This is a genomic window from Arthrobacter sp. B0316-1-20 (assembly GCF_059091865.1).
This window is the reverse complement of sequence record NZ_JBNHHC010000022.1, coordinates 1-57,182: the sequence shown is the minus strand read 5'-3', so window position 1 is coordinate 57,182 and position 57,182 is coordinate 1. Positions and strand designations below refer to the sequence as shown.

52 protein-coding genes and 2 pseudogenes (1 of these 54 running past the window's edge) are annotated in these 57,182 nt (G+C 66.4%); 30 read left to right on the top strand and 24 right to left on the bottom strand.

Features of this window, described 5'->3' with window-relative positions:
* The 9 genes from AC5RW2_RS27825 to AC5RW2_RS27785 form a co-directional block, all read right to left on the bottom strand.
* Positions 1-525, bottom strand: the 5' portion of a protein-coding gene (locus tag AC5RW2_RS27825) for a DedA family protein (protein ID WP_493963382.1). Its footprint begins 315 nt before the window's first position; 525 of the gene's 840 nt are visible here — the first part of the coding sequence; it begins with the start codon at positions 523-525; its stop codon lies beyond the left edge, outside the window.
* A gap of 289 nt (positions 526-814) precedes the next feature.
* Entirely contained in the window at positions 815-2,101 is a 1,287-nt protein-coding gene (locus AC5RW2_RS27820) for a thymidine phosphorylase (RefSeq protein WP_493963381.1), read from the bottom strand.
* 34 nt (positions 2,102-2,135) lie between these two features.
* A complete protein-coding gene (locus tag AC5RW2_RS27815; RefSeq protein ID WP_493963380.1) occupies positions 2,136-2,540 on the bottom strand; it encodes a cytidine deaminase in 405 nt (134 codons plus the stop codon).
* A gap of 3 nt (positions 2,541-2,543) precedes the next feature.
* On the bottom strand, positions 2,544-3,833 hold the full coding sequence (locus AC5RW2_RS27810) for an ABC transporter permease (protein ID WP_493963379.1): 1,290 nt from the start codon (positions 3,831-3,833) through the stop codon (positions 2,544-2,546).
* Positions 3,830-5,194, bottom strand: coding sequence for an ABC transporter permease (locus AC5RW2_RS27805; RefSeq protein ID WP_493963378.1), 1,365 nt, complete (start codon positions 5,192-5,194; stop codon positions 3,830-3,832). The genes AC5RW2_RS27810 and AC5RW2_RS27805 overlap by 4 nt, the downstream gene beginning before the upstream one ends.
* On the bottom strand, positions 5,191-6,756 hold the full coding sequence (locus AC5RW2_RS27800) for an ABC transporter ATP-binding protein (RefSeq protein WP_493963496.1): 1,566 nt from the start codon (positions 6,754-6,756) through the stop codon (positions 5,191-5,193). Before AC5RW2_RS27800 ends, AC5RW2_RS27805 begins: the two co-directional genes overlap by 4 nt.
* Before the next feature lie 167 nt (positions 6,757-6,923).
* A complete protein-coding gene (locus AC5RW2_RS27795) occupies positions 6,924-8,039 on the bottom strand; it encodes a BMP family lipoprotein (protein WP_493950838.1) in 1,116 nt (371 codons plus the stop codon).
* 194 nt (positions 8,040-8,233) lie between these two features.
* Positions 8,234-9,463, bottom strand: a complete 1,230-nt coding sequence (locus AC5RW2_RS27790) for an amidohydrolase (RefSeq protein ID WP_493950839.1) — start codon at positions 9,461-9,463, stop codon at positions 8,234-8,236.
* A gap of 99 nt (positions 9,464-9,562) precedes the next feature.
* On the bottom strand, positions 9,563-10,705 hold the full coding sequence (locus AC5RW2_RS27785; RefSeq protein ID WP_493950840.1) for a mannose-1-phosphate guanylyltransferase: 1,143 nt from the start codon (positions 10,703-10,705) through the stop codon (positions 9,563-9,565).
* Positions 10,706-11,032: 327 nt separating this feature from the next.
* Between AC5RW2_RS27785 and sdhC the strand changes: the two genes are divergently transcribed.
* The 4 genes from sdhC (at position 11,033) to AC5RW2_RS27765 (ending at position 14,546) form a co-directional block, all read left to right on the top strand.
* A complete protein-coding gene (gene sdhC / locus AC5RW2_RS27780; RefSeq protein WP_493950841.1) occupies positions 11,033-11,416 on the top strand; it encodes a succinate dehydrogenase, cytochrome b556 subunit in 384 nt (127 codons plus the stop codon).
* Positions 11,417-11,419: 3 nt separating this feature from the next.
* Positions 11,420-11,890, top strand: coding sequence for a succinate dehydrogenase hydrophobic membrane anchor subunit (locus AC5RW2_RS27775; protein ID WP_493940216.1), 471 nt, complete (start codon positions 11,420-11,422; stop codon positions 11,888-11,890).
* An 86-nt stretch (positions 11,891-11,976) separates the two neighbouring features.
* Complete coding sequence (gene sdhA, locus AC5RW2_RS27770; RefSeq protein ID WP_493940215.1) at positions 11,977-13,764, top strand: succinate dehydrogenase flavoprotein subunit; 1,788 nt, start codon at positions 11,977-11,979, stop codon at positions 13,762-13,764.
* Positions 13,764-14,546, top strand: coding sequence for a succinate dehydrogenase iron-sulfur subunit (locus AC5RW2_RS27765; protein WP_493963377.1), 783 nt, complete (start codon positions 13,764-13,766; stop codon positions 14,544-14,546). The genes sdhA and AC5RW2_RS27765 overlap by 1 nt, the downstream gene beginning before the upstream one ends.
* 183 nt (positions 14,547-14,729) lie before the next feature.
* Here the strand turns inward: AC5RW2_RS27765 and AC5RW2_RS27760 are convergent, their stop codons facing one another.
* The 8 genes and pseudogenes from AC5RW2_RS27760 to AC5RW2_RS27725 form a co-directional block, all read right to left on the bottom strand.
* Positions 14,730-15,857: a YihY/virulence factor BrkB family protein gene (locus AC5RW2_RS27760; protein ID WP_493963376.1), complete on the bottom strand. Its 1,128-nt coding sequence runs from the start codon at positions 15,855-15,857 to the stop codon at positions 14,730-14,732.
* On the bottom strand, positions 15,829-16,428 hold the full coding sequence (locus tag AC5RW2_RS27755; protein WP_493950843.1) for a 2'-5' RNA ligase family protein: 600 nt from the start codon (positions 16,426-16,428) through the stop codon (positions 15,829-15,831). Before AC5RW2_RS27755 ends, AC5RW2_RS27760 begins: the two co-directional genes overlap by 29 nt.
* Positions 16,429-16,430: 2 nt before the next feature.
* Positions 16,431-17,477 (bottom strand): tryptophan--tRNA ligase, encoded by a 1,047-nt coding sequence (gene trpS / locus AC5RW2_RS27750; RefSeq protein ID WP_493963495.1) that lies wholly within the window; start codon positions 17,475-17,477, stop codon positions 16,431-16,433.
* A 47-nt stretch (positions 17,478-17,524) separates the two neighbouring features.
* Positions 17,525-18,349, bottom strand: coding sequence for an exodeoxyribonuclease III (locus tag AC5RW2_RS27745; protein ID WP_493963494.1), 825 nt, complete (start codon positions 18,347-18,349; stop codon positions 17,525-17,527).
* Positions 18,350-18,432: 83 nt separating this feature from the next.
* Positions 18,433-18,963 (bottom strand): hypothetical protein, encoded by a 531-nt coding sequence (locus AC5RW2_RS27740; protein WP_493963375.1) that lies wholly within the window; start codon positions 18,961-18,963, stop codon positions 18,433-18,435.
* 103 nt (positions 18,964-19,066) lie between these two features.
* Entirely contained in the window at positions 19,067-19,900 is an 834-nt protein-coding gene (locus AC5RW2_RS27735; protein WP_493963374.1) for an ABC transporter permease, read from the bottom strand.
* Positions 19,897-20,571 (bottom strand): annotated as a pseudogene (locus tag AC5RW2_RS27730) (ABC transporter permease); the annotation flags it as partial. The gene AC5RW2_RS27735 and the pseudogene AC5RW2_RS27730, both read right to left, overlap by 4 nt.
* 355 nt (positions 20,572-20,926) lie before the next feature.
* Positions 20,927-21,864 (bottom strand): annotated as a pseudogene (locus tag AC5RW2_RS27725) (ABC transporter ATP-binding protein).
* 247 nt (positions 21,865-22,111) lie between these two features.
* On the opposite strand from AC5RW2_RS27725, the gene AC5RW2_RS27720 reads away from it, so the two are divergent.
* The 9 genes from AC5RW2_RS27720 to AC5RW2_RS27680 are packed head-to-tail and all read left to right on the top strand — an operon-like array spanning position 22,112 to position 31,770.
* The gene (locus AC5RW2_RS27720; RefSeq protein ID WP_493963373.1) at positions 22,112-22,990 is read left to right on the top strand and encodes an FAD binding domain-containing protein; all 879 of its coding nucleotides are present in this window, start codon (positions 22,112-22,114) and stop codon (positions 22,988-22,990) included.
* 3 nt (positions 22,991-22,993) lie between these two features.
* On the top strand, positions 22,994-23,509 hold the full coding sequence (locus AC5RW2_RS27715) for a (2Fe-2S)-binding protein (protein ID WP_493963372.1): 516 nt from the start codon (positions 22,994-22,996) through the stop codon (positions 23,507-23,509).
* Positions 23,506-25,932, top strand: coding sequence for an aerobic carbon-monoxide dehydrogenase large subunit (locus AC5RW2_RS27710; protein ID WP_493963371.1), 2,427 nt, complete (start codon positions 23,506-23,508; stop codon positions 25,930-25,932). The genes AC5RW2_RS27715 and AC5RW2_RS27710 overlap by 4 nt, the downstream gene beginning before the upstream one ends.
* Before the next feature lies 1 nt (position 25,933).
* Complete coding sequence (locus AC5RW2_RS27705) at positions 25,934-26,956, top strand: XdhC family protein (RefSeq protein ID WP_493963370.1); 1,023 nt, start codon at positions 25,934-25,936, stop codon at positions 26,954-26,956.
* The gene (locus AC5RW2_RS27700) at positions 26,940-27,542 is read left to right on the top strand and encodes a nucleotidyltransferase family protein (RefSeq protein WP_493963369.1); all 603 of its coding nucleotides are present in this window, start codon (positions 26,940-26,942) and stop codon (positions 27,540-27,542) included. The genes AC5RW2_RS27705 and AC5RW2_RS27700 overlap by 17 nt, the downstream gene beginning before the upstream one ends.
* Complete coding sequence (locus AC5RW2_RS27695; RefSeq protein WP_493950852.1) at positions 27,539-28,471, top strand: AAA family ATPase; 933 nt, start codon at positions 27,539-27,541, stop codon at positions 28,469-28,471. The genes AC5RW2_RS27700 and AC5RW2_RS27695 overlap by 4 nt, the downstream gene beginning before the upstream one ends.
* The gene (locus tag AC5RW2_RS27690) at positions 28,464-29,747 is read left to right on the top strand and encodes a vWA domain-containing protein (RefSeq protein WP_493963368.1); all 1,284 of its coding nucleotides are present in this window, start codon (positions 28,464-28,466) and stop codon (positions 29,745-29,747) included. Before AC5RW2_RS27695 ends, AC5RW2_RS27690 begins: the two co-directional genes overlap by 8 nt.
* Complete coding sequence (locus AC5RW2_RS27685) at positions 29,747-30,622, top strand: SRPBCC family protein (RefSeq protein WP_493963367.1); 876 nt, start codon at positions 29,747-29,749, stop codon at positions 30,620-30,622. Before AC5RW2_RS27690 ends, AC5RW2_RS27685 begins: the two co-directional genes overlap by 1 nt.
* 2 nt (positions 30,623-30,624) lie before the next feature.
* Complete coding sequence (locus AC5RW2_RS27680; RefSeq protein ID WP_493950855.1) at positions 30,625-31,770, top strand: XdhC family protein; 1,146 nt, start codon at positions 30,625-30,627, stop codon at positions 31,768-31,770.
* On the opposite strand, the gene AC5RW2_RS27675 is transcribed toward AC5RW2_RS27680, so the two are convergent.
* Positions 31,718-32,638, bottom strand: a complete 921-nt coding sequence (locus AC5RW2_RS27675) for a LysR substrate-binding domain-containing protein (protein ID WP_493950856.1) — start codon at positions 32,636-32,638, stop codon at positions 31,718-31,720. The genes AC5RW2_RS27680 and AC5RW2_RS27675 overlap by 53 nt on opposite strands.
* Positions 32,639-32,824: 186 nt before the next feature.
* Between AC5RW2_RS27675 and AC5RW2_RS27670 the strand changes: the two genes are divergently transcribed.
* From AC5RW2_RS27670 to AC5RW2_RS27655, 4 genes are all read left to right on the top strand, one after another.
* Entirely contained in the window at positions 32,825-34,018 is a 1,194-nt protein-coding gene (locus AC5RW2_RS27670) for a cytochrome P450 (RefSeq protein WP_493963366.1), read from the top strand.
* A gap of 73 nt (positions 34,019-34,091) precedes the next feature.
* Positions 34,092-34,418, top strand: coding sequence for a 2Fe-2S iron-sulfur cluster-binding protein (locus AC5RW2_RS27665; RefSeq protein ID WP_493950858.1), 327 nt, complete (start codon positions 34,092-34,094; stop codon positions 34,416-34,418).
* 165 nt (positions 34,419-34,583) lie between these two features.
* A complete protein-coding gene (locus AC5RW2_RS27660; RefSeq protein WP_493950859.1) occupies positions 34,584-34,910 on the top strand; it encodes a 2Fe-2S iron-sulfur cluster-binding protein in 327 nt (108 codons plus the stop codon).
* Between the two features lie 47 nt (positions 34,911-34,957).
* Positions 34,958-36,220 (top strand): NAD(P)/FAD-dependent oxidoreductase, encoded by a 1,263-nt coding sequence (locus tag AC5RW2_RS27655; RefSeq protein ID WP_493963365.1) that lies wholly within the window; start codon positions 34,958-34,960, stop codon positions 36,218-36,220.
* 60 nt (positions 36,221-36,280) lie between these two features.
* Here the strand turns inward: AC5RW2_RS27655 and AC5RW2_RS27650 are convergent, their stop codons facing one another.
* Positions 36,281-37,195 (bottom strand): LysR family transcriptional regulator, encoded by a 915-nt coding sequence (locus AC5RW2_RS27650; RefSeq protein WP_493950861.1) that lies wholly within the window; start codon positions 37,193-37,195, stop codon positions 36,281-36,283.
* 263 nt (positions 37,196-37,458) lie between these two features.
* On the opposite strand from AC5RW2_RS27650, the gene AC5RW2_RS27645 reads away from it, so the two are divergent.
* Positions 37,459-38,853 carry an MFS transporter gene (locus tag AC5RW2_RS27645; RefSeq protein ID WP_493963364.1) on the top strand — a complete coding sequence of 465 codons (1,395 nt, stop codon included), beginning with the start codon at positions 37,459-37,461 and terminating at the stop codon, positions 38,851-38,853.
* 223 nt (positions 38,854-39,076) lie between these two features.
* On the opposite strand, the gene AC5RW2_RS27640 is transcribed toward AC5RW2_RS27645, so the two are convergent.
* The 4 genes from AC5RW2_RS27640 to AC5RW2_RS27625 form a co-directional block, all read right to left on the bottom strand.
* Positions 39,077-39,352 carry a putative endonuclease domain-containing protein gene (locus tag AC5RW2_RS27640; RefSeq protein WP_493963363.1) on the bottom strand — a complete coding sequence of 92 codons (276 nt, stop codon included), beginning with the start codon at positions 39,350-39,352 and terminating at the stop codon, positions 39,077-39,079.
* A gap of 1,003 nt (positions 39,353-40,355) precedes the next feature.
* Positions 40,356-41,255 carry a bifunctional methylenetetrahydrofolate dehydrogenase/methenyltetrahydrofolate cyclohydrolase gene (locus AC5RW2_RS27635; protein WP_493963362.1) on the bottom strand — a complete coding sequence of 300 codons (900 nt, stop codon included), beginning with the start codon at positions 41,253-41,255 and terminating at the stop codon, positions 40,356-40,358.
* A 1-nt stretch (position 41,256) separates the two neighbouring features.
* On the bottom strand, positions 41,257-42,537 hold the full coding sequence (gene glyA / locus AC5RW2_RS27630) for a serine hydroxymethyltransferase (protein WP_493950865.1): 1,281 nt from the start codon (positions 42,535-42,537) through the stop codon (positions 41,257-41,259).
* Between the two features lie 246 nt (positions 42,538-42,783).
* Positions 42,784-43,860: a S1C family serine protease gene (locus AC5RW2_RS27625; RefSeq protein ID WP_493963361.1), complete on the bottom strand. Its 1,077-nt coding sequence runs from the start codon at positions 43,858-43,860 to the stop codon at positions 42,784-42,786.
* Positions 43,861-44,044: 184 nt separating this feature from the next.
* Between AC5RW2_RS27625 and AC5RW2_RS27620 the strand changes: the two genes are divergently transcribed.
* The 11 genes from AC5RW2_RS27620 (at position 44,045) to AC5RW2_RS27570 (ending at position 55,189) form a co-directional block, all read left to right on the top strand.
* Positions 44,045-45,151, top strand: coding sequence for an FAD-dependent oxidoreductase (locus tag AC5RW2_RS27620; RefSeq protein ID WP_493950867.1), 1,107 nt, complete (start codon positions 44,045-44,047; stop codon positions 45,149-45,151).
* Positions 45,152-45,156: 5 nt separating this feature from the next.
* Positions 45,157-46,017, top strand: a complete 861-nt coding sequence (gene purU / locus AC5RW2_RS27615; RefSeq protein WP_493941832.1) for a formyltetrahydrofolate deformylase — start codon at positions 45,157-45,159, stop codon at positions 46,015-46,017.
* A 99-nt stretch (positions 46,018-46,116) separates the two neighbouring features.
* Positions 46,117-46,728, top strand: coding sequence for a class I SAM-dependent methyltransferase (locus AC5RW2_RS27610; protein ID WP_493950868.1), 612 nt, complete (start codon positions 46,117-46,119; stop codon positions 46,726-46,728).
* Positions 46,729-46,799: 71 nt separating this feature from the next.
* Positions 46,800-47,333 (top strand): gamma carbonic anhydrase family protein, encoded by a 534-nt coding sequence (locus AC5RW2_RS27605; RefSeq protein ID WP_493950869.1) that lies wholly within the window; start codon positions 46,800-46,802, stop codon positions 47,331-47,333.
* Between the two features lie 113 nt (positions 47,334-47,446).
* Positions 47,447-48,667, top strand: a complete 1,221-nt coding sequence (locus AC5RW2_RS27600) for an ROK family transcriptional regulator (RefSeq protein WP_493950870.1) — start codon at positions 47,447-47,449, stop codon at positions 48,665-48,667.
* A 148-nt stretch (positions 48,668-48,815) separates the two neighbouring features.
* The gene (locus AC5RW2_RS27595; RefSeq protein WP_493950871.1) at positions 48,816-50,096 is read left to right on the top strand and encodes an ABC transporter substrate-binding protein; all 1,281 of its coding nucleotides are present in this window, start codon (positions 48,816-48,818) and stop codon (positions 50,094-50,096) included.
* Between the two features lie 92 nt (positions 50,097-50,188).
* Positions 50,189-51,094 (top strand): carbohydrate ABC transporter permease, encoded by a 906-nt coding sequence (locus AC5RW2_RS27590; RefSeq protein ID WP_493963360.1) that lies wholly within the window; start codon positions 50,189-50,191, stop codon positions 51,092-51,094.
* Positions 51,094-51,978: a carbohydrate ABC transporter permease gene (locus AC5RW2_RS27585; protein ID WP_493950873.1), complete on the top strand. Its 885-nt coding sequence runs from the start codon at positions 51,094-51,096 to the stop codon at positions 51,976-51,978. Before AC5RW2_RS27590 ends, AC5RW2_RS27585 begins: the two co-directional genes overlap by 1 nt.
* 74 nt (positions 51,979-52,052) lie before the next feature.
* Positions 52,053-53,243: a glycoside hydrolase family 26 protein gene (locus tag AC5RW2_RS27580; RefSeq protein WP_493963359.1), complete on the top strand. Its 1,191-nt coding sequence runs from the start codon at positions 52,053-52,055 to the stop codon at positions 53,241-53,243.
* 69 nt (positions 53,244-53,312) lie between these two features.
* Positions 53,313-53,945, top strand: coding sequence for a winged helix-turn-helix domain-containing protein (locus AC5RW2_RS27575; RefSeq protein WP_493963358.1), 633 nt, complete (start codon positions 53,313-53,315; stop codon positions 53,943-53,945).
* Positions 53,942-55,189 carry an MFS transporter gene (locus tag AC5RW2_RS27570; RefSeq protein ID WP_493963357.1) on the top strand — a complete coding sequence of 416 codons (1,248 nt, stop codon included), beginning with the start codon at positions 53,942-53,944 and terminating at the stop codon, positions 55,187-55,189. Before AC5RW2_RS27575 ends, AC5RW2_RS27570 begins: the two co-directional genes overlap by 4 nt.
* On the opposite strand, the gene AC5RW2_RS27565 is transcribed toward AC5RW2_RS27570, so the two are convergent.
* A complete protein-coding gene (locus AC5RW2_RS27565; protein WP_493963356.1) occupies positions 55,186-55,794 on the bottom strand; it encodes a hypothetical protein in 609 nt (202 codons plus the stop codon). The two genes, AC5RW2_RS27570 and AC5RW2_RS27565, sit on opposite strands and share 4 nt — an antisense overlap.
* Positions 55,795-55,950: 156 nt before the next feature.
* On the opposite strand from AC5RW2_RS27565, the gene AC5RW2_RS27560 reads away from it, so the two are divergent.
* Positions 55,951-57,042 (top strand): Gfo/Idh/MocA family protein, encoded by a 1,092-nt coding sequence (locus tag AC5RW2_RS27560; RefSeq protein ID WP_493950877.1) that lies wholly within the window; start codon positions 55,951-55,953, stop codon positions 57,040-57,042.
* The last annotated feature ends 140 nt before the right edge of the window (positions 57,043-57,182 follow it).

Sequence of the window (57,182 nt, the reverse complement as noted above, 5' to 3'; positions counted from 1 at the left end):
CAGCAGGGTGTGGTCATGGAACCATTGGCCGGCCAACGCCCCGATGCCCACCGAGTACAAAGCCCACGAGAAGCCGGCCACCACGGAGAACAGGACGAATTTGCGGTGGTTGTAGCCGGTGGCGCCAGCGGTCATATTGACCGCGACGCGGCCCACCGGAATGTAGCGGGCCCCAAGGATCAGCAGGGCGCCGCGCCGGTCCAGTTCCCGGCGTGCCCAGGCGAAGGCCGCGGCAACGCGTGGGCGCTGCATCCAGCGGAAACGGTCCGCGCCGATGCTGCGGCCGATCAAATATGCGATGTTGTCGCCGGCGATGGCGCCCACCGCGGCTACCGCAACCACCAGCCAGATGTTGGGCGCTCCGGCCGACACGGCGATGGCGGCCAGCGCGACGACGACCGATTCACTGGGGACCGGCGGAAAGATGCCGTCGATCAGGCAGAGCGCCAGGAGCAGTGGGTAGATCCACCATTGTGCTGCTGCGTCGATGATGAAGACGCTGAGCGCGTCCATAAAAGTCTGCACGAGGTGTTCCTGTCCGCTGGATGTCTAAGTCCAACGATGCCATGCCGCATTTGGTGCCGCTATCGGGTAGATCCCTGACCGGGCCCCAACGGTCATGCCGCAGACCCTGCAGTGCGCCGGAGCCCTCCCCCTGGCTCCGGCCGCAGACATCATCGTAGCCGGAGGCGGTAGGGCCGGGAAGAGGTTTATCCAGCGAATCTATAAAAGGCTGTCCCCAGTTGTTTGCAGCTAGGGCTTCGGCCCAGTCCTGGTCACTCAGGGTTTCAGGGGTTTGTCATGGTGCCGCGGATTAAGCGATCCGGTCAATGATCAGCCGGCGGTCCGGCCGGCTGCCTTCGGGAGCAATAACGACGGCGTCGCGCAGCGCGTCCTTGGCCCGGTCGAATCTATCGGGGGTGTCCGTGAGCAGCGTCATGAGCGGTTCGCCGGCGCGGACGGTGGCACCGGGCTTGGCGTGCAGCCGCACGCCGGCACCGGCCTGGACTGCGTCCTCCTTGCGGGCACGTCCAGCCCCCAGCCGCCAGGCCGCCACTCCCACCGACAGGGCGTCCAGCTGGACCAGCACGCCGTCTGCCGGCGCGTAGACAACCTCGGATTCCCGGGCCACCGGCAATCCGGCGTCGGGGTCTCCGCCCTGCGCGCGGATCATGGACTTCCAGACATCCATGGCCCGGCCGTCCTTCAGCGCTGCCGCCGGGTCGGCGTCGGCAACGCCGGCCGCCTGCAGCATCTCTTCGGCCAGCTTCACCGTCAGTTCCACCACGTCCTCCGGGCCGCCACCGGCTAGCACTTCCATCGATTCTTCGACCTCAATGGCGTTGCCTGCGGTAAGTCCCAGCGGGGTGCTCATGTCCGTGAGCAGGGCCACGGTATTCACGCCGGCGTCCTTGCCCAGGGTGACCATGGTTTCGGCCAGTTCGCGGGCGTTGCGCTCATCCTTCATGAAGGCCCCGCTGCCGACCTTCACATCCAGCACCAGCGAGCCGGTGCCTTCGGCGATCTTCTTGCTCATGATCGAGGAGGCAATCAGCGGGATCGCCTCGACCGTGCCGGTCACATCCCGCAGCGCGTAGAGCTTCTTGTCCGCGGGGGCCAGGCCGGAGCCGGCCGCGCAGATTACCGCGCCGACGTCGGCCAACTGGCTCATCATCTCGTCATTGGTGAGCAGGGCCCGCCAGCCCGGGATCGATTCGAGCTTGTCCAAGGTGCCGCCGGTGTGGCCCAGCCCGCGTCCGGACAGCTGCGGCACGGCGACGCCGAAGACCGCCACCAACGGGGCCAGCGGAAGGGTGATCTTGTCCCCCACGCCACCGGTGGAGTGCTTATCCGCGGTCGGCTTGCCGAGTGAGGCGAAGTCCATCCGCTCGCCGGAGGCGATCATCGCCGTCGTCCAGTGCGAGATTTCCTCCCGGTCCATGCCATTGAGCAGGATGGCCATGTTCAGGGCGGACATTTGCTCGTCGGCGATGGCCCCGCGGGTGTAGGCATCGATGGTCCAGGCGATCTGCTCGGGACTCAGTCTTCCCTTGTCCCGCTTAATCCGGATGATGTCCACGGCGTCGAATGTTTCGGTCATGTCCTGATCCTCACTTTGGTCCGTTCCCGGCTTATCAGGCCAGGTGCTGCGGGCCGAAGGCGTCCGGCAGCACCTCGTCCATCGTCTTGACGCCGACCGGCGTCATCAGCAGCATGCCCGGCGCCCGAAACTCGTACAGCAGCTGCCGGCACCGGCCGCACGGCATCAACGGATTGCCGTCCCGGTCCACGCAGCTGAAGGCAGCCAGTTTCCCGCCGCCGGTCATGTTCAGCTGGCTGACCAGCGAACATTCGGCGCACAAGGTCAGCCCATAGGAAGCGTTTTCCACGTTGCAGCCGGAGACCATTCGCCCGTCGTCGGTCAGCGCCGCCGCGCCGACCGGGAACCCCGAATACGGCACGTAGGCTTTCTGCATGGCATCCGCTGCCGTCCGCCGGAGCGCCTCCCAGTCAACGGGTTGAGTCGTCGTCGGTTCCATCGATTAACCCTTGATGTACGGCACACCGCTGGCGGCCGGCGGTCGGGCACGGCCCACCAAGCCGGCGACCGCGAAGATAGTCACCACGTAGGGCAGCATGGCCAGGAACTGGTTCGGCACCGTGGAGCCGAGGGCGCTGAGCACGTACTGCAGGTTGGTGGCAAACCCGAACAACAGGGCGGCGAAGAACGCATAGAGCGGGTTCCAGCGGCCGAAGATCAGCGCCGCCAGCGCAATGTAGCCCTGCCCGGCGGTCATGTCCCGGCCGAAGCTGGAAACCAAAACCAGGGTAAAGAAAGCACCGCCGAAACCGGCAACGACGCCGGCCAGCAAAACGTTCATGAACCGCATCCGGTTGACCTTCACGCCCAGCGTGTCCGCGGCCTTCGGATGCTCACCGACGGCACGGGTGCGCAGGCCCCACTTGGTGTGGAACAGGCCCACGTAGATGACGGCCAACGCGATGTACATCAAGTAGCCGACCACTGACTGCTCAAACAGGATGGGGCCGATGACCGGAATCTCGGACAGCACCGGGATGCTGATGATGGGCAGGCGCGGCGGCGAGTTCCACCTGGCCGGATCGGCGGCAAGTACGGTGGAAAACAGGAATCCGGTCAGGCCGGAGACCAGCACGTTGAGCACCACGCCGACAATCACCTGGTTGACGATGTACTTGATGCTGAACACGGCCAGTACCGCCGAGACCAAGACACCGCCGATAGCCGCTGCAGCCAGTCCAACGAAGGCGTTGCCGGAGAGCGATCCGGCAACCGCCGCGGAGAACGCACCGAAGAGCAACTGCCCTTCGATGGCGATGTTGACCACCCCGGATCGTTCGCAGAGCACGCCGGAGAGGGACCCGAAGATCAGCGGCACGGCCAAGGTGAAGGATCCGGCCAGCAGCCCGTAAAGGGCCACGCTGGGTGTGCGGGCGCTGCCCACCACCCAGGTCAGGAAACCGATAATGAAGAGGACGGCAAACACGGCCACCAGCCAGCCGGGGACCTTGCGCCCTGACCGGACCAGTCGGAACGACCAGATGGCGGCGGCAAGCATCAGGATGGCGGTGACCCAACCGGTAACAACCGCCGACAGCACGATGTCGGGCAACACCACTGCATCATTGGAAGCCGACAGCCGGAAGGTGACGGAGTTGTCCGGCGCGCCGATGGCGAAGACCAGGAGTCCCATGACGGAGAGCACGGCCAGGATGACCGGGGTCTTCCAATTCCGCACAATGTCCGTGGGCGCTGAGCCCTGGAGCGGTTCGGTGGCAGTAGCCGTGCTCATGCTGCACCTCCGGTGCTTGCGGTCTTGCGGGGTTTCGCCGTCAACTTGCCCGGCTCAGGCAGCCGGAAGATGGCCCGGACCAGCGGCGGGGCGGCGATGAACAGGACAATGAGGGACTGGACCACCAGCACAATGTCGATCGCGGTGCCGGTATTGGTCTGCATGGTAACGCCGCCGGCGCGGAAGGCACCGAACAGCACGCCGGCCGCAAACGTTCCCCACGGCGTCGAACGCCCCAGCAATGCCACCGTGATGGCATCGAAACCGAAGCTGGCCGCCACACCCGCCGTCAACACCTGTTCGGTGCCCGCCACCTGGGCGGTGCCGGCCAGTCCGGCAAGTGCACCGGCAATCACCATCACTAGGACGTAGCCCTTGGTCACGCTGATGCCGGCGGTGCGGGCGGCGTGTGGATTGGAACCCACGGCCCGCAACTCGAAGCCGATGGTCGAGCGGTAGAGCAGCCACCAGGCAAAGGCAGTGGCGAGGACGGCGACAATGAAGCCCCAGTGCAGCCGGAAGGCGTCGCCGAAGAGCGGCGGGTACATGGCCGTCTCGTCCAGCTTGGGGCTGATCGGATTGGTGGAGCCCGGCCGCTGGAATGCCGGAACGGTCAACAGATACAGCACCAAGTTGATGGCCACATAATTGAGCATGATCGACACGATCACCTCATGGGCGCCGGTCTTGGCTTTCAACAATCCAACCAGGCCGCCCCAGAGTGCGCCGCCCACGATGCCGGCCAGGATGACCAGCAGCAGATGCAGACCCACGGGCAGGTGCCAGCTGAAGCCGACCCAGGCGGCCAGGGTGGCGCCGATGATGATCTGGCCCTGGGCGCCGATGTTAAACAGCCCGGCGCGGAAGGCCAACGCCACGCCCAAGCCGGCGCAGATCAGTGGGGCTGCCACGGTCAGCGTCTGGGTCAGCGGGTAGATCATCCGGGTAAACGTGGAGCCCTCAGCATTGAAGACCGCCCCTTGGAAGAGGGCAATGTAGGCCTCGGATGAAGCTGTCCAGGCCGCGACCAGCATGTCCTGCGGCCTGGAAAAGAAGTAGCTGGACGTCCGGGCCACTTCTTCGTTGGTGAAGGCGATCAGGACACCGCCGACGATCAGCGCCAGCACGACGGCGAGGACCGATACCAGAGCATTGCCCGTCACGATCCGCTGGATCACCGTCTGCTGGTCGTGCAGCCCCGGGTGCAGGCTCTCCTCCGAGGCCGGGACCGCCGGCGGCGGCTGAGTGCCATCGCCGAGTTCAGCGGCAGCCAAGAGCCGCTGCTCGTCGCCGTCGACTGCGGACTTGCCGCCGCGTCCCGACCGCTTCCTGGCCTGCTCGCCGGACTCGTCCATGCTCATGCCTCGCCTCCTTCGACGTCTGTCTGTTCTGCTTCGGCCTGCGCCTGCTGCGCCTGGGCTTCTTCAGCGTTCATCCCGGCCATCATCAGGCCCAGCTCGCCGCGCGAGGTGCCGGCCGGAACGATGCCCATCAGCCGGCCCTGGTAGAGCACCGCGATCCGGTCGGCCAGCTCCAGCACTTCGTCCAGTTCGGTGGACACGATCAGCACCGGCGTGCCGACGTCGCGCTCTGCCACGATCCGCTTGTGCAGGAACTCGATCGAGCCGACGTCGACGCCTCGGGTCGGCTGCGAGGCGATGAAGAGCTTCAGGGGCCTGGACAGCTCCCGGGCCATCACCACCTTTTGCTGGTTTCCGCCGGAAAGCGTGCCCGCTGCGGTTTCCGCCGACTGCGTCCGCACGTCGAACTCCGTGATGTATTGTTCGGCGTTCTGGGCAATCAGGGCCGGCTTCATGGCCAGACCGCGGGCAAAGGGCGGCTGGTCATAACGGTTGAGAATGAGGTTCTCCGCCACGGAGAAGGTACCGACCAGGCCTTCGACGCTGCGGTCCTCCGGCACGAAGCCGACCCCGGCCTCAATGATGTCCTTGACGCTCCTGCCGACGAGTTCGCGGCCCTCCAGCCGGATGGAGCCGGATACATGGTCCTGTAAGCCAAGGATGGCCTCGGTCAACTCGGTCTGTCCGTTGCCCTGCACGCCGGCCACCGCCATGATCTCGCCACGGGCAATCCCGAAGCTGATGCCGTCCACCACGCGCTGGCCGGTGGCCGAACGCACCGTGAGGTCGGAGATGGTGAACGTTTCTTCACCAGGCAGCGCCGGTTCCTTGTTCAGCGTCAGGCTGACCGCCCGGCCCACCATCATCTCCGCCAATTCCGTGGTGGAGGCCGACGGCGGGGCATCGCCTACCACCTTGCCGCGGCGGATCACCGTGATGATGTCGGAAACGGCCTTGACCTCGCGCAGCTTGTGCGAAATGAAGACGATTGCCTTGCCGTCGGCTTTGAGCTGGCCCATGATGCCCAGCAGTTCGTCGGTTTCCTTGGGCGTGAGCACGGCCGTGGGCTCATCCAGGATCAGCACTTCCGCTTCGCGGACCAAGGCCTTGATGATCTCCACGCGCTGCTGCACGCCGACCGGCAGGTCCTCGATCACGGCATCCGGGTCCACTTGGAAGCCGTACTGGTCCGAAATTTCCCTGATCCGGGCCCGCGTGTCATCGAGGTTCAGCATGCCGCCGGCCTTCGTGGCTTCGTTGCCCAGCGCCACGTTTTCCGCGACGGTGAAGACCGGGACGAGCATGAAGTGCTGGTGCACCATGCCGATGCCGGCCGCCATGGCGTCGCCGGGGCCGTCGAAGGTCACCGGCTTGTCGTCCACCAGGATCTGCCCTTCGGTCGGCTCGTAGAGCCCATAAAGGACGTTCATCAGTGTCGACTTCCCGGCCCCGTTTTCGCCGAGCAGGCTGTGCACCTGTCCCGGCTGGACCACAAGGTCAATGTGGTCGTTGGCGACCAGGGAACCGAATCGTTTGGTGATTCCTTTGAGCTCGAGCTTCAAACCCCAACCCACCTGTTCTTTGTCCGTAGGTACGACGGTCCTCATCCGGCATGGTTTCGGGCGGCGCCTTTAACTGTGCCTAGCCTAAACCGATTCGGCCGCTGACAGCACGGACCGCCGCCCTCGGCACCGATGACCGGTGCGGAGAACGGCGGTCCGCTTCATGCTTACTGCTGCGGGCTGGCCTTCGATTCGACCTTGATGTCGCCGGAGATGATCGACTTCTTGATGGTCTCCAGTTCCGACTTGGTGTCGTTGGAAACGGCAGCGTCAAGGTCGTGGAACGGGGCCAGGGCCACGCCTCCGTTCTCCAAGGTGCCGATGTACGGGGTGCTGTCGAACTTGCCCTCGGTATCGGTCTTGATGACGTCCTCGACGGCGTTGCCCATCAGCTTCATCACGGAGGTGAGGATGAATTCCTCTGCCTTGCCGGCGGTCTCGTAGCCGTCCGAGTCGACCCAGACGACCTTGGCGTCCTTGCCATCCGCGTTGGCCTCGATCACAGCGTCCAAGGTGCCGAGGCCAACCGGCCCGGCCACCGGCATGATGATGTCGGCGCCTTCGTTGATGAAGTTCAGGGTATTGGTCTTGCCCTTGCCCTGATCCTCGAAGTTGCCCACGAACGTCCCGTTCTGGGACTTCTTGTCCCAGCCCAGCAGTTCTACGTTGGCGTCCTTCTGCTTGTTGTAGTAGTCCACGCCGTCGGCGAAGCCGTCCATGAAGATGGTGACGGTGGGGATGTTCATACCGCCGTAGGTGGCTACCTTGCCGGTTTCGCTGGTTGCTGCTGCCGTGTAGCCGGCCAGGAAGGCTGCCTGCGCGGTGTCGTAGACGATCGGCTTGACGTTGTCACTGAACTCCGGGTCGTTATAGTCGACGATCGCGAAATGGGTGTCGGGATTGTCTGCCGCTGCTTCCTTGGTGACGTCGCCCAGCAAAAAGCCGACCGTCAGGATCATCTTGCAGTCAGCCTGGACCATGGCGTCCACGTTCGGGCCAAAGTCGGTTTCGGCCTGGGATTCGGCTTCCTTGATCTTGATGCCCAGATCCTTTTCGGCCATCTTCAGGCCTTCGTAGCTGGACTGGTTGAACGAGCGGTCGTCGAACCCGCCGGAGTCGGAGACGATGCAGCCCAGGTAGTCAGTGGCTTCCGCCGCCGGACTGCCGCTGCCGCCCTGCTCGGCCGGCGGAGCGCCGCAGCCGGTCAAGACCAGGGCGGATGCGCCTAGCACTGCGGCGGAGAGGCCGGTGCCGCGCTTAATCTTGCGCAGTGAAGTCTTCAATTATCCTCCATGTAAGAACGTCTGCCCACGCCAACAGTTCAATGGTCGCTCCACAAGATGTGCGGCGCCTGCCTTGTACTCCGCGTGACACAGCACCTGGCCTGCAGGTGCACAGTTGATGAGCTTACAGTAGTGGGCCCACGGGCCTCAGGCGATGGAATCAGGACGGGCACGCCGCGATTGTTGAAAAGTTGTTACTTTTGGGTAGCTCCCGCGGCGACGTCCCGGTGGCGGCGTGCAGCCAAGGTCGCCGCCTTGGCCATGACCCGGACGCCGACGCCGATCGCGTGCTCGTCCGGAATGTAGTCGCCGCGATGCAGATCAAAGGTTTCGCCACCCGGTGTCCGGGTCCCGAGCCGCATCATGGCCCCGGGCACTTCCTGGGTCATCCAGGCAAAGTCCTCTCCGCCCATCGACTGCGGCGTCAAGGTCACGGCGTCCTCGCCAAGCTCGCTCCGGGCCGCAGCTTCGATCAGCGTGGTCTCCCGCTCGGTGTTGATGACCGGAGGCACGCCGCGGGTGTGCTCCAGCTTCACGTCCACGCCGAAGGGGGCCGCCACCTGATTCACCACTTCGTCCACCAGTTCCCCGGCGGCGTGCCATGCTTCGCCGTCGAGACAGCGCATGGTGCCGGCCATGTAGCCAACTGCCGGAATGGCGTTCGGGGCTGCTCCGGCCTGGATCTGCCCCCAGACCAAGGAGACCGCGCTGCGGACGTCGATCCGCCGGTTGATGACCGCCGGAACGCTGACGGCAATCTCGGCCAGCGCGAACACCAGATCCTCGGTCAAGTGGGGGCGCGAGGTATGCCCGCCGCGTCCGTTGAGCTGGATTCGGATGGTGTCGGAGGCGGAGGTGATGGCGCCGATCCGGGTGCCGACCAATCCGACGTCGATCCGCGGGTCGCAGTGCAGGGCCAAGATGCGTGGCAGGCCATTCAAAACGCCCTGCTCAATGACAGCCAGCGCCCCGCCTGGCATGGTCTCCTCGGCCGGCTGGAAGATGACCCGGACGCGGGCCGGCAGCTCGCCTTCCAGGTCGAGTTTGCGCAGGACCAGCGCTACCCCGAGCATCACCGTGGTGTGGATGTCGTGTCCGCAGGCATGGCTAATGCCGGTGTTGACCGAGGCGTACTCCAGGCCGGTTTCTTCCAGGACCGGCAGCGCGTCGATGTCCGCGCGCAGGCCGATGGCGAGCGGACCTTCGCCAACATCCACGAAGAGCCCGGTGCCGTCCAGCAGTTGCGGTTCCAGCCCTGCGGCCGTCAATCGCGCCGCGAGCTTCTTCGTGGTGAGGAATTCCTTGTGCGACAGCTCAGGATGCTGGTGCAGGTCCCGTCGGAAGTGCCTCAGTTCATCGAGCAGTGGCGATGCCCAGACGCCGATATTGAGATTGGCGGTCGGAGTTTCTGAAATCTTCTGCACACATGCACTCTAGCGACTTGCGCGCCTGCCCACTGAGGACCTGCGCCGGACACTGGCGTTTCCGCGTCACTCTTGCCGGCTGCCCCGGTTCCGGTTCCCCTAGAGGACGTCGGTGTCGCCGCTGGCCCTGAGGTGTTCCACGGCTGACTTCACCTTCTGCGCGTGTTCCTTGGTGGTGACCAGCAGTGCGTCGGGGGTATCGACCACGACGACGTCCTCAATGCCGATCAGCGCAATGACCCGCTTGGTATCGGAAACCACGACGCCGGTGGCGGACTCCGCGAAGACCCTCGCCCCGTCGCCGAGCACCGTCAGCCCGGATGTTTCGCTGGCGGTGTTCAGCCGGCCGATGGCGGCGAAGTCGCCCACGTCGTCCCACGAGAAGGATCCCGGGATCATCGCCACGTCGCCGGCGGCCGCCGCGGGTTCGGCCACCGCGTAGTCGATGGCTGTCTTGGGCAGGCCGGGCCAGACCCGGCGCATCACCGCGCCGCGTTGCGGCGTGTCCCAGGCCTCGGCGATATCGGTCAGCCCGGCAAAGAGTTCAGGTTCGTTGGTCTCCAGGTGCTTGAGCAGCACGTCGACGGGGGCCACGAACATGCCCGCGTTCCACGAGTACTCGCCGGTGGCCAGGTAACCGCGCGCGACCTGTTCGTCGGGCTTCTCCACGAACTCGGCCACCGCATGCGCGTTCGGGGCCCCGGGCACCTGCAACGCCCCGGCGGAGCGGATGTAGCCGAAGCCGGTGGCCGGGTGGGTCGGGGTGATCCCGATCGTGACGATGTAGCCTTCGGCGGCGGTATGCACCGCCTCGCGCACCGCCTGCTGGAATTCTTCCACCGGGGCGATCACTTGGTCGGCGGCGAACGAACCCATAATGATCCCCGGGTCGCGGCGGTGCAGGATCGCCGCGGCCAGGCCGATCGCGGCTGCCGAGTCCTTCGGTTCCGGTTCCAGCACCAGGTTGGCGTCCTCCAGTTCCGGCAGCTGGTCGCAGACCGCCTGGCGGTGCACCTTGCCGGTGACCACCAGTGTCCGCCCGTGGCACAACGGCTCCAAGCGTGCGTAGGTCGCGCGGATCAGTGTGGACCCGGAACCGGTCAGATCATGCAGGAACTTCGGCGCAGCCGCCCGCGACAGCGGCCACAACCGCGTCCCGGTACCGCCGGCGGGGATCACCGCATAGAAACGATCCAGCACGGCTTCCTCGGCCGCGCCGCGGCCTGCTAATTGAATGTTCACCTCTCCACGGTAATCCCCCGGAAAGCTGGACGCCTCCATCCCGGGGCTGATTTCGGGCGCCGCGGGCGGTCGATCCGCAGCAGCAAGATCAGAAAAACGTAATTAGGGCATGGTTAAGTTGCGTAACTGCCCGGAATTCCGGGGGATCCGGCCAAAGAGCCCCTATTTTCCCGATCGCTGTTAAAAAGGTCACACCGGCCGGTTCCTAAATTGAATAAGCCCTCAGCGAAGCCTAGATTAGTGTTGAGCTACAGAGTGCTCTCGCACCGGCGTCAACTCTTGCGTGGAAGCCACGCTGCGCCTCTGCGACGCAGGGAGGGTAATTCAGTGTCGAAGACACCAGCAGGGACCTTATACCGCGGCCGTGAAGGCATGTGGTCTTGGGTAGGACACCGCATCACGGGCGTCTCCATCTTTTTCTTTCTCTTGGTACACGTGCTCGACACCGCGTTGGTCCGGGTGTCGCCCGGCGCCTATGACGCTGTCATGGCCACGTACAAGAACCCCATCATGGCCGTCTTGGAAGCTGGTCTCGTAGCAGCCATCGTCTTCCACGCCTTCAACGGGCTGCGGGTCATCCTGATCGACTTCTGGAAGAAGGGCCCGAAGAACCAGGCCAAGCTTCTGTGGGGCGTCGTCGGCCTCTGGGTCGTCGTCATGATTCCGTTCCTCATCCGCCACCTCACGCTCGCTTTCACCGGGGGTCACTAAGTCATGTCGGTCAACACTGAAATCCAGGCCCCCCGCAGCGCCCGCATTGCCCCCGAGTACATGCGCAACAAGGGGCGCAAGGGCAACTTCGAGATGTACGCCTGGCTGTTTATGCGGCTCTCCGGCCTCATCCTGGTGGTCCTTGTTTTCGGCCACTTGTTCGTCAACCTGATGTTGGGCGAAGGCGTCCACGCCATCAACTTCGGCTTTGTGGCCGGCAAGTGGGCCGATCCGTTCTGGCAGGTCTGGGACCTGGCCATGCTGTGGCTGGCCATGCTGCACGGCACCAACGGCGTCCGCACCATTATTGAGGACTACGCGGAAAAGGACAGCACCCGCTTCTGGTTCAAGATGGTCCTGTACGTGGCCTCCGCCGTCATCATCGTGCTCGGCACCCTGGTGATTTTTACCTTTGATCCGTGCCCTGCCAACGCCAGCGCCGAGCTGCTGCCGTCGTTCTGCCCGGCACCGTAACCGGGGCCGCGTAGAACGCGGTCCCGCTGCCTCGCCGCGGGCATGAAGCGGCGAAATACTTCAGTTCAACAGAAAGAGCATCCAGTATGCAGGTCCATAAGTACGATGTCGTCATTGTCGGTGCAGGTGGCGCCGGTATGCGCGCGGCCATCGAATCCGGCCAGCGCGCCCATACGGCAGTACTGACCAAGCTGTACCCCACGCGCTCCCACACCGGCGCTGCCCAGGGCGGCATGTGCGCCGCACTGGCCAACGTCGAAGAGGACAACTGGGAGTGGCACACCTTTGACACCATCAAGGGCGGCGACTACCTGGTGGACCAGGACGCAGCCGAGGTCATGGCCAAGGAAGCCATCGACGCCGTGCTGGACCTGGAAAAAATGGGCCTGCCGTTCAACCGCACCCCGGAAGGCAAGATCGACCAGCGCCGCTTCGGCGGGCACACCCGCGACCACGGCAAGGCTCCTGTTCGCCGCGCCTGCTACGCCGCGGACCGCACCGGCCACATGATCCTGCAGACCCTGTACCAAAACTGCGTCAAGCACAACGTGGAGTTCTACAACGAGTACTACGTGCTGGACCTGCTGCTGGTGGAGGAAGAGGCCCTCCGCGAAGACGGCACTCCGTACATGCAGAAGCGTGTCGCCGGCGTCGTCAGCTACGACCTGGCCTCCGGCGAACTCCACGTCTTCCAGGCCAAGTCCGTCATCTTCGCCTCGGGCGGCGTGGGCAAGGTCTTCAAGACCACCTCCAACGCGCACACCCTGACCGGCGACGGCATGGGCATCGCGTTCCGCCGCGGCCTGCCGCTGGAGGACATGGAGTTCGTCCAGTTCCACCCGACCGGCCTGGCCGGCTTGGGCATCCTGCTCTCCGAGGCCGCCCGCGGCGAAGGTGGAATCCTCCGCAACGCCGACGGTGAACGCTTCATGGAGCGCTACGCCCCCACCATCAAGGACCTGGCGCCGCGCGACATTGTGGCCCGCTCCATGGCCCTTGAGGTTCGCGAAGGGCGCGGCTGCGGTCCGAACAAGGACTATGTGCTGCTGGACCTGACCCACTTGGAGCCGGCACACATCGACGCCAAGCTGCCGGACATCACCGAGTTCGCCCGCACCTACCTCGGCGTCGAGCCCTACACCGAGCCGGTGCCGGTATTCCCCACCGCGCACTATGCGATGGGCGGCATCCCCACCAACATCAAGGGTGAGGTCCTGCAGGACAACGACACCGTCGTACCGGGCCTGTACGCCGCCGGCGAGGTAGCGTGTGTCTCCGTGCACGGCTCCAACCGCCTGGGCACCAACTCGCTGCTGGACATCAACGTCTTTGGCAAGCGTTCCGGCATCAATGCCGCCGAGTACGCCAAGACCGCGGACTTCGTCGAGCTTCCGGAAAACCCGGAGGCGTACACCATGGAACTGCTCGAGACGGTACGCGGCGGCACCGGTACCGAACGCGTCGCCCAGCTCCGCAAGGAACTGCAGGACATCATGGACGCCAACGTGCAGGTGTTCCGCGACGAGCAGTCCCTGACCGAGGCGCTGAATGTGATCGCATCGCTGCGCGAGCGGTACAAGAACATCAGCGTCCAGGACAAGGGCAAGCGCTTCAACCTGGACCTGCTCGAGGCCGTGGAACTCGGCTTCTTGCTCGATATGGCCCAGGTGATGACCGTGGCGGCGCTGCACCGCACAGAGTCCCGCGGCGGACACTTCCGCGAGGACTACCCGGAGCGCGACGACGAGAACTTCATGAAGCACTCGATGTGCTACCTGGATGTTAATGCTGTGACTGATGTGACGGCTGGCATCCGCATGGATACCAAACCCGTGGTATTCACGCGCTACGAACCGATGGTGAGGAAGTACTAATGACCGCTGAGACTGTGGAACCTGCATCCAAGGTTGAACTCGCTCCGGGTGTCGGCGGCGGCGGCGAAATCCCCAGCTTCGACATCACGCTGAAGGTTCGCCGCTACGATCCCGAGATTTCCGAGGACGCCCGGTGGGACGAATTCAAGCTCACCATGTACGGCACGGACCGTGTGCTGGATGCCCTGCATACGGTCAAGTGGGAGCATGACGGCTCGGTTTCCTTCCGCCGGTCCTGCGCCCACGGCGTCTGCGGTTCCGATGCGATGCGCATCAACGGCCGCAACCGCCTGGCCTGCAAGACCCTGCTGAAGGACCTTGACACCTCCAAGCCGATCACGGTGGAGCCGATCAAGGGCCTGCCGGTGGAGAAGGACCTGATCGTGGACATGGAGCCGTTCTTCCAGTCCTACCGCGAGATCATGCCCTTCCTGATCAACAACGGCCACGAGCCCACCCGCGAGCGGCTGCAGTCCGCGGAGGACCGCGAGCGGTTCGACGACACCACCAAGTGCATTCTCTGCGCCGCCTGCACCTCCTCGTGCCCGGTTTTCTGGACCGACGGCCAGTACTTCGGTCCGGCCGCGATCGTCAACGCACACCGTTTCATCTTCGACTCGCGAGATGATGCCGGTGACATGCGCCTGGAGATCCTCAACGACAAGGAAGGCGTGTGGCGCTGCCGCACCACCTTCAACTGCACCGAGGCATGCCCCCGCGGCATCCAGGTGACCAAGGCCATCGCCGAGGTCAAGCAGGCAGTTCTGAGCCGCTCCGTCTAGCGTCGTACAGCAGTCCGCCCGGGATTTCCCCCAGGACTGCCGCCCGGTGGCGCCGATTCCGTCAAGGAGTCGGCGCCACCGTCGTTTAAGGCTCCAGCCAAGTTGGCTGCGCTACCGAGAGCCTCCCCTCCGCTGCGGCCGTGCGCGTCCGGTGCCAGCGGGCCGCCGTACCTGGCGTTGCAGTCAGACGGCTGCGGCGCCGTCGTTCCGCCGGGCCCCTCTCTGAGGCTTCCGCCGGCGAAGGCCCCACGCCCGCCGCCGCAACGAGCGGCTGCCCCGGCCGCCGGAGAGAGCGTGCCTGGCCACCGCGTCCGCTTTACCGATGGCTCCCCAGGCCGTGGCGATCATGTAGAGCTGGCTGAGCAGGTAGAACCACACGAACAAACCAAGGACGACGGCGAAGGGCGCCAGCAGCCGGTTGTTGCCGACATGGCCCAAGAGGACCGAGGAGAAGTACCTGAGCACGGTACTGCCGGCGCCGGCAATCAGGGCGCACTGAAACATGACCGGGCGCGGCATCCGGATGCCTGACGCGACGCGGAACAGGACCACTGCCACCGCCATGTCCAGCAGCAGCATGATCACGTTGCCGCCGATGCGTGTCAGCGGCACTGCCGCGCCGCCGTCGAATTGAAGCCAATTAACGATCAAGTCCAGGGCGGTATTGGCAACGACGGCGAGGGCAGACGTCACGACCAAGGCCACGGCCAGGATCAGCAGCGTTCCCAAGTCCTTGAGCTTGACCAGGACGATGTTGGTCTTCAGCGGCGGCAGGTCGAAGATGCCGCGCATTCCAGTGCGCAGGCCGGCGATCCAGCCCAGCGAGGTCCAGATCATCACCGCCGTGGAAATGATCAAGCTCAGGCTGAATGCCCTGCCCTGCGAGAACAGCTGCGCGGGTGTAACCAGGCCTCCACCTTGCTCACCGGTGGTATTGATCAATCCCGGCGTGGTCTGGTCCAGCACCCGAATGATGGCCAGTTGCAGTTCACGATTGCCGGAGACCACTAGGCCGAGGATGGAAAACCCGGCAACCAGCATCGCCGCCACGGAAAAGAACAAGTTGTAGGCGCAGCCGGCGGCCATCAAGGGCCCATGCCGCAGTCCGTAGAGATTGAAGACGCGCATCAGGCGCCAGCAGTTGAGCTGCGCCAGCCTGTACTGGGAGCTCGCCAGCAGGCCCTTCCATCGGCCGTCTTCGCGCTTGGCCCGGCCCGCGTCCCGCCGCAGCCTTAGCGCAGCGAGGACCATTTGCTGCCGTTGCAGCGGATCCGGCCTTTCCTCAGCCTTCTCCTGCGGATTCGGCGCCAAAGGTCAACTCTTCCCGTAGATTCCACACACCCGTCGCATCGTGCTCGTAGAGGCCCATGCTACTAACGCGGAAGGAGGCGTCATAGTCGGCGAGCTTGCACTCGGCCGAATCCATACTGGCTTCGCTGACATCGTGGGCCACGGTCACATGCGGGTGGAAGTCGAACTCGAGGTCGTGTTCCAGCGGCCCAGACTGCAGCTTCCGGTGCAGCTCAACGCAGTCGTCGAAACCGTCCCGGATGCCCAGATAGACCACGGGCGAGACCGGGCGGAAGCTGCCTGTTCCACACATGCCCAAGGTGAAGGGAGCCTGCCTGCGGGCAACCGAGCGGACGTGCTCGGTCGCCTCGTCCCAATCGTGCACCGGGGTGGTGGTAATCAACGTGATGTGCGGCGGTATGACCGCGGCCATGGGGTCGCCGAAGGACGCGCGCCAGCCGCGCAGCTCGCTGGCCATGGGCTCGGGGATCCCGATCACCACTCCGACGCTCCCGACCGCAGGCCGGGCACCCGGGTCAGTACCGCCGTCGTGCTCCACACGGGCAATGCTGTCCTGGTCCTGCTGGCTCATGGCTAGCGCGCGCCTCCGGCGGGAAGAAAACCTACCTTGCTGTACACATCAGCGAGTGTAGCCGACGCAATTGAACGGGCTTTCTGGGCCCCGCGGGCCAACAGCCGGTCAAGTTCGGCCGGGTCGTCCAACAGTTCCTGGGCCCGGGCCTGCACCGGAGCAAGCGTCTCGACGACAACATCGGCCAGATCCACCTTCAGGTGCCCGTACATCTTGCCCTGGTACTCCTGCTCCAGCTGGGCGATGCTTTTGCCGGTGAGCGTGGAGTAGATGGTGAGCAGGTTGGAGATGCCCGGCTTGGCCTCGCGGTCGAAGCGGATCTCGGTGCCGTCGTCGGTGACCGCCGACTTGATCTTCTTGGCCGCCTGCTTAGGGTTGTCCAAAATGTTGATCAAACCGGCAGGTGATTCCGCGGACTTGGACATCTTCGCGGTGGGGTGCTGCAGATCGTAGATCTTCGCCCCCTCCTTGGGGATGACCGCTTCCGGCACCACGAAAGTCTCGCCGAATCGGTGATTGAACCGCTGAGCCAGGTTCCGCGCCAGTTCCAGGTGCTGGCGCTGGTCCTCCCCCACCGGCACGCCGTAGGGGCGGTAGAGCAGGATGTCCGCCGCCATCAGCACCGGGTAGGCGAACAGGCCCACGGTGGCGGCGTCGGTTCCGTTTTTCTGGGTTTTGTCCTTGAACTGCGTCATCCGCGACGCCTCGCCGAACCCGGTCACACAGTTGAGCACCCAGGCCAGCTCGGCGTGCTCGGGAACATGCGACTGGACGAACAGCGCCGTGCGCTCAATGTCGATGCCGCCGGCAATGTACTGCGCGCAGGTGACCCGGGTGCGCTGGGCCAGATCCTTGGGATCGTAGTCCACGGTGATGGCGTGCAGGTCCGGGATGAAGAAGAAGGTTTCGTACTCGTCCTGCAGCCTCACCCAGTTGACCAGGGCGCCCAGGTAGTTGCCCAGGTGCAGCGAGTCGGCCGACGGCTGCATGCCGGAGAGCAGCCTGGGGCGCGAGGCCTGCGGCGGCACCGCCTGCCCGTTGTCCGCCATGGCGGTGTGGGTCGGTTCTGTGGTTCCTGTGCTCATCTGGATGCTTTCTAGAACTGGTAGTCAACGACCAGCGGTGCATGGTCGGAGAAGCGGGCGTCGTAGGTAGCGGCACGGTCAACCACGGCCGCGGTTGCCAGGTCGGCCAGCGAAGGGGTGGCTACCTGGTAGTCGATCCGCCAGCCGGAGTCGTTGTCGAAGGCCTGGCCGCGCCAGGACCACCAGGTATAGGGACCGCTGACCGGGCCGGCCAGCGAGCGGTGCACGTCGCGCCAGCCGATCTCCTCACCGAAGAACCGGTCGAAGTAGGCCCGTTCCTGGGGCAGGAATCCGGCCCGCTTGACGTTGCCCTTCCAGTTCTTGATGTCCAGCTCGGTGTGTCCCACGTTCAGGTCACCGACCACCAGGGCGTAATCCCGCTCGGCTTTCAGCTGCGGGAGCCGATGGCACATGGTGTCCAGGAAGCGGTACTTGTCCACCTGCTTGGGCGTGTCCACCTCGCCGGAATGGACGTAGGCGCTGACCACGGTCAGGGTCTTTTCGCCGTCGATGCCCTCGACGGCGAAGTCGGCCTCCACCCAGCGGCCGGAGGACAGGAAGTATTCGTCGCCAATGTGGCTCCGGGTGGCCGTCGGCGCAACACGGGAGGCAATGGCGACGCCCGCGCGGCCCTTGGCCTCCGCTTCGGCATGCAGGATGTGCCAGTCGCTGCCCAGCAACTCATGCACGACGGCGTCGGGCGCCCGCACTTCCTGCAGGCACAGAATGTCCACGTCCCGGGCGGCCAGCCAGTCGGCCATGCCGCGCTTGTAGGCAGCGCGGATGCCGTTGACGTTGACGCTGGCGATCCGCAGCGTCTTGCCCGCCGGAATCAGTCCGGCCGCTGCGTCGCGGGAGATGGTCGGTGCGGTGAAAACGGTTGCCAAAGTCACCCGACTACCTTACCCAACCCTTCAGTTCAGCTGACAACCGTGCCGGTGACGGTGCCGCCGTCCTCTTCCTTGTGGATCATGCCGCGGCCGTTGTGGGCGGTGATCTCCACCGTTTCCAGGGCGCGGTCCACCATGCCTTCATCTTTGCCGCGGTAGTCGCGGATCACCTTGGCCTGGACCTGGATGATCTTGAAGCTATGGTCCAGTTTTTCGTCCCGCACAGCGTTGGCCCGCGAGATCTGTTCATCAATGACCGCGGTTCCGCCACCGGGAGCAGGGTTCACTCGCCCGGCGTAGTCGGCCTGCACGTTGGCCAGCTTCTCCTTGGCCTTGCGCGTGGCGCCCCGGACGCTGAAGACCACGAACGCGGCCAGGACCAGCCAGGCCAGCGAGACCGCGACCACGATCCAGCCGATGACGTCGTTTTCGTTGGCGGCGAAGATGACTGCCACCAGGAAGACCAGCACCAGCACGGCCAGGCTGATGTTGCCGGCTTTGAGCGGCATCTGCCGGGCGGCGGACGAAACAGAGGAAGAGTCGGGGCCAAGAGATCGCATGGGCCTATTCTCTCAAATCCACGGGCCTGCGTGCGCCGACTCCGCCCACAGCTTGACGCGCCGCCTTCCCTGTGCGGATGGGGCACCCGCTGTGGCGTCCGGCTCAGTTCAGGAAGAGCTTGCGCAGCCGGCCAGTGCTCAGGATCAGCCCCAGCACGATCATGACCAGGAAGTACAGCAGATGGACCAGAATGGCGCCGGTGAAGACGCCGGCGCTGAGCTGGCGCAGCATTTCCACTCCGTGCCAGAGCGGCAGGGCCTGGATCAGCCACTGGATCGGCTCGGGGTAAACGCTGAGCGGATAGAACGTCGCGGAGAACAGGAACATCGGCAGCATGATGAAGTTAATCCAGTCCATTTGCTGGAACGTCTTCATATAGCTGGTGATCGCCATGCCGAAGGACGCGAAGCCGAAAGCCACCACCACGGCGGCCGGAATCATCAACAGCGCCCAGGGGGACGTGATCAAGCCCATGGCGCCCATCACCGCGGTGAATCCTGTGGCGTAAAGCGCACCGCGCAACAGCGCCAGCAGGATCTCGCCCAGCGCCACGTCCAGCGGACCCAGGGAGGTGTACAGCATCCCTTGATAGAGCTTGGCGAAATGCAGCTTGAAGAAGACGTTCCAGGTGGAGTCGTACACCGCACCGTTCATGGCAGAGACAGCCAGCAGCGCCGGGGCGATGTAGTTCGCGTAGCCGATTTCCGTCCCGCCGGGGCCGGTGACGGTGCCGATCAGCGAGCCCAGGCCGATGCCCATGGCCACCAGATACAGGACCGGCTCGACAAAACCGCTGACCATGATCGCCCAGTTGGTGCCCCAGGTGGCCTTCACCCCGCGGGAGAAGACCGCGCGAACGTTGCCGGCATAGAGCGAGCCGAGCGGACGGCGGGACGGTTCCAGCCGCAGCTGCTGCGACGCGATGTGCTGGCTCATTTGCCCAGCCTCCTGATGTAGACGCGGCGCGCGAAAATCCAGCCCACCACGCAGAGGACGGCCAGGTAGGCCACGTGCAGCACGGTCAGCCAGACGGGCTCCACATAGCCGTAGCTGAGCACCCGGCCGAGTTCGGTGGAGTGCCACAGCGGGGAAATCCAGCCGATCCAGCGGACCAGCAGCGGCATGGCTTCCAGCGGGAAGAAAGTGCCGGAGAACAGGAACAGCGGCATCACGATGAACCGCTGCACCAGGGCGAACTGGCCGCGGTCCTCTTCAATGCTGCCCGAGTACGCCATCAGCGGCAGTCCGAAGGACATCCCGGCCAGCGCCGCGGTAAAGATCATCACCCAGCCGGTCGGTTCAACCACCGCGCCGAACAGGACCAGGCATAGAAAGTAGAGCCCGGTGGTCAGCAGCAGACGGGCCAGCACTCCCATGGAGTGCCCGTTGACCAACTGCTGGCTCTGCAGCGGGGAGGCGTTCGGGCCATAGTAGGTCTTGCGCCATTTGAAGCCGGACATGACCGAGTAGGTGTTCTCTTCGCTGGCCACCATGATCGCCGCGGTGGCCAGCAGCGCCGGAGCCACGAACACCAGGTACGGCACTGTCTGGCCGTTGCCGGCGTCCAGCGACACGCTGGTATTGGCGTCCACGAGCGTGGCCAGCCCCACACCCATCGCGAAGAGGTAGACCAGCGGCGTGCCGACGGCCGTCATCAGCACCGTCCAGCCGTAGCCGCGCAGCTGCCGCAGCCAGTGCTCCATGTAGTAGAACGATCCAAAGTTGCGGGCCCGTTCGGCCGACTGCAGCGGTGAAAGCGGCGAGCGCAGACCGGTCACCGACCGGGTGAGCGCGTCGACCTCGCGCAGCGTCAGCTGGGCCGGGACACGGGCTTCCACCGAACCTGCCGCCGCGGCGGCATCCGGTTCCGGCGCCTGCGTCCCGCGGGCGGCAGCGGGCTCGGCCGAGTCCCGTGAGGCGGCTTCCGCCTCGTGCCCGCCGGGTACCTGCGAAGGCTGTTGCTCAGTCAATGAGGCTCCTGCCGGTGAGCCGGAGGAAAACATCCTCCAGACTGGAGCGCCGCACCAGCGACGTGATCGGGCGAAGCCCGCGGTTCGACACCTGCTCGAGCGCCGCCTCGCCGTCGTCGGCATAAATGAGGACGCGGTCGGGGAGCGTTTCAAGCCGCTCACCGATGCCTCCCAGTTCCGGCGCCACGGTGGTTTCCGCTCGGAACCGAACCGAAGCTCAAGGACCTCGCGGGTGGAATGCTCGCGGATCAGGGCAGCCGGCGAACCTTCCGCCATGATTTTGCCCTTGTCGACCACGATCAGGCGGTCACAGAGCTGCTCCGCCTCATCCATGTAGTGGGTGGTCAGGATCAGCGTGACCCCCGCTTCCTTGAGCCGGAAGAGTCGATCCCAGAGGATGTGGCGGGCCTGCGGATCGAGGCCGGTGGTGGGCTCGTCCAGCAGCAGCACCTTCGGATCGTTCATCAGCGAACGGGCAATGGTCAGGCGCCGCTTCATGCCGCCGGAGAGGGCATCGACCTTCGCCTTGGCCTTATCCGTCAGCTGCGCGAATTCCAGCAGCTCGTCGGCCTTGGGCCGCAGGTAGGAATACGGCAGCCCGAAGTAGCGGCCGTAGACAATCAGGTTGTCGCGGACCTTCAGTTCCTCATCCAGGTTGTCCTGCTGCGGGACCACGCCCAGATGCGCCCGCACTTCCGGTCCGTGCTGGTCCGGATCGAGGCCCATGATGCTCAGCTCGCCGGAGGTGCGCTGCGAGACGCCGCCGATCATCCGCATAGTGGTGGACTTGCCCGCACCGTTCGGGCCGAGCAGCCCGAAGGACTCCCCCGGCTGGACGTCGAATGAAATGCCGTCGACGGCGTTGAAATCGCCGTAGGTCTTCACCACATTCCGGGCGGTAATGACGGCGGCGGGCGCCTGCTGCGGCAGCCGGTGTGAAAGAGATGTTTGAGGCACTGCTATAGCCTAGATCACATCACTGATTGAGGAAAGCCAATCAGGGTCATTCTGCCCAACTCCACCAAGGCAACGGCCTTGAGCTGGTTGAAAGTCATGGACATCGCGGATCATAACCTTTCGCTTATGAGGATCTTGACACCCCTCGGAGCAAGGAGCAACATGTGCCTCATGGGGGGCCCCTCAACGGTGAGGGTGACGTGTCTTTGAGGGGTAGACCATGCAGATTCCTGCTCCGTTTGACTATGTCCGGGCCAGCGACGTGGACGACGCGCTTGCCCTGCTGGAACGCCATGGGCCGGAGTCCCGGCTGGTGGCCGGCGGGCACAGCCTGCTGCCGATGATGAAGCTCCGGCTGGCGCGGCCGGAGCGGTTGATCGACATCAACGGCCTGGCCGAGATCGACTTGATGGTGCGCGACGGGGACGTGTTCAGGGTCGGCGCCCTGACCCGCCACACCACGCTGTTCGAGTCGGCGGAGATCGCGCAACTGTTCCCGATGGTCACCGACGCCGAGCGGTTCATCGCCGATCCAGTGGTGCGCAACCGCGGCACGATCGGCGGTTCGCTCTGCCAGGCTGATCCGGCCGAGGACCTCTCCACGGTATGCGACGTGCTCGGGGCGGAGGCAGTGATCCGCGGCTCCTCCGGCGAGCGCACCGTTTCCATGGATGAGTTCCACCACGGCCCATATGAGACCGCCGTCGGCCAAAACGAACTTCTGGCGGAGGTCCGGATCCCGATCCGCGAGCGGGCCAGCAGCGCCTACGAAAAGGTGGAACGCCGGGTGGGCGACTGGGCGACGGCAGCCGCTGGAGCGGCGGTGGCGCTGGCGGCGGACGGCAGCATCGCGGAGGCATCGGTCGGGCTCACCGCGGTGGGACTGAACGGAACGGTCCCCGGCGTCGACGCGGCGTTGAACGGCCGCCGACCGAGCGAAGACCTGTTCACGGAAGCCGGGCGGCTGGCCGCCGAAGCGTGCGATCCGGTGGCTGACCAGCGCGGCGGCATCGACTACAAGCGGCATCTTGCCGAGGAACTGACCCGGCGGGTGCTGCGCCGCGCCTGCGCCCGGGCATCCGAGCTACAGGAAGGCTGAACCATGCAGATCAGCATGCTTGTCAATGGCACTGAGGTAACCCGCGACGTCGAACCCCGGGTGCTCCTGGTCCATTTCATTCGGGAAGACCTCGGCCTAACCGGAACCCACTGGGGCTGTGACACCAGCAACTGCGGCACCTGCGTGGTGTTGATGGACGGGCAGCCGGTGAAATCCTGCACCGTGCTGGCTGCGATGGCGGACGGACACGAGATCCAGACGGTGGAGGGGCTGGGCCGCAATGGCGAACTGGACCCGGTCCAGCAGGGATTTATGGAGGAGCACGGGCTGCAGTGCGGCTTCTGCACCCCCGGCATGATGCTCACCGCCCGCGCCCTGCTGGATAAGAACCCGCATCCCGGCGACGGCGAAATCCGCCAGGCGATCTCCGGCCAAATATGCCGCTGCACCGGCTACGCCACCATCGTCCGCTCAATCCAATGGGCAGCGAACCACCCCGGCGGCAAAACCACTCCGGTGGACGCTGCCGCAAGTGAAGCTGAAGAGGTGACGGCATGACCACCATCGAGGAGCGGCTGGAGTCGCAGGGCCCGGGCCACGGCGCCCGCCCGGGAAATCCGGCCGCGGGAGACACGGACCGGCCGATCGGATTCGGCCGGATCCAGCGGAAGGAAGACCCGCGGTTCATCCGCGGCAAGGGCCGCTACGTTGACGACATTGTGCTGCCGGGCATGCTGCACGGCGCGATCCTGCGCGCCCCCGTGGCGCACGCCAGGCTGGTCTCGATGGACACGTCCGAGGCGCTGGCCCATCCGAAGGTCAAGGCAGTCATCACCGGCAAGGACTTGGAAGCCTTGAACCTTGCCTGGGCACCGACACTATCCGCGGACGTGCAGGCCGTGCTGGTGACGGACAAGGTTCGGTTCCAGGGCCAGGAGGTCGCGTTCGTCGTCGCCGAGGACCGCTACGCCGCCCGTGATGCGCTGGAACTGATCGACGTCGAATATGACATCCTGCCGCCGGTCATCGACGCCCGGAAAGCGCTCGACGCAGATGCCCCCGTTATCCGCGACGATCTTGAGGGCCGCACCGACAACCACATTTTCGATTGGGAGGTCGGCGATGCGGACGAAACCGAGGCAGTGTTCGCCGCGGCCGACGTCGTCGTCGCCCAGGACATGGTCTACCCGCGGGTTCATCCTGCCCCGATGGAAACCTGCGGTGCGGTGGCGGACTACGATCCCATCGACGGCGCGCTGACCCTCTATGAGACCACCCAGGCGCCGCATGCGCACCGCACCCTGTATGCGATGGTGGCCGGCATACCCGAGCACAAAATCCGCGTGGTGTCCCCGGACATCGGCGGCGGCTTCGGCAACAAGGTGGGCATCTATCCGGGCTACGTCCTCGCCGTCGTCGGGTCCATTGTCACCGGCAAGCCGGTCAAGTGGGTGGAGGACCGCTCGGAGAACCTGATGTCCACCTCCTTCGCCCGGGATTACCTGATGCGCGGCGAAATTGCCGCCACCAAGGACGGCAAGATCCTGGCCCTGCGGACCACTGTGCTGGCCGACCACGGCGCGTTCAACGCCACCGCCCAGCCCAGCAAGACCCCGGCCGGCTTCTTCAGCATCTTCACCGGCAGCTACGACCTGCAGGCGGCGCACTGCAAGGTCACCGGCGTCTACACCAATAAGGCGCCGGGCGGCGTCGCCTATGCCTGTTCCTTCCGGGTCACCGAGGCCGCGTACCTGGTGGAACGCATGGTGGACGTGCTGGCACGCAAGCTGGAAATGGATCCGGCCGAACTGCGGCTAAAGAACTTCATCCGGCCCGAGCAGTTCCCCTACGCCAACAAGACCGGCTGGGAATACGACTCGGGAAATTACGAACCTGCCATGCGGCTGTCCATGAAAATAGCCGGCTACGAGGACCTGCGCCGCGAGCAGGCCGAGAAGCGCGAGCGCGGCGAGCTGATGGGCATCGGCGTCTCCTTTTTCACCGAGACCGTCGGCGCCGGCCCGCGCAAGCATTTCGACATCGTGGGCCTGGGCATGGCCGACGGCGCCGAACTGCGGGTCCACCCCACCGGCAAGGCCGTGGTCCGGCTGTCGGTGCAATCGCAGGGGCAGGGCCACGAGACCACCTTCGCGCAGATCGTGGCCGAGGAACTGGGCATCCCGCCGGAGGACATCGACGTGGTGCACGGCGACACCGACCAGACGCCGTTCGGCCTGGGCACCTACGGCAGCCGCTCCACGCCGGTGAGCGGCGGGGCGGTGGCGCTGGTGGCCCGCAAGGTCCGGGACAAGGCGAAGTTCATCGCGGCCGCGATGCTCGAAACCCGTCCCGAGGACCTGGAATGGGAGAAAGGCCGCTGGTTCGTCAAGGGCGACCCCACCGCCGGGAAGACGATGGCGGAAATCGCCTTGGGCGCCCACGGCACCGTCGCACTGCCCGAAGGGATCGACGGCAACCTCGACGCGGTGGTCACCTACGATCCCCCGAACCTGACCTTCCCGTTCGGCGCCTACATCTGCGTGGTCGACGTCGACCCCGGCACCGGCCGCGTGAAAGTCCGCCGGTTCGTTGCGGTGGACGACTGCGGCACCCGGATCAATCCGATGATCATTGAAGGCCAGGTCCACGGCGGCCTGACCGACGGCGTCGGGATGGCGCTGATGGAGATCATCGAATTCGACGAGGACGGCAACTGCCTGGGCGGCTCCTTCATGGACTACCTGATCCCGACGGCGATGGAGGTTCCGGATTGGGAAACCGGATTCACGGTCACGCCGTCGCCGCACCATCCCATCGGCGCGAAGGGCATCGGCGAATCCGCCACGGTGGGGTCCCCGCCGGCCATCGTCAACGCCGTTGTTGACGCACTGGCGCCGTTCGGGGTCACGCACATGGACATGCCGTGCACCCCCGCGCGTGTCTGGGAGGCCATGCAAGGCCGGCCGAGGCCACCGGTGTGATATGCCGCTACGAGAGATGGCCCTGGCCGCCAGGGCCGATGAACTGAGCAGGCGGCGGGAACCTTATGTCCGGGCCACCGTGGTCCGGGCCCAGCATCCGACCAGCGCCCGTGCCGGCGACACAGCGCTGGTTCTTGCCGGCGGTGCCATCGAAGGGTTCGTGGGCGGGAACTGCGTGGAAGCGTCGGTGCGCGACTACGGGCTGCGGACCTTGGCCTCCGGCGAGCCGCTGCTGCTGCGGGTGATGCCGGGCGAGCCGGTCCGCAACCACGAGGAGGGCGCGGTCACGGTTGCGAATCCGTGCCTCAGCGGCGGCTCGGTGGAAATCTTCCTGCAGCCGCACCTGCCGCCGCCCCGGGTCGTGGTGGTCGGCGCCGGCCCGATAGCGCAGGCGCTGGCCGCCCTGGGTTCGGTGCTGGGCTTCGAACCGGAGTTGGTGCCCGGCAGCGCGGCGGAACCCCGGCCGGACGATGCGGCGCTCATCGTCGCCTCGCACGGCCGGGAGGAGGAAGCCGCCCTCACCGCGGCGCTGCAGGCCTCGGTCCCCTACGTGGCGCTGGTGGCCAGCGAACGCCGCGGCAGCGAGGTTCTCGCCTCGCTGGACGTGGACGAGGAGCTGAGGTCCCGGGTGCACTGCCCGGCCGGATTAGCGCTCGGCGCCCGCACGCCGGAAGAAACGGCGCTGGCCATCTTGGCGGAGCTGGTCTCCGAACGCTCCGCAGCGGGCGCGGCCCGTCCAACGGCAGCAGGCGCGGGCCGTCCGGAGGCCGCAGTGGACGGCGTCCAACCAACAGCCGGAGCGTCCAACGTCGAACCGACAACCGCAGCAGACGGCGTCGAACCGGCCGCCGAGCCAGGCTCGGCTGAGCCAGCCACTGCGTTGGACCCGGTCTGCGGCATGACCGTTCCGGCCATACACGCCACCCTGCATGTGGAACACTCCGGCACAACGGTTTACTTCTGCTCCGCCGGCTGCCGGGCCGCATTCCTCAAGGATCCGGAGCACTATGCCGTCGTCTCCTGAACATCGGATCGCCGCCCTGGTGCTGGCTGCGGGAGGTTCCCGCAGGCTCGGCCGGCCCAAGCAGCTGCTGCCTTACGGTGCCGGCGTGCTGCTCGACGCCGTGCTTGGCACCGCCCGCGCGTCCGGGTTCGACCAGATCGTCCTGGCCCTGGGCGGAGCCAGTGATGCGGTGCGGCGCTCCGTGGACACCAGCGGCTGCGATGTGATGGACAACCCGGCGTACGCTGACGGCTGCTCGTCTTCGATTGCGGCGGCCATTCCCGCGCTGCACCCGCAGACCGAAGCCGTGGTGCTGTTGCTCGGCGACCAGCCCGGAGTAACGCCGGCCACGGTGCACACGCTGCTCGCCGCACGGTGCGACGCCCCGCTGGCGGTGTGCCATTACGACGACGGCGTGGGCCATCCGTTCGCGTTCCACCGCTCGCTGTTCCCGCTGCTGGCCCAGCTGCACGGCGACAAGGCGGTGTGGAAGCTGCTGGCGCAACGCGCCGTCGTCGAGGTCGCCATCCCGGGACCGATCCCGCTGGACGTGGACACCGAGGACGATTACCGGCAGGTCCTCGCCGTCCTGCGGAGCACGCGGTGACCTCGCCGGCGCGCACCGACGCGCAGGACGGCAGCCAGGCGGAGGTCCGGAACCGGATTCCGGACGTGGAATCGCTGATCGCGTCGCTGGACGCGGTGGACTACGTCGCCGACACGGGCCTGGCCACCGCGCTGTTCCTGGCCCTGCGGCTCCCGCAGCCGATCCTGCTCGAAGGCGAAGCCGGGGTGGGCAAGACCGAAGCCGCCAAGGCGCTGGCCCAGGTGCTGGACACTCCCCTGTACCGGCTGCAGTGCTACGAGGGCATCGACGCCGGCGAAGCGTTGTACGAGTGGAACCACCAGCGCCAGCTGCTGGGCATCCGGCTGGCGGAAGTGCAGCACAGCGAACTGGCCGAAACGGACCTCTTCGCCGAGAAATACCTGCTGCGCCGCCCGCTGCTGCAGGCCATCGAGCACCCGGGCCCGCGGCCGGCCGTGCTGCTGTTGGACGAGATCGACCGGGCGGACGCCGAGTTCGAAGCCTTTACCTTTGAACTGCTCGCCGAAGCTGCCGTCAGTGTCCCCGAGCTGGGAACCATCCGTGCTGTGCATCCGCCGATCATCGTCCTGACCTCCAACCGGACCCGCGACCTGCACGACGCGCTCACCCGCCGCTGCCTCTACCACTGGATCGACTATCCGGCCCCGGAGAGGATCGCCGAGATCGTGCGGCGCCGGGTGGCGTCCAGCACCGAATCCATCGCACTGCAGGCGGCGGCCGCCATCGCCCGGCTGCGCTCGTTGGACATGGTCAAGCCGCCTGGCATCGCCGAGGCCATCGACTGGGTGTCCGCGCTCAGCCTGCTGGGGGCGGACCGGCTGGACGCGGCGAGCGCTGAACGGACCTGGGGATCGGTCCTCAAGAACAGGGACGACCTTGAGCTCATCGCCGCCCGCGGCAGCGCGTGGTTGGTCGGCAGCCATGACTGAGCGCGGCATCGACGGCGTCGTGCCACCCGCGGACACGGCGGCATTTTGTGCCGGAATAACGACGGCGCTGCGGCGCGCCGGAGTGCCCACCTCGCCGGACCGCGCGGGCCGGCTGGCCGAGGCGCTGCGTCTGCTGCCGCCGGCCGACCAGACCACGCTGTATTGGGCCTGCCGCGTGGTGCTGGTCTCCGACCGCGAGCAGCTGCCGCTTTTCGACGCCGTGTTCGCGGCGGTCTTCGGCGGTTCCGCCGGCCTCATGCCGGATCCGGCTGAACACCGCGGCGATCCGAACCACCCGCCGTGGTCGGGCCAAGGCGCCACGGAACGGCCCACCGGCGCCGGCAGCCCGTCCGACCACCGCCAGGCACCGGAGGCGGCCCTGCCGCCCGGCATGTTCCCGGCCCGGGATGGATCCGGCTCCGGCGAGGGGCCGCCGCGCGAATCGGTGCTGTTGATGTCCTCGAGCCAGGAGCGGCTGCACCAAACGTCGTTTGCGGAACTGACCGAGGACGAAACCGCCATCATGCGGCATGTGGTCCGCCGGATCGTGCTCTCCACTCCGGTCCGGGACAGCCGGCGGACCCGCCGGTCGGCCCGCAGCAGCTCCCGGCTGGATATCCGCCGCACTGCCCGGACCGCCCGCCGCAACGGTCCCGATGCCACCCGTCTGGTCTTCGCGCAACGGCGGCCCAAGCCCCGTCGGCTCGTCCTGCTGTGCGATGTCTCCGGTTCCATGGAGTCCTACACGCGGATCTTCCTCGCGCTGCTGCAGGGCGCTGCGGCAGGAGCCCGGGCGGAAGCCTTCGTCTTTTCCACCCGGTTAACCCGGCTCACCCGGCAACTGGCCCTCCACGACCCGGACACCGCGCTGGCCCGTGCCGCGGCGGAGGTACGGGACTGGGCCGGCGGCACGCGTCTTGCCGAAAGCCTGCACCGGTTCACCGACGAGTACGGCCGCCAAGGCATGGCCCGCGGCGCCGTAGTGGTGGTCATTTCGGACGGCTGGGCGCAGGAGGATCCCGCCGAGGTGGCCGCGCAGATGCAGCGGCTGCGGCGGCTGGCGTATCGAATCATCTGGATCAATCCGCGTAAGGTGGCGGTAAATTACCAACCGCTGGCTGGCGGGATGGCGGCCGCCCTGCCGTACTGCGACGCGTTCGTCAGCGGCCACAACTACACCGCCTTGTCGGAAGTGGCCGCGGCCATCCGCTCCGACCGCAACCGGGGCTCCGGCCCGCGGACCACCAACCAGTTCACCAGGCAAAGGACACGGTAATGCAGCTTGAACGCACGTTCTCCGTCACCGCACCGATCGGGACGGTTTGGGAAACCCTGATGGACTTCGAACGCGTGGCAGGGTGCATTCCGGGAGCGCAGGTCCTGGAAAAAACCTCGGAGGACGAGTACCAGGTCGCCATGAAGGTGAAGCTGGGACCGGTGACCATGCAGTACAAGGGCACGTTGCATGTGGTGGAGCGCGACGCCGCCGGCCGGCGGGCAACGCTGCAGGGGAAAGCGCGCGAAACACGGGGACAGGGCGCCGCAGAGGCGACGGTGACCATGCAACTGTCCGAGTCCGGAGCCGCCACCGATGGCAGCGTCAACGCCGACCTTACCCTGTCCGGCAAGGCGGCGGCCATGGGCAAGAGCGTGATCGGCAGCGTCACCGACCAGATGCTGGCCGTGTTCACCAAGAACCTGCAGGAGATGATCTCGGCGCAGGAGGCAACGGTGGAAGGCACGGGTACCGGCGAGGCGTCCGGCACCGATGCCGGCCAAGCGGCCGCTTCAGCCGCACCTGCGTCCGTCGCACCGGCTTCCACCGTGTCCACCGTGTCTTCATCCGCCACCTCTTCGCCCTCGGCGCCGCCGTCGACCGCTGCCCAGGCAAAGCCCGAGTCAGCGGCCGAGACGAAGCCGGCCGCGCCGCCGTCGTCCTCCTCCGCCGCCCCTGCTGCCGGGCCGGCAGGACAGCAGGGCGGCAGCAGCCTGGACGGGCTCGCTGTGGCCAAGCACGTGCTCGCCGATCAGCTGCGCAGTCCGAGCAAAGTGCTGTGCCTGGTGTTCGCCGCGGCGGCGTTGGCCCACCTGGCCGGGCGCCGGTCCGGCCGCCGGCAGGCCGTGGCTTTACTGCGGGCCGGAGGCGTATAACCGTGCGGGACGTTTTGGCGGCGCTGCTGCCCGGCTGGGACGCAGGAGAAACGGCAGGTTTGGCCACGGTGGTCCGCACCTTCAAGTCCGCACCGCGTCCGCCGGGCGCGTCCATGGCGGTCACCGCCGGCGGCGAAGCCATCGGCTCGGTCTCCGGCGGCTGCGTGGAGGGTGCGGTGTACGAACTGGCCACCGAGGTGGCCGCGAGCGGCCAGCCCGCACTCGTGCGCTATGGCATCAGCGACGACGAGGCGTTCTCGGTGGGACTGACCTGCGGCGGGATCCTCGACGTCTTCGTGGAGCCGCTCTCCCGCGGGACCTTCCCCGGACTCGACGAGGTCGCCGCCGATATCGCCGCATCCCGCCCGGTGGGCATTGCCACGGTGATTGAGCACCCGGATCCGGCGTGGCTGGGACGGCATTTGGTGGTCCGCCCGGACGGCTTCGACGGCGATCTGGGAACCGATCGCGTGAACCACGCCGTTGCCGACGACACCCTGGGGCTGCTGGCTGCCGGCCGGAACTCAACACTGACCTATGGGCCCGATGGGCACCGGCGCGGCGAGGGGATGCGCATCTTTTTCGGCAGCTTCGCGCCACGGCCCCGGATGCTGGTCTTCGGCGCCATCGATTTCGCTGCAGCGCTGGCCCGGATGGGGACATTCCTGGGCTACCAGGTCACGGTCTGCGATGCCCGGCCGGTCTTCGCCACCCGCGCGCGCTTTCCGGAGGCGGACGAGGTGGTGGTGCAGTGGCCGCACCAGTACCTGACCGAGCAACTGGAGCAGGACCTGCTGGATGAGCGGACGGTCATTTGCGTGCTGACCCACGACCCAAAGTTCGACGTCCCGCTGCTCGAGGTGGCCCTGCGGGGGAGCAAGACGGCCTATGTGGGGGCGATGGGTTCACGGCGCACCCACGACGACCGGCTGCAACGGCTGCGCGAAGCAGGCCTGACCAACGAGGAACTGTCCCGCCTGCACAGCCCGGTCGGGCTGGACCTCGGGGCACGCACCCCGGAGGAAACCGCGGTGTCCATCGCGGCCGAAATCATCGCCCGGCAATGGGGCGGCAGCGGCCAACCGCTGGGCGAACTCAGCGACCGGATCCACCACGACGAGGCGCATGAGCCTCAACCGCAACCCTGACCATCTCTGCAGCCCGGTCGGTCAGCCTGATTCCTTCAGGCCAGACGATCTTCACGTTAACCGGCCGGACCGCGGGCTCGATCGGCAAGGCGGTGAAGGGTCGGCCCTCGTAGGTGGCGTCACCGGCCGGGCGCTGCACCAGCACGGAGTAGCCGATGCCGCGCCCCACCAGCGAACGGGTCAGTTCGAAGTCCGTGGTGCGGTACCGGATCTTGGGCACCACCGAAGCGTCGCGGAACACGGACATGGTGTGATGGCTGCTGGGCGGGGCATCCAGCAAGATCATCGGCTCCTCGGCCAGGTCCGCCAGCGCCACTGTTTCCCGGCTGGCCAACCGGTGGCCTGCAGGCAACAGCGCATAAGCCTGCATGGTGTCCAGCTGCACCGACTCCAGCCCGGGCCGCAGGTCCATGTCGTACACGATGGCCAGGTCCAGTTCGCCGGCGACCAATTTGTCCTGGACGGCGTCCTGGGTGCCTTCGACGACATCCAGTTGCACTTTCGGGTGCTCAGCGGCGAAGAATTCAAGCAGCCCGGGCAGCACGGTCGGCGCCAGGGTCAGGTAGCAGCCCACCACCAGCGGACCCGCCAGCTCTCCCCCGCCGCTGCTGGTGCTGAGCTCGAGTTCCTCGGCTTCGCGCAGGAACGCCGCCGCCCGCGCGTGCAACTGCCGGCCCGCCGGGGTCAGGCTGACGCCGTGCGCCTTGCGGCGGACCGTCAACTGCGTTCCGAAAATCCGCTCAAGCTCTTTCACCGCGGCAGCCACCGCGGTCTGCGAGACGTGCAGTTCGTCCGCAGCGGCGGCAATGGTGCCGGCGTCGGCCACCGCAACGAAGTACGCCAGCTGCCGCAAGGTGTACCGGACCATGCAATCCTCCTGCTGCAAACAACTACCAAACTTTTCCGGTGGATATTTCCATAAAATATGAACTTTACCGGCGGATATGTCTGCTGTCACACTCATTCGAGACACACCTCACGTCCCACGACGTGAGACCAGCCGGACAGCAACCGGGACAGCAGGTCCCGGCCGCCACACACCAGGAGACCGAGCATGACCGCCGCCGCTACCGAAGCCCACCAGGTTCCCACCGCGGAGTGGGTCACCATCCCGGATCTCTACCGGAACCCGTACCCGATCTACCAGAAGCTGCGCGCAGAGTCCCCGGTGCACTGGGTGCCCGCCGTCAACCGGTACATGGTCACCAGCTACCAGGCCTGCCATGTGATCGAACAGGATCAGGAGCGCTTTTCCGCCGACGAGACCAACTCGCTGATGAAGCGGGCCATGGGCCACTCGATGCTGCGCAAGGACGACCCGGAACATGACGTGGACCGGAAGTCCTACGGCAATGTGCTGCGGCCCAAAGCGATCAAGGAACACTGGAACGCCATTTTTCAGGCCAATAGCGACAAGTACATGGCGCAGTTGAAGGCAGCGGGACCGGGCGCCGACTTCGTCTGGGATTACGCCGCTCCCTACGCCGCGGAGAACCTGCGGCTGATCATGGGCTTTCACAACGCCACCCAGGAAGACATGCAGCGTTGGTCGCAGACCATGATCGACGGCACCGGCAACTACGCCGACGATCCCGAGGTTTGGGCCAAGTCGGAACAGTCCTACAACGAGGTCGACGATGCAATCGACGAGATCCTGCCCTACCTGCGCAAGAACCCTGATTCCAGCCTGCTCTCCGGAATGACGTCGATGCCGATCCCGCTCGAAGCCATCCGGGCAAACATGAAGATGACCATCGGCGGAGGGCTGAACGAACCGCGCGATGTCCTGGGCACCACGGTATGGGCGTTGCTGGCCAATCCGGATCAGCTGGCCCAGGTGCTGGCCGACGAGACGCTGTACGCCCGGGCCTTCGAAGAATCCGTGCGCTGGGTGGCACCCATCGGCATGTACCCGCGGGAAGTGAAACACGACACCGTGCTGGAAGGCGTCCAGTTGCCGGCCGGCTCCCGGCTAGGCATCGTCGTGGGCGCTGCCAACCGCGATCCGGCGGTCTTCGAGGATCCCGAGTCGTTCAACATCAACCGGGAGAAGAAGCCGCACCTGGCCTTCGGCGGCGGGAACCACTTCTGCGCCGGCGCCTGGGTGGCCCGGGCCTCGGTGGCACAGATCGCCATGCCGCAGGTCTTCCGCGAACTGCCGAACCTCCGTCTGGATCCGGACAACGCGCCGGTAGACGCCGGCTGGGTCTTCCGCGGCATGACCAAAATGCCGGTGCTCTGGGGTTAAGCCCTAGGCCGTTCCTCCCATTCCCACTTCCCCCTCTCCCCCACCTACACGCCGACAGCAAGGACAGCTCCCCATGGCAAAGATCAGTTTCCACCACTCCGACGGCAACGTTGACGTTCTGGACGTCGACCCCGGCACCTCGCTGATGCGGGCCGCCGTCACCAACGGCGTCGACGGGATCGTCGGCGAATGCGGCGGCCAGGCGATGTGCGCCACCTGCCACGTCTACGTCCGGCCCGAATACCTCGACGGGCTGCCGGAAATCGGCGACGACGAAGAAGAAATGCTCGAGTGCACCGCCGGACCCCGGGACGAGGCCCGCAGCCGCCTGGGCTGCCAGATTGTGGTCGGCGACGAACTGGAACAGATTGAAGTGGACGTCCCGGACGACCAGATCTAAGCCGCGCGGCCCCGGCCGTGCTGGCGCCCCCGGCTGGGCCGGCCCCGGCGCGGCCGGTGTGCGCGGCCCGCAAACTAAGCTGACCAAAGCCGCCACAGCTACCGCCAGCCGGCGCGCCATGCTGCACCTACGATCAAGGTTCGGACCCAAACAAGGAGAAGAATCTTGGCAAAAATCACCTACCACCACGCCGACGGGAACGTCGACAGCCTCGCTGCCGACTCTGGCATGACGGTCATGATGACCGCGGTGATCAACGGTGTTGACGGCATCATCGGCGAATGCGGCGGCCAAGCCATCTGCGCCACCTGCCATGTCTACGTCGGCGAAGAATACTTGGACGGCCTGCCCGCCATCAGCGCCGCCGAAGAGGAAATGCTTGAAACCACCGTGTCTCCCCGCGATCCGGCCCGCAGCCGCCTTGGCTGCCAGCTCATCGCCGGAGACCACTTCGACAACCTCGAAGTCGATATTCCCGACGAACAGGACTGACCCGGCCGCCTCGGCTGGCATGCTTGTCCCTTACTGAAAGGCCTTCCATGAACACGATGACTGATCCGGAAAACGTAGTTGTTGTTGGCAACGGCCAGGCCGGCATCCAGCTGGTGGATTCGCTGCGCAAGGAAGGCTACACCGGGGCGATCACGCTGCTCGGCGAGGAACCGCACCACCCGTACCAGCGCCCGCCGCTGTCCAAGGACTACCTCGCCGCTGGCACGGACCCGGTCCCGCTGCCCTTGCGCCCGGAAAAGTTCTTCACCACCAACGACGTCGATGCCCGCTTGGGCGTGCGTGTCACCTCCATCGACCGCGCCGCGGAGGCCGTCACCCTCGACGACGGTGCCACGCTGGCCTATTCGACCCTGGTGCTGGCCACCGGCGCCGCCAACCGCGAACTCACCGTCCCTGGCGCCGGCCTGGCCGGCATCCACGGGCTGCGCACCCTCACCGACGCCCAAGCGCTGCACGCCCGCCTCGATGCGGTGCGCTCCGTCGTCGTGATCGGTGCCGGCTTCATCGGCCTGGAGTTCGCCGCCGCCGCCCGCGCCCGCGGCCTGGACGTCACCGTGCTCGAGTACGCGGACCGGCCGATGGGACGGGCCTTGACCCCGGTGATGAGCGGCTTCTTCGCCGACGCCCACCAGCGCCTCGGCGTCACCCTGCGCCTGAGCGAAGGCATCGCCTCCTTCGACGGCAACGCCGCCGGGCACGTCACCGCCGCGGTCTCCACCACTGGGCTCCGCTACCCGGCCGACCTGGTGCTGGTCGGCGTCGGCGTCACCCCGCGCACCGAACTCGCCCAAGCCGCCGGCCTCGAGGTGGAAAACGGCATCGTGGTCGACTCCGCCATGCGCAGCTCCGACCCGGACATCTACGCCGTCGGCGACTGCGCGTCCTTCCCGAACGCCCACGCCGGGACCCGCACCCGGCTGGAATCCGTGCAGAACGCCACCGACCAGGCCCGGCACGCCGCCAAGTCAATCCTCGGCACCGAGGAACCCGGACACTACGCCGACCTGCCCTGGTTCTGGTCCAACCAGGGACCACTGCGCCTGCAGATCGCCGGCCTGGTAGCCCCCGGCGACCAGACCGTGCTCCGCGGCAACCCCGCAGACGAGAAGTTCTCCGTGTTCTGCTTCCGCAACGGCACCCTGGCCGCGGTCGAATCCGTCAACCAACCCGCCGACCACATGGCCGCCCGCCGCCTGCTCACCGCCGGCCGCACCCTCACCCCCGAACAAGCCGCCGACCCCAACTTCGACCTCAAGGGCTACTCCAAACAACAAACCGCCACGGTCTAGCGCCAAACGCGCGGGAGCGCCCCCGTCAGCGTGGCCGCGGAAGCGCCACGCACGAGTGCCTTACCCGGCGGCGCTTCCGCTGAGCGCCCGCACCGTATGGCCCAACACCGCCTCCGCCCGCGGGCTGAGGACCATGGTGTCGGGCCAAATGGCGCACATGGTGGTTTGGGATACCGGAGGGGACAGCGGGCGCACCGCCACGCTCCTTCCCTCGACGGTCACGGCCGGGGCTTCCGGCCGTGACATCAGCAGCGCGTAGCCCAGTCCGCGGCCGACTAGCGCCTGCACCAGCACCACTTGCGGCATGGACGACACGATGCGCGGACGAAGTCCCCGATCGGCAAACACCCGGTAAGTATTTGCGGTGCTGGGGCTCGATTCGTACATGATCAGCGGCTCGTCCGCCAGATCTGCCAAGTCCACCGTGGGCTGGGCGGCCAGCGGGTGTTCAGGGTGCAGCACCGCCTGCAGCTCGGTCTGGTAAATCGTGCGCTGATGATAACCGGCCGGGAGCTCCATGTCGTACACCATGGCCAGATCCAGCTGGCCGGCATCCAGCGCGGGGAGCAGCTCGTCATGGGAACCAACAGTCACGTCCACGCTGATCCCCGGGTACTGTTCCGGCAACTGGTCGAGCACCGAAGGCAGGACCGTACTGGCAAAGCTCGCAAAGCAGCCCAGCCGCACCGGCCCCTTGAGCTCCCCGGCGGCACCGGTCAGGTCGTTGATGAGCGCGTCGGCATCGCGCAGCAGTTGGCGGGCACGCTGGGCGAAGAACTGCCCGGACGGGGTCAGCTGCAAACCCAGCGCCTTGCGCCGGACGCAAAGTTGTTCACCGGCGGCCCGCTCCAGCGCCGTGATGGCCTGGGACAGCGCGGACTCTGAGATGCGCAGGCTCGCTGCCGCCGAACTAAGCGTCGGGTGATCGGGAAGGGCGGCGAAAAGCTCAAGTTGCCGCAGGGTGAAGTGCGCCACGGTTCTTCAGTCCAGTCAAAGATGTTTATCGGTTTTCTGAAGTTTACCAATAGAAGTAAGGCGTGTCACAATGAGTGATAAGTTCAATAGTTGCGCTCGTCACAGATGGAGGATCCCATCGACGACGGCGCGACGAACCGTTCACGATCGGTTCCCACCGCGGAAACGATCGGCGGCGAGCCGCCGGCGTCGTCGTTCCTGTCAGCCTTCGCACCATTATCACCACGCCGAGCTCCTCGACGTGACCGTTCTTGAAGGAAACCATGAGCAATGCAGTATCAGGGCACTCAACGGCCGCGAACCAGCGTCGCGTCGCGTTTGCCACGATCATCGGCACCACCATCGAGTGGTACGACTTCTTCATCTACGCCACCGCAGCCGGACTGGTCTTCGCGCACCTGTTCTTCGAGCCGGCCGGTGAGTCCATTGGCCTCCTGCTGGCCTTCGCGTCCGTCGGCATCAGCTTCCTGTTCAGGCCGCTGGGCGCCTTCCTCGCCGGCCACTACGGCGACAAACTCGGCCGCCGCGCCATGCTGGTGATCACCTTGATGATGATGGGCGCCGCCACCACGCTGATCGGCGTGCTGCCCACCTATGAGACCGTTGGCGTCCTGGCACCTGTGCTGCTGCTCTTGCTGCGCATCCTGCAGGGCATCTCAGCCGGCGGCGAATGGGGTGGCGCGGTCCTCATGGCCGTCGAGCATGCTCCGCGCGACCGCCGCGGCCGCGCAGGCTCCTTCCCGCAGCTGGGCGTTCCGTTGGGCATGCTGCTCGCTTCGGGCGTGATGACACTGATGACCGGCGTTATCGCTCCCGGCGACGCCTTCCTCGAATGGGGCTGGCGCATTCCGTTCCTGATCAGCATCGTGCTGATCCTGGTCGGCTACCTGGTCCGCCGCTCGGTGGACGAGTCCCCGGTGTTCAAGGAGATCGCTGAGAAGAAGCAGCAGCGCAAGGTTCCCGTCGTCGAGCTGTTCCGCAAGCACTGGCTGCTGGTCATCCTGGCCGCCCTCGTCTTCGCCGGCAACAATGCCGCCGGCTACATGGCCACCGGCGGGTTCATCCCGAGCTACGCCACGTCCGACGCGGTGGGCATGGAACGCACCGACGTGCTGCTGGCCATCACGTTCGCCTCCGCCATGTGGTTCATCTTCACCGCCATCGCCGGCATCCTCTCGGACAAGATCGGCCGCAAGCGCACCTACCTGATCGGGTTTGGCGCGCAGCTGCTGACCGTCTTCCCGCTGTTCATGCTGATCGACACCGGCTCGCTCGCGATGTTGTACCTGGCGCTGGGCATGTTCAGCGTTGGCCTCGGCCTCAGCTACGGCCCGCAGGCTGCCTGGTACAGCGAGATCTTCCCGGCCTCGGTCCGCTACTCCGGCGTTTCGATCGCCTATGCCTTGGGCGCCATTCTCGGCGGCGCGTTCGCTCCGACCATTGCCCAGGCACTGATCAACTCCACCGGCTCCAGCGCCTCGGTCTCCATGTACCTGTTCGGCATGACGATCATCTCCATCATCGCAGTGCTGATCCTGCGCGACCGCCCGGGCCTCGACCTGTCGATCAACAACCAGGCCGAGCAGGAAGTCGGCGCGACCGTCTTCGACAAGCGCCGCGGGGTCTCCACCGACGACGCCGTCAAGGTGGGAGTCTAAGCAGACACGCAGCGCTCCAGCGCTGGCCAGTCAACGAGTAAGGCGGGTGCCCTGCCGGAAGCGATTCCGGCAGGGCACCCGCTCTTTTGTCGGCTCTTGGTCCCCGTCCGCCTTGGTCCACGTCGCCGTCATCAGCGCGCCTTTTTTGGGGGCGCTGATGACGGCGGCCAAGTCAGGCGGCTTCAGAGCGCCTGCCCTGGGGCCCCTGCTATCGGCGGCCAAGTCAGGCGGCTTCGTTGTGGCTCCATCCGCGTTCACGCAGCGCCGCCGCAATTTTTTCCACCGCCCGTCTGGCACCGTTGGCCATGTGCCGCTTGGAGATCCGCACTTCGTCCCAGTTCGCTGACCGGGCACGTTCTTCCCGCTCAATGTCGCGGGCGATTTGGCCGGAGTCGCTGTGACCATCACCTTCGTACTCAATCGCGAGGCGGTACTCAGGCAGCGACAGGTCCGGCGCGTGCAGCATGTCGCCGTCGTCGTTCCAGATGGGCTTGTTCACCTCAGGTTCCGGCAAGCCGGCCCGGATCATGGCCAACCGTAGTCTGGTCTCCGGCGGGGAATCCGCCCCTATTCGAGCCAAAGCCAACGCCTCACGGGCCCTCCGTAGCCCCCGTTTCCCGGGGTGACGCCGCAGCATGGCCAGAAGCTCTTCCCGCCGAGCGTACGGTTCTGCCCGCCCTTCGAACTCCGGCCGTGGAGTCCGGAGGAGGTGGTCCGCTATCACCACCAGATCATCCATCTCCAGGTTTTCCGCCAAGTCCAGCCATGTCCGCGTCCGCGTCGTGACGCAGAGCCCGTCGACATAAGCGACTTCATCTGGCCAGAGCCCGGATCGGTGGCCCACTACCCCGGGCCGCTGCATCCGGGCGGCGCCGGCTGGACGTGAAATATGAATGCGCCGATCGAAACGATGTGCGGCCGGCTCGGGAAAATCCCACAAACGTGCCGCTGTGTCATGTGAAGCCGCGCTGGAATCGGTGACACGGGTGAAGGGCCGGACACGGCTTTCGAGATCGAGTTCGGTTGGCTGGACGGCACAGATGCCTCGGCTGATTCGGATGAGGCGCCGGTGGCTCAACTGCCCCTTGCTGAGTCCGGATGTCAGGCCGTCCTGAACCGTGAAGGCGGAGTTCTGCAGGTGTGGCGGGAGCGGCCTCGCTCGCGGAAGGCGTCCTTCGGCTCCTGATCGTCGCGCTGGGCTCATGCTGACATTATGTGCAGCAGGAGCGATTCCGCGCGGAAGTTATTCACAGGCTACGGCTGCCCGGCTGCATCGTCGAAGACGCAGCACAACTGGCGCGCTTCGAGTGGAGGATAGTTGCAGCCAGCATCGGCGTGTCGCTGCAACTATTCGCCCGTCGATTGTCACCAAGGGCGGCAGACAATCCGGTACGGTGCCCGGGATCCGGTACGGTGCCCCGGAATCCGGTACGGTGCCCGGAGTCGACAAGAAGGCGGCGTCCCGGACTGGGACGCCGCCTTCCTGGGGCCTTGCCGGCGGCCTAGCCGGCCTGGCGCTCGGCGGCTTCCACCACGTTGGCCAGCAGCATGGCGCGGGTCATCGGGCCGACACCGCCGGGGTTGGGCGAGAGCCAGCTGGTCACGTTGCGGGCCTCGGGCTCCACGTCGCCGGTCACCCGGGCCTTGCCGTCTTCGTCCTCGACCCTGCTCACTCCTACGTCCAGCACCACCGCGCCGGGCTTGAGGTCGACCGCCTTGATCATGTGCGGCATCCCTGCGGCGGCAATGACGACGTCGGCTTCCCGCAGTTCCGCGGCCAGGTCCACCGTGCCGGTGTGGGCCAGGACCACTGTGGCGTTGATTGTCTTGCGGGTCAGCAGCAGCCCCAGCGGACGGCCCACGGTGACGCCGCGGCCCACCACCAGCACGCGCTTGCCGGCCAGTTCGATGTCGTGGCGGAGCAGCAACTCCACGCAGCCGTGCGGTGTGCAAGGCAGCGGCGAGTCCAGCGGTTCGCCCACGTTGAGCACCAACCGGCCTAGGTTCATCGGGTGCAGCCCATCGGCGTCCTTGGCCGGATCGATTTTCTCCAGGATGCGGTTGGTGTCGATGTGCTTGGGCAGCGGCAGCTGCACAATGTAGCCGGTGCAGGCCGGATCCGCGTTCAGATCATCGAGGACTGCTTCCAGTTCCTCCTGCGAGACGGTCTCCGGCAGGTCGCGGCGGATGGACTCGATGCCCACCTCGGCGCAGTCCTTGTGCTTGCCGCCCACATACCATTTGCTGCCCGGGTCCTCGCCGACCAGCACGGTGCCCAGGCCGGGCACGATGCCTTTGGCCTTGAGCGCAGAGACCCGCTCGGTGAGTTCGCTTTTGATCTGTGCCGCGGTGGCCTTGCCATCCAGGACACGCGACGTCGGCGGGGTTGAGTACAGGTTCATATCACCACTCCTCGTGGCCGGGGTAAAGCGGGAAGTCGTCGGCCAGTTTCTTCACGCGGGCGCGCAGCGCGGCAACATCCGCCCCTCCCTTGAGCGCGGTGGCGATGATGTCGGCCACCTCGGTGAACTCGGTGGAGCCGAAGCCTCGGGTGGCCAGCGCCGGGGTACCGATCCGCAGGCCTGAAGTCACCATCGGCGGGCGCGGGTCGAACGGCACCGCGTTGCGGTTGACCGTGATGCCGGCCTCGTGCAGCAGGTCTTCGGCCTGCTTGCCGTCCAAGTCGGAATTGCGCAGGTCCACCAGCACCAGGTGCACGTCGGTGCCGCCGGTCAGCACCGAGACGCCGGCCTCGGCCACATCCGGCGCGGTCAGGCGCTCGGCCAGAATGCGGGCGCCTTCCAGCACGCGTTCCTGGCGCAACTTGAATTCCTCGCCGGCGGCAATCTTGAAAGCCACGGCCTTGGCCGCAATCACATGCATCAGCGGACCGCCCTGCTGGCCCGGGAACACCGCGGAGTTGACCTTCTTGGCAAAGGCTTCCTTGCCCAGGATCACGCCGGAGCGCGGACCGGCCAGGGTCTTGTGGACGGTGGAGGTGACGAGGTCCGAATGCGGCACCGGGTTCGGATGCAGCCCGGCCGCGACCAGCCCGGCGAAGTGCGCCATGTCGGTCCAGAAGTAGGCTCCGACCTCGTCGGCGATGGAGCGGAAGGCTTCGAAGTCCAGCTGCCGCGGGTAGGCGGACCAGCCGGCCACGATCACGTTCGGGCGCTCGGCCAGGGCCTGCTCGCGGACCTTATCCATGTCCACCCGGAAGGTCTGCGGGTCCACCTCGTAGGCGGCCACCTGGTAGAGCTTGCCGGAGAAGTTCAGCTTCATGCCGTGGGTCAGGTGTCCGCCGTGCGCCAGCGACAGACCCATCATCTTGTCTCCCGGCTGGATCAGGGCGGAGAGGGCGGCGGCGTTGGCCTGGGCGCCGGCGTGCGGCTGGACGTTGGCGAACTCCGCGCCGAAGAGCGACTTGGCCCGCTCGATCGCCAGGTTCTCCGCGACGTCCACGTGCTCACAACCGCCGTAATAACGGCGTCCCGGGTAACCCTCGGCGTACTTGTTGGTCAGGACCGATCCCTGGACTTCGAGCACCGAACGCGGCGCGAAGTTCTCGGAGGCGATCATTTCAAGGGTGTCGCGCTGGCGGCTGAGTTCGGCGTCGATCACAGCGGCAATTTCAGGATCAATCTGGGACAACGGCAGATCGGTCACAGAGGGCGTGGAAGTCACGGGGAGAATCTCCTGGGTGGTGGGCTTATCTCACTGCTACAGGCCAGATTACCGGGTGCAGGTACCGCACGCATGACGCGTTACCGGCCCCGGACACAGTCAGGCCCCAAGGCGACCTTACGTCCCAGGCGTGCGATCCGAGGTCTACATCTACAGGAGCGGCGATCGAGGATCCCTGCCCCTGCTGCCGCTTCCTGGTGGTGTCCCACCTAACGCCAGTCGCGGCGAGCCAATCCTAACAGCCGGTCACCCCGCTGGCCGGTCCGAAAGCGTGACCTTCACCTGGCTGGTGTCGCTGCCGCGGCGCACTTCCACCGTGACCACATCGCCCGGATCGTGCTTCCGAAGGACAGCCAGCAGGTCCTCCGCCGTAGCCAGTTCCTCCCCGTCCACGCTTACCAGCACATCTCCGGGCTGGATCCCCGCCTTGTCGGCCGGGCCGCCGTTGGTCACGTTCAGGGCCACGACGCCGCCGGCCTGCCGCATCCCCAGCTGCTGCGCGATCTGGGGCGTGATGGTGGCCGGGGCCAGCCCCATGAACGCGTGCTTGGCGACGCCGTTTTTGAGCAGTTCCCCGGCAACCTCCTGGGCGGTTGCGGCGGGAATGGCGAAGCCCAGCGACACCGCGCCCGCTTCCGGCGGAATATACGCCTCGCTGATGCCCACCACTTGGCCACGACCATTGACGACGGCGCCGCCCGAGTTGCCGGGGCTGATCGCGGCGTCGGTCTGGATCAAGTCCACCAGCGCCAGGCTGGACGAGGAGGAGCCGGGAATGGAACGGTGCAGGCCGGAGATGATGCCCGCCGTCGCCGTGTTCTCGAAGCCCAGCGGCGAACCGATCACCACAGCCAGTTCGCCGATCCTCGGCAGTGCCGGTGCAAACGCGACGGCGGGGAGCCCGTCGCGGGTGGTCCGCACCAGGGCCAGATCGGACACCGCGTCCGTCGCCAGCACGTTCCCGGTAGTGCGCTGTCCGTCGGCGAAAGCCACTTCCACCTTGGTGCTGGCGCCGACCACATGCTCGTTGGTCAGGATCAACCCGTCTTTGGAATAGACCACGCCGCTGCCCAAGCCGCGCTTGGTGAAAATCGTGACCACGGACGGCTGCACGCTCTCCACGATGTCCGGAATACCACCGGCAGGCTGTGCTCCCCCGGTTTGCCCGCCCGCGCCGCCCTGCGTTTGGGTGGTCCCGCCGGTCGCGGTGGGGCTGGAACCGGCGCTGCCGGTGCAGCCGGCCAAGCCAATGATTAGTGCGGCTGCCAGCACGACCCGGCCGGGTCTGTTGCGCAGCGGGTTGTGACGTTCCAGATGCGTCATGGCACGGCCTTCCGTCATCGCTGCTGCCACCCTAGCGCCATCGAGGCCGGCAGGAAACGAGTCAGCGGTATCAGGCCTGCGCCGGAGACATCCCGCTGCCGCCTCAGCCACGGCCCGGAATACCCCGGCACCGGCCGCCGTTACAGCCCATAGAAGTTGAAGCGTCAACAATCAAAGGGGCATCGTGGCGAATCAGGCAGCAGGCAGCGGTCATCAGCTGCAGACCGTGGTGATCGGCGCGGGCCAGGCCGGACTAAGCGCGGCCTACCAGCTGGCCCGACGCGGGCTGGTTCCCGAACGCGACTTTGTGGTGCTCGATGCCAATGACGGCCCGGGCGGCGCCTGGCGCCACCGGTGGCCCTCACTGACCTTCGACGCCGCGCACGGACTGCACGACCTCCCCGGCCTGCCGCTGGGGGTTCCTGACCCGCATGAGCCGTCCTCCGCCGTCGTCCGCCGTTACTACGGTGCCTATGAGCAGCAATTCAAGCTGCCCGTGCACCGCCCGGTCCGCGTCGCCTCAATCGACGACGACGGTGCCCTCCTGCGGGTGCGCAGCGACACCGGCGGCGAGTGGCTGGCACGGACGGTGATCAGCGGCACCGGAACCTGGGACAAGCCGTACTGGCCGCACTACCCCGGGCAGGAAACCTTCCGTGGCCGCCAGTTGCACACCCGGGATTTCTGGTCGGCCGACGAGTTCCGGGGGCAGCGGGTGCTGGTGGTGGGCGGCGGCACCTCCGCGCTGCAGTTCCTGCTGCAACTGGACGCCGCCGGGGCCGACACCCTTTGGTCCACCCGCCGCGCACCGGACTTCACCGCCACCCCGTTCGACAAAGAGTGGGGCGTTGACGTGGAACGCCGGGTCAGCGAGCGCACGCGCGCCGGACTGCCCACCCTCAGCGTGGTTGCCGCCACCGGCCTGCCACTGACCGAGACGTACCAACGGGGCATTGACGCCGGCGTCCTCGTCTCGCGGGGCAAGCTGGCCCGCATCAGCGAACACGGCATCGAGTTCGCCGACGGCTCCACCGAAGACGCCGATGTGATCCTCTGGGCCACCGGTTTCCGGCCGTCGCTGGACCATCTGGTGCCGCTGCGGCTGCGCGAACCCGGCGGCGGGATCATCATGGCCGAGGACGGCGTTTCGGTGGTGAAGGAGCCGCGTCTTTTCCTGGTCGGATACGGAGCGTCTGCGTCCACGGTCGGTGCCACCCGGGCGGGCCGCGCCGCCGCTATCGCCGCCACCAAGCACCTTGCCGCGGAAGCCGAACGCCAGCCGGTACCCTAGGACTCGTGACTGACGCCGCCGCTCCCACCGCTTACACCCTCACGCTTTCCTGCCCGGACCGCCCCGGCATAGTGCATGCCGTTGCCGGCGCCCTGGTGCAGGCCGGAGGGAACATCACCGAGTCACAGCAGTATGAGAGCCCGCAGTCCGGACGCTTCTTCATGCGGGTGGCGGTGGCCACCGACCAGTCCTACACAGAGCTGCACGACCAGTTGCAGCCGGTGGCGCAGGAGTTCGGCATGACCTGGAAGCTGCGCCGCGAGGGCGTCAAGATGCGCACGCTGCTGATGGCGTCGAAGTCAGGGCACTGCCTGAACCACCTGCTCTTCCTGCAGCGCTCCGGCACCCTGCCGATCGAGATCCCCGCCATCGTCTCCAACCACACGGATCTGGCCGACCTCGCCGCGTTCTACGGCATCCCTTTCCACCACATCCCGGTCACCCCGGACACCAAGCCGCAGGCCGAGCAGGCGCTAATGGATCTGGCCGCCGAGCACGATGTGGAACTGGTGGTCCTGGCCCGCTATATGCAGGTGCTCAGCAACGAACTTTGCACCGAGCTGGCCGGCAAGGCGATCAACATCCACCACTCCTTCCTGCCCAGTTTCAAGGGCGCCAGGCCGTACCACCAGGCCCATGCCCGCGGCGTGAAGCTCATCGGTGCCACCGCGCACTATGTCACCGCGGACCTGGACGAGGGGCCGATCATCGACCAGGAAGTCATCCCGGTCCGCCACTCCCATACCGCCGAGCAGTTCGTGGCGCTGGGCCGCGACGTCGAAGCCCGTGCGCTGGCCCGCGCAGTGCAGTGGCATGCCGAACACCGCGTACTGCTGGACGGAAACCGCACCGTCATCTTCAACTAGCCGGTCCCCGGAGCCGCCGGTCGCTGTGGCGACAACCGTTGATAACGACGGCGGTGCCTGGCTCTGTGCCGCAGCTCACCTGAGGCGTACTCTCGACGGATGGGCAACCATGAGCCGGAGCTGAAGGCGTTCTATGACCGTCAAGCCCCCGCCCGCGACCGGCGCCCCCGGGATCCGAAGAGGGACGAGGCCAGACAGTCATTCATCGGGTCGCTGGTCGCGGCGCACCGACACAGCGTGCTGGAGATCGGCTGCGGCACGGGCGCGGACGGGCTGGCGTTCAAGGCCGCGGGCATTCACTACACCGGCATCGACCTGTCCGAGGAAAACGTCCGGATCGCCCGGGCCAAGAGTTTGGAGGCGGTGGTCTGCTCGGTGCGCGAGTTGCCGTTTGCCAGCGGCACGTTTTCGGCCGGCTGGACCATGAGCACGCTGCTGCATATTCCCGATCGGGACCTCCCCGATGTCTTGGCCGAGACGATGCGCGTCCTGGCCGAGGGCGCCCCGCTGGCGGTCGGGCTTTGGTCGGGCGACGACGAGGAGATCATCGTTGCCAACGAGGACTTCGAGCCGAACCGCTTCTACAGCCGCCGCCGCGACGACACCGTGCGCCGGCTCTTCGGTGAGCACGGACTGGTCTCCGGCTTCACCACCTGGGACCGGCCCGGGACCGGCAGGCACTACCAGTTCTTCATCGTGACCAAGCCCTGACCGGACAGATGCCGGGACGGCACCTCTGTCACGAACCCGCTGAAGCGCCGCCGACTGGCTAGGCTGGTGCAATGGCCCACATCATCACCATCGCCGGCATGCTGCCGGCCGTCGACCTGTCCGCCTTTGTTGCCCCCACGGCCACGCTCAGCGGGGACGTGGCCCTGGCCGCCGACTCCAGCGCGTTCTACGGCGTGAGCGTCCGTGGCGACACGGCACCGATCCGGGTCGGCGAACGCAGCAACCTGCAGGACAACGTGGTCCTGCACGCCGACCCAGGCTTCCCCTGCACGGTCGGCGCCGGCGTCAGCGTCGGCCATGCCGCGGTGGTCCACGGCTGCACCGTCGAGGACAACTGCCTGATCGGCATGAGCGCCACCATCATGAACGGTGCTGTGGTGGGCGAAGGATCGCTGGTGGCAGCCGGCGCCGTCGTGCTGGAAGGTACGCAGATTCCGCCGCGCTCCCTTGTCGCCGGCGTCCCTGCCAAGGTCCGCCGCGAGCTCACCGAGGAAGAGTACCAATCCGTCCTCGACAACGCCGCCCGCTATGTGGAGCTCGCTGCCCTGCACCGCGACGCGATCGACGACGCCACCGACCAGTAGCCGCTTCATCCGGGAACGCTGCTGCTAAAGCTGCTGCCCGCCCCGCGTCGCATTCCGGACGGTATTGCGTTAACTTCTTGACTACAAGCCGCCACTGGCGCACGCTTTTGTCTATGTCAGCCAATCCGCCGTCCGCTCTCGAGGCCTCGTCGCGCCCCGTTCCACCCGGAGCTCAGCACCGACCCGGCTCCCAGGGTGCCTTGCGCCGGCGGAACAGCCAACGGATCCTGCAGGCGCTGATGGCCCGCGGTCCGTTGACGCAGGCCGAACTGTCCCGGCAGACCGGGCTATCCACTGCCACCGTGTCCAACATCGTCAAGGCGATGGCCGAAGACGGACTGGTCAGTACCGCACCCACCACCAGTTCAGGCCGCCGCGCGCTCTCGGTCCGGATTGACGGCCGCGGCGCCGTCGCCGTCGGAGTGGATTTTGGCCGGCGGCACGTGCAGGTGGTGCTGGTGAGCCTGGACCACCGGGTGCTCGCCGCCGACGCCGTCGAACTGCCCCTCGGGCACGACGCCGAGCAAGGCATCAACGCCGCCGCCCGGCTGGTACAGCGACTCTTGGATGACCAATCGGTATCCTCTGGGGCGGTGCTCGGCGTCGGCGCCGGAATCCCCGGGCCGATCGACCGCCGGACCGGCACCGTGATCCACGGTGCCATCCTGCCCGAATGGGTGGGCATCAACCTGCTGGCCCGGCTGCAGGAACGGTTCGGCACCGATGTCTTCGTGGACAACGACGCGAATCTCGGCGCACTCGCCCAAGTCAGCTGGGGCCCGTACCAGCACGCCCAGAACCTGGTGTTCCTGAAGATTGGATCGGGTATCGGCGCAGGCCTGGTGCTCAACGGCGACCTGTATTACGGCCACATCGGAGTCACCGGCGAAATCGGCCACGCCACCGTCGCCGAGCACGGAGTCATCTGCCGCTGCGGCAACCGCGGCTGCCTGGAGACCGTCGCATCCACGTCCACCATGATCGATTTGCTCAGCCACGGCCGCGGGGCCCCGATCGGCACGGAAGACGTCGTCCGGATCGCCCTGGACGGAGACCCGGCCGCGCTCCGGGTCATCGATGATGCAGGACTGGCAGTGGGGCGCGCACTGGCCAACGTCTGCAACCTGCTCAACCCCGAATTTATCGTGGTCGGCGGGCCACTCACGGGTCTCGGCAGCATCCTGTTGGACCCGGTGCGACGCGGGCTGCTGCGCCATGTAGTACCGGTCGTAGGCGAATCAACGGATCTGGCGATGTCCACTCTGGGCAGCCGCGCAGAGGCCTTGGGAGCCGCCACGCTGGTGCTCCAACAGGCCGAACTGCCCTTCGTCTAGAGCGCGCCGGCACCTGACGGTTAGGTAACGCTTTGCGTTCAACTCTTGACGACAAGCCGTGTGACCGAGTTAACTTCCTTCAAGCCACACATCCGTGTGCGGGTCGTGCAGACCCCGTGGCCACAGACTGTTGATTGATGGAGGCGTTATGCGACGCATGTCTATGCTCGCCAGCGTTGCGGCTGCAGGTTTGCTCCTGTCGGCTTGCGGCGGTGGAAGCGCGGTTGAGGATGCCAACCCCTCAGAAGCGTCGGGTTCGGTGGGAGTTTTCACCTGGTGGGCGGACGGTTCCGAGAAGGTCGGACTGGATGCGCTGGTGGACATCTTCTCCGAGCAGTACCCGAACTTGAAGTTCGACAACCTTGCCGTCGCCGGCGGCGCCGGCAGCCAGGCCAAGAGCGTCCTGGCCGCCAACCTGAAGTCGGGCAATCCGCCGGACTCGTTCCAGGCCCATGCAGGCGCCGAACTGCAGGACTACATCGCCGCCGACCAGCTCGAAGACCTGAGTTCTTTCTATGAGGAAGCAAAGCTGAACGAGGCCTTCCCGAAGGACTTGTTGGACCGCCTCACCGTTGACGGCAAGATCTACTCCGTTCCGTCGAACATCCACCGCGCCAACGTGGTGTGGGCCAACGTCGACGTGCTGAAGAAGGCCGGACTGGATCCGGACAAGCCGGCGGCCGACCTGGACGCCTGGTTCAAGGACATGGACAAAATCAAGGAATCCGGGACCACTCCGCTGGCCGTGGCCGGGACCTGGACCCAGGTACAGCTGTTCGAGAACATCCTGCTGGCCACCCTCGGCGCCGAAGGCTACAACGGACTCTGGGACGGCACCACCGATTGGGCCGGCGCAGACGTCACCAAAGCCATCGAGAACTACAAGAAGGCGCTCAGCTACACCAACTCCGACCGCGACACCCTCAGCGACTGGGGTCCGGCAACGCAGCTGGTGGAGGACGGCGCAGCCGCCTACAACGTGATGGGCGACTGGGCCGAAGCCAAGTTCTCCCAGGACGGCAAGAAGCCCGGCGAGGACTACGTCTACTTCCCGACCCCGGGGACCGACGGTGTCTTCGACTTCCTGGCTGATTCGTTCACGCTGCCCAAGGGCGCCCAGAACCCCGACGGTTCCAAGGCATGGCTAACCACCATCTCCAGCGTGGACGGCCAGCAGGCCTTCAACGCGGCGAAGGGCTCCATCCCCGCCCGCACGGACGTGCCGGCCGACAAGTTCGGCGAGTACCAGAAGAGCGCCATCGAGGACTTCTCGACCGACACGATCGTGTCCTCGCTGGCCCACGGTGCCGCGGTCCCCGTGGCCTGGCTGAACGAGTTGAGCACCGCGGTGAGCAAGTTCGGCGGCCCGCAGGACGTGGCCGCACTGCAGGCTTCCGCGGCGTCCATCGCCGAGAAGTTCCAGCCGTAACCAGGACTCCCCCGGACGGGCGGGCGCGGCAGAACCACCGCGCCCGCCCTTCCACGTCCCACCCGGTGCGCCGGCGGCACAAGGAGAATTCCATGTTCAAGAAAGTCAAGACCTGGGGTCCTGCACTGGCCCTGATCTCCCCCACCCTCATCCTGCTGGCCGTCTTTGTCTATGCACTGATTGCGGAAAACGTCCGCATCTCGATGACCAACCAGCACACCGCCCGGCCGTCCTCGGACTTCGTCGGCATGGAGAACTACTTCAGGCTGTTCGGGGACCCGGATTTCCAGCACGCGCTGCGCAACCTGCTGCTGCTCACCGTGGTGTTCCTGGCCGGCACGCTGATCTTCGGTTTCCTCTGGGCCTGGATTCTGGAACGGCCATCCTTCGGCGAGGGGTTCTTCCGTTCGGTCTACCTCTTCCCGATGGCCGTCTCCTTCATCGCCTCCGGCGTCGTGTGGCGCTGGCTGCTCTCCAGCCTGCAAACCAACCAGTCCGGCGGTGAGCGCACCACCGGCCTCAACCGGCTGCTGGACAGCGTGGGGCTCGGTTTCCTGCAGAACAGCTGGTGGTCGGATCCCAACTGGGGCATTGCCGCCATCGCCGTGCCGGCCATCTGGCAGCTCTCCGGCTACGTGATGGCCCTGTTCCTGGCCGGCTTCCGCGGCATCCCGGAAGAACTGCGCGAAGCGGCGCGGATCGACGGCTGCAGCGAATGGAAGCTTTACCGGCACGTGATCTTCCCGCAGCTGAGCCCGGTGATGCTCTCGGCCGTCATCATCATCGGCCACATGTCGTTGAAGTTGTTCGACCTGATCCGGGCCATCGTGCCCGATGCCAACACGTATGACATCCAGGTCCCGGCCACCATGATGTGGGTCAAGTACATCGGCAGCGACTACGCCGACTCGGCAGCCATCGGCACCATCATGTTGGTGCTTGTGGCGCTGGTGGTTATCCCGTACCTCGTCTACACCTCGCGGCAGGAGAAACGCTGATGACCACCGCAACCGTCCCGCCGCCCGTCGAAGTCGCCAAGCCCCGTCCGCCGGCTCCGCGCACCGGCCGGCAGCGAATGAACCGCACGCTCAAATACGCCCTGCTGCTGCTGTTCGTGTTCGTGGTGCTGATTCCTGCCTACGTCCTGTTCATCACCAGCTTCAAGGGCCCGTCCGACGCCGATCCCTCCACCGCCTGGCTCTTGCCCACCACGTGGGAAACCGCCGGCTGGGCCAAGGCCTGGGACACCCTGGCCCCGGCACTCGGCCGCACCTTCGCCATGGTCATTCCGGCGTCGATCATTTCCGCCTTCCTCGGCTCGATGAACGGCTTCGTGCTGTCACGCTGGCGCTTCCCGTACGCCAACGTCGTCTTCACGCTGATCCTGTTCGGCATGTTCATTCCGTACCAGGCCGTGATGATCCCGCTGACCCAGTTGATGCAAGGCCTCGGGGTGCCCAACGGCATCCCTTCGCTGCTGGTGCTGCACATCGTCTACGGGCTGCCCATCTGCACGCTGATCTTCCGCAACTACTACGAGTCCGTTCCGAGCGAGCTGATCGAAGCCGCTCGGATGGACGGCGCGGGCCTGCTGCGCACCTACGCCTCGGTGATCCTGCCGATCTCCGCTCCGGGCTTCGTGGTGGTGCTGATCTGGCAGTTCACCTCGGCCTGGAACGACTACTTGTTCGCGGCGTTCTTTTCCTCCGGCTCCAACGGCCCGGTGACCATCGCACTGAGCTTCCTGGCCGGCGGGCAGCTGACCGACTACGCCGCCTCCATGGCGGGCGCGCTGATCGCCTCACTGCCCACGCTGCTGGTCTACATCATCCTGGGCAAGTACTTCGTCGGCGGCCTGATGAGCGGGTCGGTCAAGGGCTGACCTTGGCGCACCAGTGCGGCACGAGTGTCAGGGGCTGCACCGTCGACGGCGGATCGTGCTGAAGAATGGGGAGCGTGAATCCGACTGGAGCGTGGCAAACGGTTGTTTCTTCGGTGGTGCTGGTTCTGGGGCTTTCGGCCTGCGCCGCGGATCCCGCACCCTCCGCAGCTGCACCCTCTGTTTCCGTATGCGCCGCCCAGGACGGGAGGTCGCTGGCCCCGGCGTCCGGGGTTCTCGCCGGCGTGAATCTAGACTGGGAGCACGAGACGCTGCAGGAATACGGAAAGCATTTGGGCCGCAGGCCAGCCGTGGTTGTCAGCTTCGCTTCCTTTCCATTGAGCACCGATGCTGCCGCGGACGTGGAAGCGGCGTTTGAACAGGTCCGGGCCGAGGGCGGAATTCTGCTCCTGACGCTCGAGCCGCGCGACGGGCTGGCGGCTGTGACCTCGCGGGTCACCGATGATCTGGCAACCACCGCGGACCGTTACAATCGGGCCGGCGTGCCGGTCATCGTACGCTTCGCGCACGAGATGAACGGCTCCTGGTATGAATGGGGTCAGCAGCCGGACGCTTACAAGAAGGCGTTTCGTCGGGTGGCGGAGTCGATCCACCGTCTCGCCCCCGGCAGCGCCACCATGTGGGCGCCCAACTATGGTGGCGGCTACCCGTTTGCGGGCGGACAGCATCAGGTCGAGCCGCAGACGCAGGACTTCCTGGAGCTGGACACGAACAAGGACGGGACGATCATTGGCGATGACGATCCTTATGCACCGTACTATCCGGGCGACGAGGCCGTCGATTGGGTGGGGATGTCGCTCTACCACTGGGGCAACTCCTACCCCTGGGGTGAGAACGTTGTGCCCGAAGAAGGAAAATTCCTGCGGCAGCTGACCGGCACCTACCACGGCGCTGGCGGCAATGATCTAGCCGTCCCGGATTTCTACGCCGAGTACGGCAAGGAACGCGGCAAGCCGGTGGCCGTTCCGGAAACGGCGGCTTTGAGCATACCCGGCCGGGCCGGGGCCGAGGAGTTGGCAATCAAGCAGGCCTGGTGGAGTCAGATGTTCGATCCGCGCATCCCGGAAGACTACCCGCAGCTGAAGATGGTCAATTGGTTCGAGTGGAACAAGCACGAGGCAGAGGTCGACGCCGCCGTGGACTGGCGCGCCGCCGGCACCTCCCGCCTAGCCCACGCTTTCACCGCGGACCTTCCGGAGTGGTTTCGGTTCGCCGAACAGCCGCAGCCCTGCATCCCCGCGTCCTGACCCCGTCGACTTTTCCTTAGCCAGCCTAGGCCTTGCTAAAGGAATCTTGCTAAAGATATCTTTAGAATCGTGCAAGCCGATAACAATGACGACGGCGCTGCCCGGCAGTCGGGGCCAACGCACGGGCACCATGGTGCTGCCGGAGAGCAGGTGGTCAGCGACCCGGTTCGCATCCGTGCCCTAACCCATCCCCTGCGGCTGGAGCTGCTCGATGTCCTCGACGGTGCCGGCCAAGCCACCGCCACCGAGTGCGCCGCAGCGACCGGAGAATCTGTGGCCAGCTGTTCCTACCATCTGCGGATCCTGGCCAAACACGGCTACATCGAGCCGGGTGAACAGGTTGGGCGGGACAAGCCGTGGAAACCCGTCTCGCACAGCCGCGCCCAGACCATCGACCACAGCCTGCCCGGCTCCCGGCACGCGGTGGTGGCGCTGGCCGGCCTGGAGCTGGAGCGCCAGTTCCAACGGCTCAGGGCTTGGGCCGGCCGTGCCCCGGATCTGCCGGCGGACGAGCTGGATCTGTCGGTCATCAGCTCCACGCAGTTCTACGCCACGCCCGAGGAGATCAAGCACTTCCGCGACGACCTGCTCGAGCTCAGCCGGCGCTTCGAGGGCCGCGTCGAGGATCCATCGCTCCGGCCAAACGGCGCCCAAAAGACCCATTTGTTCAGCGTGCTCAACATCGACCCCGGGCTGCAGTGAGCAGCGCCGGCAGCCAGCGCACGGCGGACGTCGGCAGCAATCGGCAGGCCCTCGCGGTCGCGCCCTTCCGCCGACTGGCGCTGGCCTGGCTCTTGACCAACTTCGGCGATTCGGCCTTGTTCCTGACCACTGCCATTTGGACTAAAGCACTCACCGGTTCCGATGCGGCGGCGGGGCTGGTTTTCGCCGCCTTCGGAGCGCCCGGCCTGTTCGCTCCCCTGATCGGCCAGCTCGCCGACCGGTTCAGCCGCAGGCGGTTGATGGTGCTGAACAACGTCGTGGCCGCCGTTGTGGTGCTGGCATTGCTGCTGGTGCAGGACGCGGACCAGCTCTGGCTGGTCTATGCGGTCATGGCGGCTTATGCCGCCTCCTCCTACCTGACCGCCGCCGCGCAGGGCGGCCTGCTGCGGGACCTGATGCCGGACCGCCTGCTGGCTCCGGCCAATGGCCTGCTCAGCACCGTCGACCAAGGCCTGCGCATCGTTGCCCCGTTGGCGGGCGCCGGCATGTTCGCGCTGTGGGGCATGGCACCGGTCATTGCCGCCACCTGTGTGTGCTTCCTGGCGGCGGCCGCCGTGATGCTGACCGTGCGGGTCCACGAAGCCGAGCCTGAAGCGGTGGAGGGGGAAACCTTCTGGTCCAGCTCGCTGGCCGGGTTCCGTTTCCTGTGGCGGCACCGGCAGCTGCGGCCGGCAACGATAACCCTGATGATTGCGGTAGCGGCCACCGGCATGCTCAACGTCACGCTCTTCGCATCGATCGAGCATGGAGTTGGCCTGCCGCCGGAGTCGCTGGTTGTGTTTTCCAGCGTGCAAGGCATGTTCTCGGTGCTTGGCGGGCTGACCGCCGCGAGTGTCATCCGTGTGCTGGGTTTGCAGCGCACCCTGGTCCTGGGACTGGTCCTGCTGGGCGCGGCGATCCCGCTGCTCGCCAGCAATTCCGTGGCGCTGTTTCTGGCGGCAGTGGTCCTCGTGGGCTGCGGAGTGATGTGGGCGATCATCGCCTACGTGACCCTGCGGCAAACCGAAAGTCCGGCCCATTTGCAGGGCCGGACCGGTGCAGCGGCCAACTTGTTGTTGAACCTGCCGCAGGTGATGGCGGCCCTGGGAGCGGCCGCACTGATCGGGTTTGTGGATTACCGGCTGCTGATCCTGGCTGCCGCCGCCGGCTGTCTGCTGAGTATCCTGCCGATGCTCAGCAAGACGAACCGGCCGACGGCGGCGGCACAACCGGCGTCCGCTTAGATGCTGTGGCTGCCGGCGTCGCCGCGGCGGGGATCATCGTCATACCGGGTGTCGTCGATGTGCCGGCCGGCCTGATCGCCTTGGGCTGCGGAAGTATCGCCTTGGCGGACTGTGTCAGCGCGCGGGTCGCTGCCACGAGTCATATCAGTGTCGACCCGACGGTCGGTGTCGGCGTCGCCCCGGGGAGCGCCGCCGTCGTAGTGGCGGTCTGACCCGGAATCGCGGTCCTTGGTGTTGATGTCCGGGTCCAAGTCATCGGCCTTGCGCAGCTGGTCCTCGCTCTCGCGGCGGATGCCGTGCGCGTCCTGCTGCCGCTGCTCGGCGTCCAGGCGCAGGCGCTCGGCTTCAATTTTGGCGCGCTCCGCCTCTGCGTCCGCGCGCTGGGCGTCGGCCTGAGCTTGCATCGCGTCTGCCTCGCGCTCCCGCGCCTCCACCGACGACGCCTTCGCGCTTTGCCGTATCTCCGCCGCCTGCCGGCGGTGCTCTTCCTGCTCTTGGAGTTTCCGCTGCGTGCTCTTCTTCCGTGCGAAGAAGACGATGAGTCCGACGATGATGAGGATGACAACTACAGCGATCACGATTCCGATAATCATGCCTGTATCCATGGTGAGGGCTCCTTCTTGTTGGTGAATTACTGAGCCTGCTTACTTTGTATCATCGATAGGTCTGCACCGGTAGGGCGCAGCTTCGGCGCGGGAGCAATGGGACAAAGCCTGATCGTCCCCATGGACCCCGATCCGGTGGGCGGCCAAGATGGAGCCATGACACAACCACCCCGCATCGCCACGCCGCCCTGTCTCGCGCCCGGCTCGCCCGGGCCGCTGGAAGCCACCGGGCAGCCGCTGCGCTGGGGCGTGGTGTCCACCGGGGCCATCGCCACCCTGGTCAGCGAAGACCTCGCCCGGTTGGCCGATGCCGTGCTGCAGGCGGTCAGCTCGCGGAACCAGGCCAACGCCGTAGCCTTCCAGCGGCGCTTCGGCTTCGCCACTGCCTATTTCGACGGCGAGGCCGGTGCCGGCTACGACCAGCTCTTCGCGGACCCGGAAGTGGACGTGGTCTACGTGGCCACGCCGCACGGACAGCATTACGGCATTGCCCGGCGTGCCCTGGAAGCCGGCAAGCACGTGCTGTGTGAAAAGTCGCTGACCATCAATGCGCGCGAAGCGTTGGAGCTGACCCAACTGGCCGCCAGCCGCGGACTGTTCCTGATGGAAGCGGTCTGGACGCGTTTCCTGCCCGTCATCAATCGGGCGTGGGAGATCCTGGCTTCCGGCGAGCTCGGCGAGGTCCGCTGGGTGCAGGCGGATCTCGGCTTTCCTGCCGTCTACGACCCGGCAGCCAGGCTCTGGAACCCCGCCGCCGGCGGCGGTGCGCTGCTGGATTTGGGTGTCTACCCGCTGACCTGGGCGCTGGGAACGCTGGGCTTCCCGCAGACAGTGTCCGCCACCGGCTACGTGAACGACGACGGCGTGGACGCGCAGAACGCCATGACGCTCAGCTACGGCTCGGGCGCGCAGGCGCAGCTGGCCTGTTCGCTGCAGGCCGCCTCGCCGCGCACGGCCACGGTGGCCTGCACCGGCGGCTGGCTGAGGAGCAACGCGCCGCTGCACCACCCCACCGAGCTGACCATCGAGCCGCACTTGGGCGAGGCGCGGGTGGAGACCTTCCCAACGGTCGGCCACGGCTACGTTTTTGAACTGCGGGAGGTCACCCGCTGCATCCAGGCCGGCCTGCAGCAGAGCCCCACCATGCCCTGGGCCGATACCGTGGACACCATGCGGCTTTTCGACGGCGTGCGCGCCCAATTGGGCGTGAGCTACGCCAACGACCGTGCCGTTCCGGTGGCGGACTGAGCTGCGACAGCACGACGGCGGCCGGGCACCTTCACGCGGAAGGTGCATGGAAATTTTTTTTGGCGGCGTCTCTCCCCTCGGGATGCGCCCCGCCGTCGTACTTCCCGGTTGAGTGGAGAGCCGCCGGAGACGCTAAGTTT

What these genes read in the sequence shown, in the direction of transcription:
- AC5RW2_RS27820 (WP_493963381.1), bottom strand. Translation starts at nt 2,101, where the DNA reads ATGACCGAAACATTCGACGCCGTGGACATCATCCGGATTAAGCGGGAC.
- AC5RW2_RS27815 (WP_493963380.1), bottom strand. Translation starts at nt 2,540, where the DNA reads ATGGAACCGACGACGACTCAACCCGTTGACTGGGAGGCGCTCCGGCGG.
- AC5RW2_RS27810 (WP_493963379.1), bottom strand. Translation starts at nt 3,833, where the DNA reads ATGAGCACGGCTACTGCCACCGAACCGCTCCAGGGCTCAGCGCCCACG.
- AC5RW2_RS27805 (WP_493963378.1), bottom strand. Translation starts at nt 5,194, where the DNA reads ATGAGCATGGACGAGTCCGGCGAGCAGGCCAGGAAGCGGTCGGGACGC.
- AC5RW2_RS27775 (WP_493940216.1), top strand. Translation starts at nt 11,420, where the DNA reads ATGTCGGTCAACACTGAAATCCAGGCCCCCCGCAGCGCCCGCATTGCC.
- sdhA (WP_493940215.1), top strand. Translation starts at nt 11,977, where the DNA reads ATGCAGGTCCATAAGTACGATGTCGTCATTGTCGGTGCAGGTGGCGCC.
- AC5RW2_RS27765 (WP_493963377.1), top strand. Translation starts at nt 13,764, where the DNA reads ATGACCGCTGAGACTGTGGAACCTGCATCCAAGGTTGAACTCGCTCCG.
- AC5RW2_RS27755 (WP_493950843.1), bottom strand. Translation starts at nt 16,428, where the DNA reads ATGAGCCAGCAGGACCAGGACAGCATTGCCCGTGTGGAGCACGACGGC.
- trpS (WP_493963495.1), bottom strand. Translation starts at nt 17,477, where the DNA reads ATGGCGGACAACGGGCAGGCGGTGCCGCCGCAGGCCTCGCGCCCCAGG.
- AC5RW2_RS27740 (WP_493963375.1), bottom strand. Translation starts at nt 18,963, where the DNA reads ATGCGATCTCTTGGCCCCGACTCTTCCTCTGTTTCGTCCGCCGCCCGG.
- AC5RW2_RS27735 (WP_493963374.1), bottom strand. Translation starts at nt 19,900, where the DNA reads ATGAGCCAGCACATCGCGTCGCAGCAGCTGCGGCTGGAACCGTCCCGC.
- AC5RW2_RS27720 (WP_493963373.1), top strand. Translation starts at nt 22,112, where the DNA reads ATGCAGATTCCTGCTCCGTTTGACTATGTCCGGGCCAGCGACGTGGAC.
- AC5RW2_RS27715 (WP_493963372.1), top strand. Translation starts at nt 22,994, where the DNA reads ATGCAGATCAGCATGCTTGTCAATGGCACTGAGGTAACCCGCGACGTC.
- AC5RW2_RS27710 (WP_493963371.1), top strand. Translation starts at nt 23,506, where the DNA reads ATGACCACCATCGAGGAGCGGCTGGAGTCGCAGGGCCCGGGCCACGGC.
- AC5RW2_RS27705 (WP_493963370.1), top strand. Translation starts at nt 25,934, where the DNA reads ATGCCGCTACGAGAGATGGCCCTGGCCGCCAGGGCCGATGAACTGAGC.
- AC5RW2_RS27700 (WP_493963369.1), top strand. Translation starts at nt 26,940, where the DNA reads ATGCCGTCGTCTCCTGAACATCGGATCGCCGCCCTGGTGCTGGCTGCG.
- AC5RW2_RS27690 (WP_493963368.1), top strand. Translation starts at nt 28,464, where the DNA reads ATGACTGAGCGCGGCATCGACGGCGTCGTGCCACCCGCGGACACGGCG.
- AC5RW2_RS27685 (WP_493963367.1), top strand. Translation starts at nt 29,747, where the DNA reads ATGCAGCTTGAACGCACGTTCTCCGTCACCGCACCGATCGGGACGGTT.
- AC5RW2_RS27675 (WP_493950856.1), bottom strand. Translation starts at nt 32,638, where the DNA reads ATGGTCCGGTACACCTTGCGGCAGCTGGCGTACTTCGTTGCGGTGGCC.
- AC5RW2_RS27670 (WP_493963366.1), top strand. Translation starts at nt 32,825, where the DNA reads ATGACCGCCGCCGCTACCGAAGCCCACCAGGTTCCCACCGCGGAGTGG.
- AC5RW2_RS27665 (WP_493950858.1), top strand. Translation starts at nt 34,092, where the DNA reads ATGGCAAAGATCAGTTTCCACCACTCCGACGGCAACGTTGACGTTCTG.
- AC5RW2_RS27655 (WP_493963365.1), top strand. Translation starts at nt 34,958, where the DNA reads ATGAACACGATGACTGATCCGGAAAACGTAGTTGTTGTTGGCAACGGC.
- AC5RW2_RS27645 (WP_493963364.1), top strand. Translation starts at nt 37,459, where the DNA reads ATGAGCAATGCAGTATCAGGGCACTCAACGGCCGCGAACCAGCGTCGC.
- AC5RW2_RS27635 (WP_493963362.1), bottom strand. Translation starts at nt 41,255, where the DNA reads ATGAACCTGTACTCAACCCCGCCGACGTCGCGTGTCCTGGATGGCAAG.
- AC5RW2_RS27625 (WP_493963361.1), bottom strand. Translation starts at nt 43,860, where the DNA reads ATGACGCATCTGGAACGTCACAACCCGCTGCGCAACAGACCCGGCCGG.
- AC5RW2_RS27610 (WP_493950868.1), top strand. Translation starts at nt 46,117, where the DNA reads ATGGGCAACCATGAGCCGGAGCTGAAGGCGTTCTATGACCGTCAAGCC.
- AC5RW2_RS27605 (WP_493950869.1), top strand. Translation starts at nt 46,800, where the DNA reads ATGGCCCACATCATCACCATCGCCGGCATGCTGCCGGCCGTCGACCTG.
- AC5RW2_RS27600 (WP_493950870.1), top strand. Translation starts at nt 47,447, where the DNA reads ATGTCAGCCAATCCGCCGTCCGCTCTCGAGGCCTCGTCGCGCCCCGTT.
- AC5RW2_RS27595 (WP_493950871.1), top strand. Translation starts at nt 48,816, where the DNA reads ATGCGACGCATGTCTATGCTCGCCAGCGTTGCGGCTGCAGGTTTGCTC.
- AC5RW2_RS27590 (WP_493963360.1), top strand. Translation starts at nt 50,189, where the DNA reads ATGTTCAAGAAAGTCAAGACCTGGGGTCCTGCACTGGCCCTGATCTCC.
- AC5RW2_RS27585 (WP_493950873.1), top strand. Translation starts at nt 51,094, where the DNA reads ATGACCACCGCAACCGTCCCGCCGCCCGTCGAAGTCGCCAAGCCCCGT.
- AC5RW2_RS27565 (WP_493963356.1), bottom strand. Translation starts at nt 55,794, where the DNA reads ATGGATACAGGCATGATTATCGGAATCGTGATCGCTGTAGTTGTCATC.
- AC5RW2_RS27560 (WP_493950877.1), top strand. Translation starts at nt 55,951, where the DNA reads ATGACACAACCACCCCGCATCGCCACGCCGCCCTGTCTCGCGCCCGGC.